Source organism: Streptomyces sirii (assembly GCF_045690365.1).
In the GTDB taxonomy this organism is placed as follows: domain Bacteria; phylum Actinomycetota; class Actinomycetes; order Streptomycetales; family Streptomycetaceae; genus Streptomyces; species Streptomyces sirii.
This window is the reverse complement of record NZ_CP147982.1, coordinates 3,188,120-3,244,693: the sequence shown is the minus strand read 5'-3', so window position 1 is coordinate 3,244,693 and position 56,574 is coordinate 3,188,120. Positions and strand designations below refer to the sequence as shown.

52 protein-coding genes and 1 pseudogene (2 of these 53 only partly in view) are annotated in these 56,574 nt (G+C 70.6%); 23 read left to right on the top strand and 30 right to left on the bottom strand.

What is annotated here, in order from left to right; all coding sequences use genetic code 11:
- Positions 1-1,158: the 5' portion of an MFS transporter gene (locus WAB15_RS14675; protein ID WP_407286532.1), read on the bottom strand. It extends 345 nt beyond the left edge of the window; 1,158 of the gene's 1,503 nt are visible here — the first part of the coding sequence; its start codon is at positions 1,156-1,158; its stop codon lies off the left edge, out of view.
- Between the two features lie 90 nt (positions 1,159-1,248).
- Between WAB15_RS14675 and WAB15_RS14670 the strand changes: the two genes are divergently transcribed.
- From WAB15_RS14670 to era, 3 genes are all read left to right on the top strand, one after another.
- On the top strand, positions 1,249-2,139 hold the full coding sequence (locus WAB15_RS14670; RefSeq protein WP_407286531.1) for a helix-turn-helix transcriptional regulator: 891 nt from the start codon (positions 1,249-1,251) through the stop codon (positions 2,137-2,139).
- 43 nt (positions 2,140-2,182) lie between these two features.
- Positions 2,183-2,539, top strand: coding sequence for a cytidine deaminase (locus WAB15_RS14665; RefSeq protein WP_399147773.1), 357 nt, complete (start codon positions 2,183-2,185; stop codon positions 2,537-2,539).
- A 142-nt stretch (positions 2,540-2,681) separates the two neighbouring features.
- Positions 2,682-3,620, top strand: coding sequence for a GTPase Era (gene era, locus WAB15_RS14660; protein WP_407286530.1), 939 nt, complete (start codon positions 2,682-2,684; stop codon positions 3,618-3,620).
- A 39-nt stretch (positions 3,621-3,659) separates the two neighbouring features.
- On the opposite strand, the gene WAB15_RS14655 is transcribed toward era, so the two are convergent.
- The 4 genes from WAB15_RS14655 to WAB15_RS14640 all read right to left on the bottom strand — a co-directional run bounded on the left by WAB15_RS14655 (position 3,660) and on the right by WAB15_RS14640 (position 7,886).
- A complete protein-coding gene (locus WAB15_RS14655; protein WP_407286529.1) occupies positions 3,660-4,910 on the bottom strand; it encodes an MFS transporter in 1,251 nt (416 codons plus the stop codon).
- The gene (locus WAB15_RS14650) at positions 4,907-6,301 is read right to left on the bottom strand and encodes a GH1 family beta-glucosidase (RefSeq protein WP_407286528.1); all 1,395 of its coding nucleotides are present in this window, start codon (positions 6,299-6,301) and stop codon (positions 4,907-4,909) included. Before WAB15_RS14650 ends, WAB15_RS14655 begins: the two co-directional genes overlap by 4 nt.
- A 111-nt stretch (positions 6,302-6,412) precedes the next feature.
- Positions 6,413-6,679, bottom strand: a complete 267-nt coding sequence (locus WAB15_RS14645) for a protealysin inhibitor emfourin (RefSeq protein WP_399147777.1) — start codon at positions 6,677-6,679, stop codon at positions 6,413-6,415.
- Positions 6,680-6,800: 121 nt separating this feature from the next.
- Positions 6,801-7,886, bottom strand: a complete 1,086-nt coding sequence (locus tag WAB15_RS14640) for a M4 family metallopeptidase (RefSeq protein ID WP_407286527.1) — start codon at positions 7,884-7,886, stop codon at positions 6,801-6,803.
- A gap of 302 nt (positions 7,887-8,188) precedes the next feature.
- Here WAB15_RS14640 and leuA point away from each other — a divergent pair, with 302 nt between their 5' ends.
- The 3 genes from leuA to WAB15_RS14625 all read left to right on the top strand — a co-directional run bounded on the left by leuA (position 8,189) and on the right by WAB15_RS14625 (position 12,067).
- On the top strand, positions 8,189-9,967 hold the full coding sequence (leuA, locus tag WAB15_RS14635; protein ID WP_399147779.1) for a 2-isopropylmalate synthase: 1,779 nt from the start codon (positions 8,189-8,191) through the stop codon (positions 9,965-9,967).
- A 182-nt stretch (positions 9,968-10,149) separates the two neighbouring features.
- Positions 10,150-11,187, top strand: coding sequence for an SGNH/GDSL hydrolase family protein (locus WAB15_RS14630; protein ID WP_407286526.1), 1,038 nt, complete (start codon positions 10,150-10,152; stop codon positions 11,185-11,187).
- Between the two features lie 172 nt (positions 11,188-11,359).
- Positions 11,360-12,067 (top strand): TerB family tellurite resistance protein, encoded by a 708-nt coding sequence (locus tag WAB15_RS14625; protein ID WP_399147936.1) that lies wholly within the window; start codon positions 11,360-11,362, stop codon positions 12,065-12,067.
- 150 nt (positions 12,068-12,217) lie between these two features.
- Here WAB15_RS14625 and WAB15_RS14620 read toward each other — a convergent pair whose 3' ends face one another.
- The 8 genes from WAB15_RS14620 to WAB15_RS14585 form a co-directional block, all read right to left on the bottom strand.
- The gene (locus tag WAB15_RS14620) at positions 12,218-13,447 is read right to left on the bottom strand and encodes a cytochrome P450 (RefSeq protein WP_399147781.1); all 1,230 of its coding nucleotides are present in this window, start codon (positions 13,445-13,447) and stop codon (positions 12,218-12,220) included.
- Positions 13,372-14,790 (bottom strand): cytochrome P450, encoded by a 1,419-nt coding sequence (locus WAB15_RS14615; protein WP_399147782.1) that lies wholly within the window; start codon positions 14,788-14,790, stop codon positions 13,372-13,374. The genes WAB15_RS14620 and WAB15_RS14615 overlap by 76 nt, the downstream gene beginning before the upstream one ends.
- Complete coding sequence (locus WAB15_RS14610) at positions 14,787-15,413, bottom strand: GTP-binding protein (protein ID WP_399147783.1); 627 nt, start codon at positions 15,411-15,413, stop codon at positions 14,787-14,789. The genes WAB15_RS14615 and WAB15_RS14610 overlap by 4 nt, the downstream gene beginning before the upstream one ends.
- Positions 15,388-15,750, bottom strand: coding sequence for a DUF742 domain-containing protein (locus WAB15_RS14605; RefSeq protein WP_393486992.1), 363 nt, complete (start codon positions 15,748-15,750; stop codon positions 15,388-15,390). The genes WAB15_RS14610 and WAB15_RS14605 overlap by 26 nt, the downstream gene beginning before the upstream one ends.
- Entirely contained in the window at positions 15,747-16,175 is a 429-nt protein-coding gene (locus tag WAB15_RS14600) for a roadblock/LC7 domain-containing protein (RefSeq protein ID WP_393486993.1), read from the bottom strand. Before WAB15_RS14600 ends, WAB15_RS14605 begins: the two co-directional genes overlap by 4 nt.
- A gap of 2 nt (positions 16,176-16,177) precedes the next feature.
- Entirely contained in the window at positions 16,178-17,608 is a 1,431-nt protein-coding gene (locus WAB15_RS14595; RefSeq protein ID WP_407286525.1) for an ATP-binding protein, read from the bottom strand.
- 242 nt (positions 17,609-17,850) lie between these two features.
- Positions 17,851-18,144, bottom strand: coding sequence for a DUF397 domain-containing protein (locus WAB15_RS14590; RefSeq protein WP_407286524.1), 294 nt, complete (start codon positions 18,142-18,144; stop codon positions 17,851-17,853).
- The gene (locus tag WAB15_RS14585) at positions 18,126-18,959 is read right to left on the bottom strand and encodes a helix-turn-helix domain-containing protein (RefSeq protein ID WP_407286523.1); all 834 of its coding nucleotides are present in this window, start codon (positions 18,957-18,959) and stop codon (positions 18,126-18,128) included. The genes WAB15_RS14590 and WAB15_RS14585 overlap by 19 nt, the downstream gene beginning before the upstream one ends.
- Positions 18,960-19,097: 138 nt before the next feature.
- On the opposite strand from WAB15_RS14585, the gene WAB15_RS14580 reads away from it, so the two are divergent.
- The 4 genes from WAB15_RS14580 (at position 19,098) to WAB15_RS14565 (ending at position 21,766) form a co-directional block, all read left to right on the top strand.
- Entirely contained in the window at positions 19,098-19,316 is a 219-nt protein-coding gene (locus WAB15_RS14580) for a hypothetical protein (RefSeq protein ID WP_407286522.1), read from the top strand.
- Between the two features lie 96 nt (positions 19,317-19,412).
- Entirely contained in the window at positions 19,413-19,886 is a 474-nt protein-coding gene (locus WAB15_RS14575; protein ID WP_399147792.1) for a cupin domain-containing protein, read from the top strand.
- Between the two features lie 261 nt (positions 19,887-20,147).
- On the top strand, positions 20,148-20,894 hold the full coding sequence (gene recO / locus WAB15_RS14570; protein WP_399147793.1) for a DNA repair protein RecO: 747 nt from the start codon (positions 20,148-20,150) through the stop codon (positions 20,892-20,894).
- Positions 20,895-20,947: 53 nt separating this feature from the next.
- Positions 20,948-21,766 carry an isoprenyl transferase gene (locus WAB15_RS14565; RefSeq protein WP_407286521.1) on the top strand — a complete coding sequence of 273 codons (819 nt, stop codon included), beginning with the start codon at positions 20,948-20,950 and terminating at the stop codon, positions 21,764-21,766.
- A gap of 121 nt (positions 21,767-21,887) precedes the next feature.
- On the opposite strand, the gene WAB15_RS14560 is transcribed toward WAB15_RS14565, so the two are convergent.
- The 4 genes from WAB15_RS14560 to WAB15_RS14545 all read right to left on the bottom strand — a co-directional run bounded on the left by WAB15_RS14560 (position 21,888) and on the right by WAB15_RS14545 (position 25,205).
- The gene (locus WAB15_RS14560) at positions 21,888-22,316 is read right to left on the bottom strand and encodes a Fur family transcriptional regulator (protein WP_393487002.1); all 429 of its coding nucleotides are present in this window, start codon (positions 22,314-22,316) and stop codon (positions 21,888-21,890) included.
- Between the two features lie 185 nt (positions 22,317-22,501).
- Positions 22,502-23,401 carry a metal ABC transporter permease gene (locus WAB15_RS14555; RefSeq protein WP_399147795.1) on the bottom strand — a complete coding sequence of 300 codons (900 nt, stop codon included), beginning with the start codon at positions 23,399-23,401 and terminating at the stop codon, positions 22,502-22,504.
- Positions 23,402-23,415: 14 nt separating this feature from the next.
- Complete coding sequence (locus WAB15_RS14550) at positions 23,416-24,195, bottom strand: metal ABC transporter ATP-binding protein (protein WP_399147796.1); 780 nt, start codon at positions 24,193-24,195, stop codon at positions 23,416-23,418.
- A gap of 41 nt (positions 24,196-24,236) precedes the next feature.
- Positions 24,237-25,205, bottom strand: a complete 969-nt coding sequence (locus tag WAB15_RS14545) for a metal ABC transporter substrate-binding protein (protein WP_407286520.1) — start codon at positions 25,203-25,205, stop codon at positions 24,237-24,239.
- A 211-nt stretch (positions 25,206-25,416) separates the two neighbouring features.
- On the opposite strand from WAB15_RS14545, the gene WAB15_RS14540 reads away from it, so the two are divergent.
- Complete coding sequence (locus WAB15_RS14540) at positions 25,417-26,799, top strand: glycine--tRNA ligase (RefSeq protein ID WP_399147798.1); 1,383 nt, start codon at positions 25,417-25,419, stop codon at positions 26,797-26,799.
- A gap of 293 nt (positions 26,800-27,092) precedes the next feature.
- Here WAB15_RS14540 and WAB15_RS14535 read toward each other — a convergent pair whose 3' ends face one another.
- Complete coding sequence (locus WAB15_RS14535) at positions 27,093-27,533, bottom strand: hypothetical protein (protein WP_407286519.1); 441 nt, start codon at positions 27,531-27,533, stop codon at positions 27,093-27,095.
- A gap of 176 nt (positions 27,534-27,709) precedes the next feature.
- On the opposite strand from WAB15_RS14535, the gene WAB15_RS14530 reads away from it, so the two are divergent.
- From WAB15_RS14530 to WAB15_RS14520, 3 genes are all read left to right on the top strand, one after another.
- On the top strand, positions 27,710-28,936 hold the full coding sequence (locus tag WAB15_RS14530; protein WP_407286518.1) for a sensor histidine kinase: 1,227 nt from the start codon (positions 27,710-27,712) through the stop codon (positions 28,934-28,936).
- A gap of 8 nt (positions 28,937-28,944) precedes the next feature.
- Complete coding sequence (locus WAB15_RS14525) at positions 28,945-29,583, top strand: response regulator (RefSeq protein WP_399147937.1); 639 nt, start codon at positions 28,945-28,947, stop codon at positions 29,581-29,583.
- 202 nt (positions 29,584-29,785) lie between these two features.
- The gene (locus tag WAB15_RS14520) at positions 29,786-30,679 is read left to right on the top strand and encodes a D-alanyl-D-alanine carboxypeptidase family protein (protein ID WP_399147801.1); all 894 of its coding nucleotides are present in this window, start codon (positions 29,786-29,788) and stop codon (positions 30,677-30,679) included.
- A gap of 104 nt (positions 30,680-30,783) precedes the next feature.
- Here the strand turns inward: WAB15_RS14520 and WAB15_RS14515 are convergent, their stop codons facing one another.
- From WAB15_RS14515 to WAB15_RS14505, 3 genes are all read right to left on the bottom strand, one after another.
- Positions 30,784-31,365 carry a TetR family transcriptional regulator gene (locus tag WAB15_RS14515; RefSeq protein WP_407286517.1) on the bottom strand — a complete coding sequence of 194 codons (582 nt, stop codon included), beginning with the start codon at positions 31,363-31,365 and terminating at the stop codon, positions 30,784-30,786.
- 92 nt (positions 31,366-31,457) lie between these two features.
- Entirely contained in the window at positions 31,458-32,462 is a 1,005-nt protein-coding gene (locus tag WAB15_RS14510) for an aldo/keto reductase (protein WP_407286516.1), read from the bottom strand.
- A gap of 114 nt (positions 32,463-32,576) precedes the next feature.
- On the bottom strand, positions 32,577-34,028 hold the full coding sequence (locus WAB15_RS14505; protein WP_407286515.1) for an MFS transporter: 1,452 nt from the start codon (positions 34,026-34,028) through the stop codon (positions 32,577-32,579).
- A 101-nt stretch (positions 34,029-34,129) separates the two neighbouring features.
- Here WAB15_RS14505 and WAB15_RS14500 point away from each other — a divergent pair, with 101 nt between their 5' ends.
- Positions 34,130-35,047, top strand: coding sequence for a helix-turn-helix transcriptional regulator (locus WAB15_RS14500; protein WP_399147805.1), 918 nt, complete (start codon positions 34,130-34,132; stop codon positions 35,045-35,047).
- Between the two features lie 31 nt (positions 35,048-35,078).
- Here WAB15_RS14500 and WAB15_RS14495 read toward each other — a convergent pair whose 3' ends face one another.
- Positions 35,079-36,533, bottom strand: a complete 1,455-nt coding sequence (locus WAB15_RS14495; protein ID WP_407286514.1) for an MFS transporter — start codon at positions 36,531-36,533, stop codon at positions 35,079-35,081.
- 154 nt (positions 36,534-36,687) lie between these two features.
- Here WAB15_RS14495 and dusB point away from each other — a divergent pair, with 154 nt between their 5' ends.
- Positions 36,688-37,815 carry a tRNA dihydrouridine synthase DusB gene (gene dusB / locus WAB15_RS14490; RefSeq protein ID WP_407286513.1) on the top strand — a complete coding sequence of 376 codons (1,128 nt, stop codon included), beginning with the start codon at positions 36,688-36,690 and terminating at the stop codon, positions 37,813-37,815.
- Between the two features lie 500 nt (positions 37,816-38,315).
- Complete coding sequence (locus WAB15_RS14485; RefSeq protein WP_399147938.1) at positions 38,316-38,888, top strand: MarR family winged helix-turn-helix transcriptional regulator; 573 nt, start codon at positions 38,316-38,318, stop codon at positions 38,886-38,888.
- Between the two features lie 71 nt (positions 38,889-38,959).
- On the opposite strand, the gene WAB15_RS14480 is transcribed toward WAB15_RS14485, so the two are convergent.
- Positions 38,960-39,883: a helix-turn-helix transcriptional regulator gene (locus WAB15_RS14480; RefSeq protein ID WP_399147808.1), complete on the bottom strand. Its 924-nt coding sequence runs from the start codon at positions 39,881-39,883 to the stop codon at positions 38,960-38,962.
- Positions 39,884-39,985: 102 nt separating this feature from the next.
- On the opposite strand from WAB15_RS14480, the gene WAB15_RS14475 reads away from it, so the two are divergent.
- The 4 genes from WAB15_RS14475 to WAB15_RS14460 all read left to right on the top strand — a co-directional run bounded on the left by WAB15_RS14475 (position 39,986) and on the right by WAB15_RS14460 (position 47,253).
- Positions 39,986-41,539, top strand: a complete 1,554-nt coding sequence (locus tag WAB15_RS14475) for an MFS transporter (RefSeq protein WP_407286512.1) — start codon at positions 39,986-39,988, stop codon at positions 41,537-41,539.
- An 80-nt stretch (positions 41,540-41,619) separates the two neighbouring features.
- A complete protein-coding gene (locus tag WAB15_RS14470; RefSeq protein ID WP_407286511.1) occupies positions 41,620-42,354 on the top strand; it encodes a type 1 glutamine amidotransferase in 735 nt (244 codons plus the stop codon).
- Between the two features lie 279 nt (positions 42,355-42,633).
- The gene (gene ppdK, locus WAB15_RS14465) at positions 42,634-45,414 is read left to right on the top strand and encodes a pyruvate, phosphate dikinase (protein ID WP_399147939.1); all 2,781 of its coding nucleotides are present in this window, start codon (positions 42,634-42,636) and stop codon (positions 45,412-45,414) included.
- Positions 45,415-46,416: 1,002 nt separating this feature from the next.
- Entirely contained in the window at positions 46,417-47,253 is an 837-nt protein-coding gene (locus WAB15_RS14460; protein WP_399147829.1) for an ArsR/SmtB family transcription factor, read from the top strand.
- 83 nt (positions 47,254-47,336) lie between these two features.
- On the opposite strand, the gene WAB15_RS14455 is transcribed toward WAB15_RS14460, so the two are convergent.
- From WAB15_RS14455 to WAB15_RS14440, 4 genes are all read right to left on the bottom strand, one after another.
- Positions 47,337-48,302: a TauD/TfdA dioxygenase family protein gene (locus tag WAB15_RS14455; RefSeq protein WP_407286510.1), complete on the bottom strand. Its 966-nt coding sequence runs from the start codon at positions 48,300-48,302 to the stop codon at positions 47,337-47,339.
- A 398-nt stretch (positions 48,303-48,700) separates the two neighbouring features.
- Positions 48,701-49,537, bottom strand: coding sequence for a carbohydrate ABC transporter permease (locus WAB15_RS14450; RefSeq protein ID WP_399147831.1), 837 nt, complete (start codon positions 49,535-49,537; stop codon positions 48,701-48,703).
- A 33-nt stretch (positions 49,538-49,570) separates the two neighbouring features.
- Entirely contained in the window at positions 49,571-50,521 is a 951-nt protein-coding gene (locus tag WAB15_RS14445; RefSeq protein WP_407286509.1) for a carbohydrate ABC transporter permease, read from the bottom strand.
- A 37-nt stretch (positions 50,522-50,558) separates the two neighbouring features.
- Positions 50,559-51,824, bottom strand: coding sequence for an ABC transporter substrate-binding protein (locus WAB15_RS14440; RefSeq protein WP_407286508.1), 1,266 nt, complete (start codon positions 51,822-51,824; stop codon positions 50,559-50,561).
- Between the two features lie 346 nt (positions 51,825-52,170).
- Here WAB15_RS14440 and WAB15_RS14435 point away from each other — a divergent pair.
- A pseudogene (locus WAB15_RS14435) lies at positions 52,171-52,686 on the top strand (hypothetical protein); the annotation flags it as partial.
- Positions 52,660-53,169 carry an aminoglycoside 6'-N-acetyltransferase gene (gene aac(6') / locus WAB15_RS14430; protein ID WP_407289224.1) on the top strand — a complete coding sequence of 170 codons (510 nt, stop codon included), beginning with the start codon at positions 52,660-52,662 and terminating at the stop codon, positions 53,167-53,169. The pseudogene WAB15_RS14435 and the gene aac(6'), both read left to right, overlap by 27 nt.
- Positions 53,170-53,289: 120 nt before the next feature.
- Here the strand turns inward: aac(6') and WAB15_RS14425 are convergent, their stop codons facing one another.
- From WAB15_RS14425 to WAB15_RS14415, 3 genes are all read right to left on the bottom strand, one after another.
- Positions 53,290-53,670 carry a hypothetical protein gene (locus WAB15_RS14425; RefSeq protein WP_407286507.1) on the bottom strand — a complete coding sequence of 127 codons (381 nt, stop codon included), beginning with the start codon at positions 53,668-53,670 and terminating at the stop codon, positions 53,290-53,292.
- Positions 53,671-54,169: 499 nt separating this feature from the next.
- Positions 54,170-56,350, bottom strand: a complete 2,181-nt coding sequence (locus WAB15_RS14420; RefSeq protein WP_407286506.1) for an SUKH-4 family immunity protein — start codon at positions 56,348-56,350, stop codon at positions 54,170-54,172.
- Positions 56,351-56,496: 146 nt separating this feature from the next.
- Positions 56,497-56,574: the 3' portion of a toxin glutamine deamidase domain-containing protein gene (locus tag WAB15_RS14415; RefSeq protein WP_407286505.1), read on the bottom strand. 6,759 nt of this gene lie beyond the right edge of the window; only the last 78 of its 6,837 coding nucleotides appear in the window; the start codon falls outside the window, past its right edge — the gene reads right to left on this strand; its stop codon occupies positions 56,497-56,499.

Here is a 56,574-nt window from a genome sequence, read left to right as displayed (position 1 = left end):
ACCGCTGCCGGTGCCCAGGCCCAGCAGCGCGGCGGTGAAACCGGCCTGGAGCAGCAGCCCGGTCAGCAGCGTGCGGCGGGCGCCGAGCCGGCCGATGACCCGGGGCGCGAGGACGCCGGCGACCGCCGAGACCGCGCCCTGCACACCGAAGACCAGACCGGTCTGGAAGGCGGACAGCCGCAGCACCTCCTGCAGGTAGAGGGTGAGCAGGAAGATGACGGCGCTCATCATCGAGAAGGTCGTCAGACCCGCCAGATTGCCCCAGGCGACCGTGCGGCGGCGCAGCATCGGCAGTGACACCAGCGGCTGTGCGGCCCGCGACTCCACGACCACGAAGGCGGCCAGCAGCGCCACCCCCGCCACCAGCGTCACGATCACGTCCGGGTGGCCGAAGCCCCGCTGGGCGGCGGTGGACAGGGCGTAGATCAGCGACAGCAGTCCGCCGGTGACGGTGACCGCGCCGGGTACGTCGATCCGCGGCCGCGAGGGGTGCCGGGACTCGGTCAGCAGCGCCGGCGCCCCGGCCACTACCGCCACTCCGGCCGCGGCCAGCAGCCCCATCGTGGAGCGCCAGCCGAGGGCGTCCGTCATCATCCCGCCCAGCACCATGCCGATGGTGAAGCCCAGCGACATCAGCGTGCCGCTGATGCCCAGCGCCCGTTCGCGCTGCGGCCCCTCGGCGAAGGTGGTGGTCAGCAGCGACATCCCGGTGGGCACGATGATCGCCGCCCCCAGGCCCTGGAGCGCCCGCCCGCCCAGGAAGACCGCCGGGGACCACGCCAGCGCCGCCAGCACCGAGGCCGCGGTGAACACCGCGAGCCCGGTCAGGAACAGCCTGCGCCGCCCGAAGAGATCGGCGATCCGGCCGAACAGCAGCAGAAAGCCGCCCGAAGGCAGCGCGAACGCGGTGACCGCCCACTGCAGATCGGCCTGGCCCATGCCCAGGTCCTTGCCGAGCACGGGCAGCGCCACGTTCAGGATGGAGAAGTCCAGCGCGACGATGAACTGCGCGGCGCACAGCAGGAGCAGGACGAGCCGGTCGCGCGCGGTCAGCCGCGCACCGGCGGCAGCCGCGGCGCGGTCGGCGGCCCGGGCGGGGCCGGCCGCCGCGCCCGCCGGCTCGGTATCGGGGTCGAGAGAGGTGTCGGTTATCGGCATACGACGATCCTGCGGGCCCGGAATACGCCGTGGGGAGCGGGAACTTATCGTGGTGTCCGCACCACCAGCCACGCCGACAGGGGGAGAAACGTGGCCCCGAACACCGCCGCCCACGACACCTCGCGCCGACGCCAGGACCTGCGCGACTTCCTGATGAGCCGTCGCGCCCGGGTCACCCCGGCCGAGGCGGGCCTGCCCGCCGGCGGCCGCCGCCGTACGCCCGGACTGCGCCGCGAGGAGGTCGCCGTCCTCGCCGGGGTCGGCGCGTCCTGGTACCAGTGGCTGGAGCAGGGCCGCGACATCACCGTCTCGCCGCAGGTGCTGGACGCGGTCGCCCGGGTGCTGCGGCTCAGCGGCGTCGAGCGGCGGCATCTGTACGTACTGGCCGGGCTGAACCCGCCGCTGCGGCAGGACGCCGAGGAGCCGGCCATGACGGATGTCTGCGCCGGCCTGCAGCGGCTGATCGACGCCTGGATGCCCTTCCCGGCGCACATCATGGACCCGTACTGGAACACCATCGCCTACAACGAGGCGGCGCACCTGGTCATGGGCCACGGCCGCCCCGGCGTCTCCCCCAACTGCCTGATCGCGTTCTTCACCGACCCCGTGTACCGCGCGCGGGCCGCCAGCTGGAAGGCGAACGCGCCGCAGGTCGTCGCCCAGTACCGCGCCGCGTGCTCGGCGCGCCCCGACGACGAGGGCTTCGACGAGATCGTCCGCGAAACCTCCGCGCTCAGCACGGAGTTCTGCGAACTGTGGGCGCGCGGCGATGTGCAGGACGGCGGCCAGCTGCACAAGGAGATGGACCATCCGCTGGTCGGCGCCCTGCTGTTCGAGACCACCCAGCTGCGCATCCCGGTCCGGCCGGACCTGAACATCGTGCTGCACAACGCGCGCCCGGAGACGGACACCGCGGCGAAGCTGGAGTGGCTCACCTCGCCGGAGGGCAGGCGGGGCGGGATGTACTCGGTGGCGGGGTGATCCCCGTACGGCCGCCGGGACGTCGGCGCATATGCTCGCCCGTATGACCGAAGCCGCACCGCTGGACCCCGAAGACCGCAAGATCATCACGCTCGCGCGCTCGGCACGGGCGCGCAACGGCGTGCCCGAGGGCGCCGCCGTACGCGACGAGACCGGCCGCACCTACGTCGCCGGCACCGTCGCTCTGGACTCGCTGAAGCTCAGCGCGCTCCAGACGGCCGTCGCGATGGCCGTCGCCAGCGGGGCGACGTCCCTGGAGGCCGCGGCCGTGGTCACCGACGCCGAGGGCGCCGCCGACGCGGACCGTGCGGCCGTACGGGACCTCGGCGGCCCCGAGACGCCGGTCCTGGTCGCCGGCCCCGATGGCACCCTGCGCGTCGCGGTCCCGGCGGGCGAGTAGCACGCACCCGGCCGCGGGACGCGCGAGGGCGGGCCCGCCCGGGGGAGCCCGCCCGTATCCGCCGCGTGCCGCGGCCCCACGCCGCACTGATCATCGCCCGGCGTGGTCGGAGCGGCGCCGTGGATCGGGGAGAATGGGCGCCATGAGCGTTCGTACAGACTCCTCCGCCCCGCACCGCGCCGGCTTCGCCTGCTTCGTCGGCCGCCCCAACGCGGGCAAGTCCACCCTCACGAACGCTCTCGTCGGGACGAAGGTGGCGATCACCTCCAACCGCCCGCAGACCACCCGCCACACGGTGCGCGGCATCGTGCACCGCCCCGACGCCCAGCTGGTCCTCGTCGACACACCGGGTCTGCACAAGCCGCGCACGCTGCTCGGCGAGCGCCTCAACGACGTCGTCCGCACCACCTGGTCCGAGGTCGACGTGATCGGCTTCTGTCTGCCCGCCGACCAGAAGATCGGCCCCGGCGACCGCTATATCGCCGGTGAGCTGGCCGAGATCAAGAAGACCCCCAAGGTCGCCATCGTCACCAAGACCGACCTGGTCGACTCCAAGACGCTGGCCACCCAGCTGATCGCGATCGACCAGCTCGGCAAGGAGCTGGGCTTCGAGTGGGCCGAGATCATCCCGGTCTCGGCGGTGGGCGACACCCAGGTCTCCCTCCTCGCCGACCTCCTCGTCCCGCTGCTCCCCGAGGGCCCCGCGCTCTACCCGGAGGGCGACCTCACCGACGAGCCCGAGCAGGTCATGGTCGCCGAGCTGATCCGCGAGGCCGCGCTGGAGGGCGTACGCGACGAGCTGCCGCACTCGATCGCGGTGGTCGTCGAGGAGATGCTGCCGCGCGAGGACCGCCCCGCCGACAAGCCCCTGCTCGACATCCACGCCAACGTCTACATCGAGCGCCCCAGCCAGAAGGGCATCATCATCGGCCCCAAGGGCAAGCGCCTGAAGGAGGTCGGCACCAAGTCCCGCAAGCACATCGAGGCGTTGCTGGGCACGCCGGTCTTCCTCGATCTGCACGTCAAGGTGGCCAAGGACTGGCAGCGCGACCCCAAGCAGCTGCGCAAGCTGGGCTTCTGACAGCCCCGCGCCGAAGCCCCGCACCGCTTCTCGGCGGCCCTAGGCCACACCCCGGATCCGCCGCACCAGCAGCGCCCCCACCAGCCCGATCGCCGCCGCGACGCCGTACAGCGCCCGGTAGCCGCCGAGGTGGCCGACGATCGGCGCGGCCAGCGCCGGGGCGGCCACCTGCGGAAGCGAGTTGGCGATGTTGATGATGCCGAGGTCCTTGCCGCGGTGCGCCGCGGCCGGCAGCACCTCGGTCATCAGCGCGAGGTCGACGGACGTGAAGACGCCGAACCCCAGGCCCAGCAGCGCCGCGGCGCACACCGCGCCCGGCCACGTCTGCCATACGGCCAGCAGCCCGGTGGCCACCGTCATGATCACCCCGGCCCACAGCACGAACGGCTGCCGCCGTCCCGCCCGGTCCGACCAGATCCCGCCCACCACGACCGTGGCCAGCAGGGTGACGCCGTTGACGGCGGTCAGCACCAGCACCCCGCCGCCCGGGTCCGGCCGCCGCAGCACATCCCGCAGGTAGTACAGCAGGTACAGCAGCGCCAGCGCGTTGCCGAGGTTCACCAGGAACCGGGTCAGCCAGGCCCAGCCCAGGTCGGGATGGCGGCGCGGGCTGATCCAGAACCCGCCGAGGAACGCCCGCCAGGTCAGCGCCGGCCGCCGCGCCGCCGGCAGCACCGGATCGCGGTGCAGCAGCACATACGGCAGCGTTCCCAGCACCGCGAAACCGGCGCAGGCCAGATAGCCGCCGACCACCCCACCGCCGGCCGTCGCCAGCCCCGTCCCGGCCACCACGCCCAGAATCTGCGCGGCCCCCAGCCAGCCGCCCACCGCCCCCCGCTGCCGGTGCGGCACCCGGTCGGGCACCGCGGCGGTGATCGCCGCGAACGCCGCGTTCAAGGTGAGCTGCACCAGGCACCACCCCACCGCCATCGCCGGCACGCTCCGGGCCCCCGCCAGCAGCGCCAGGGCCGCGGCCCCGCCCGCGACCCCGGCGACGATCCACGGTGTGCGCCGCCCGAACCGTGACGTCGTACGGTCCGACAGCGCCCCGAACAGCGGGTTGGCGACCATCGAGACGGCGGCCCCGGCCCCCGCCACCCACGCCAGCACCGACTCCTTGGCCGTGCCCGCCGGCGCCAGCTCGGCCGCCTGCCGGGCGAGCAGGATCTGCAGCGGCCCGTACCACCCGACCCAGATGGCCCCGTTCGCCAGCGACAGCGACGCGGTCCAGCCGCGCCCCACCCGCTGCGACGGCTCCGCCGGCGCCCCCGAGGCCGCCGGTCGGCTCATCCCCGGTCCTGCCGGGCCTGCTCCCGCAGCACCTCCCGCAACCAGTGGTACGACGCCTTCGGCGTACGCCGCAGCGTCTCGTAGTCGACATGCACCAGCCCGAACCGCCGCGCGTACCCCTCGGCCCACTCGAAGTTGTCCAGCAGCGACCACACGAAGTACCCGCGGACGTCGACCCCGGCCGCCATGGCCGCGTGCAGCGCCCGCAGATGCCCGTCCAGGAAGGCGATCCGCTCGCTGTCCTCGATCCCTTCGTACGAGCAGCCGTTCTCGGTGATGACGACGGGCGGCAGCCGGTCCCCGTACCGCTCCCGGAAGGACACCAGCAGCTCGGTCAGCGCCGCCGGCACCACCGGCCAGCCGAAGTCGGTCCGGGGGTAGCCCTCGATCTCCCTGGGTGCGAAGGGGAGTTCGGCCGGTATCTCGATCCCGGCGAACTCGGCCGGTGCGCCGCCGCCCGCCTCCCGCGGGGCGCCCACCGACGTCGGCTGGTAGTAGTTGATCCCGTACCAGTCCAGCGGCTGCGCGATGATCTTCAGGTCCTCGGCGACCGGACCCGGCAGCATCCCCGCCAGGTCCCACTCCTCACCCGGATAGCGCCCCAGCAGCAGGGGCTCCGCGAAGAGCCGGTTGAGCAGCAGGTCGTAGAGTTCCGCGGCCGAGGTGTCCGCCTCGTCCCCGGAGGCCGCCCAGGTCGGACCGTGCGAGTTGGCGATGCCGATGCCGCCCGCTCCCCGGGCCCGCAGCGCCTGTACGGCCAGGCCGTGCCCCAGTAGCTGATGGTGCGCCGCCGGCAGCGCCTCGAACAGCAGCCGCCGCCCCGGCGCGTGCTGTCCCAGCCCGTAGCCCAGCAGCGTCAGTTCGGCGGGCTCGTTGAGCGTGATCCACCGCTCCACCCGGTCCCCGAGCCGCGCCGCCACCGCGTCCGCGTACGCCGCGAAGTGCTCGGCCGTCTCCCGTACGAGCCAGCCGCCGCGCTCCTCCAGGGCCTGCGGCGTGTCCCAGTGGAACAGTGTCGGCACCGGGGCGACGCCCGCCGCCAGCAGCTCGTCCACCAGCCGGTCGTAGAAGTCCAGCCCGGCCGCGTTGACCGCGCCGCCGCCGTCCGGCACCACCCGCGGCCAGGCCACCGAGAACCGGTACGCGCCGACTCCGAGGCCGCGCAGCAGCGCCACGTCCTCGCGGTAGCGGTGGTAGTGGTCGGTGGCCACCCGCGCGTCCGAGCCGTCCTTGATCCGCCCGGCCTGTGCCGCGAACACGTCCCAGGACGAGCGGCCCCGCCCCGCTTCCGCCACCGCGCCCTCGATCTGCGCGGCGGAGGTCGACACCCCCCACACGAAGTCCCGGGGAAAACGCGGCAGCGAGGCGTAGGAGACCGGCACCGTAGTCATGGCCGGATCTTCCTTACCGCCGGTAACAGTGTCAAGGGGGCGGCAGGGGCGGGCAGTTGGGGCACCAGGGATCTACGGTGCCGGCCACGGCGCCGCCCACGGCGACGCTCCCTACGACCCTTCCTTCATCACCCGCGTGATCAACGTCCGCTGCTCGGCCGTGAGGCGGGGATCGGAGCAGTACACGGTGTTGCCGTCGACGGTGATCTGGTAGCTGAAGCCGTCGGGGACGCCGACGGGGGGTTCGGTGTGGGCGGTGGCCACGGCCTGTTCGGCGAGGGTGTGCCAGTCGGCCGCGTCGGGGCGGTCCGCGGTGTCGACCTCGGCGCGGCGGTCGACGCCCGCGAAGCCGCCGGTGCGGTGGATATGAATGCGCATAACGGAATCCTCCGACGTCGTCGGACGCCTTGCGAGGGGCTCCTACCCCCTGGGGCCACGGTAATCGCGGGCGGGGCGGGAGCGCCTGTCGGACGCCCCCGCCCCGCCCGCGTCCCGCGTCCTACGCCGTGGGGACGCCAACCTTGTTCCAGGCCTCCTGTACGGCCTTGAGCTCCTTGCCCTCACCGAAGCGGGCCCGGGCGGCGGCGACGGTGAGCCGGGCGAAGTCGGCGAATTCGGCGTCCCTGGCGAGCTCGCCGCCGGTCAGCACGTCGTACCAGATCTGGCCCGCGCGCTCCCAGGCGTTGCCGCCGAGGGCGGTGGCGACCAGGTAGAACGCGTGGTTGGGGATGCCGGAGTTGATGTGTACACCGCCGTTGTCGTCGGTGGTGCGCACATAGCCGTCCATGGTGGCCGGCTGCGGGTCCTTGCCGAGGACGTCGTCGTCGTACGCCGTCCCAGGGGCCTTCATGGAGCGCAGGGCCGTGCCTTTGTCGACACCCGGGCCGAGCAGGTCGGCGCCGATCAGCCAGTCGGCCTGGTCGGCGGCCTGGCCGAGGGCGTACTGCTTGATCAGGGCGCCGAAGACATCGGAGACGGACTCGTTGAGGGCGCCGGACTGGCCCTGGTAGTCGAGGTTGGCGGTGTACTGGGTGACGCCGTGGGTCAGCTCGTGGCCGATCACGTCGACGGGGATGGTGAAGTCCACGAAGAGGTCGTTGTCGCCGTCACCGAAGACCATCCGCTCGCCGTCCCAGAAGGCGTTGTTGTACTTCTCGCCGTAGTGGACGGTCGCGTCGAGCGGCAGGCCGGCGCCGTCGATGGACTTGCGGCCGTAGATCTTGAGGTAGAGGTCGAAGGTGGCGCCGAGGCCGGCGTGGGCGCGGTTGACCGAGGCGTCCTGGGAGGGGCCGTCGGACTCCGCGTGCACCTTGGTGCCGGGCAGGTCCTCGCGGTGCTCCGCGTCATAGACGGTGCGGTGGGGCTTGTCCGCGGCCTCGCCGGGCTCGCCGGGGGTCAGGCCGCGGGCGGCCAGCTCGCGGCGCCGGGTCCGGCGCAGGTGGTCGTGCTCCAGGGTGCGGCGGGCGGGCTCGTGCCGGGCCGGGTCGTCGGACTGGGCCAGGGTGTCGAGGATGTGCGGCGGGATGATCGTGCAGAAGACGGGGGTGGAGGTGGCGGCCTTCTTGCTCGTCTCGTTGAGGTCCATGGACAAACGGTGGCACTGTGTAGTCCACGTGTCACTGGGCGCGGTCGAGATTCCTGAATATGTGTGGTTCGTCGCATTTAGGCCGTAACGCCCGACCCGGTCCCGCATACTGATACGCAACCGCCACTCAGGGCGTACCTCAGCTAGGGTGCTGTGCATCATGCGTTTCGGGCTGCTTCTCCTTAGCTGCCGCGGCGAGGGCCTGTAGTCGTAGGCCGACCCCCTCCCCGCGGAGTTCGGTGTTGCGATCTTTCGCCCCGTCGGCCGTGCCCCCAGCGGACATACGAGGAGCCCTACGCACCATGACGAATCCGTCGAGCCCCGCAGCCAACGCCGTCGGCCGCCGCACCCCGGTCACCAACGCCACGCGACTGCAGCGCCCCTCCGGGATGCCGATCCACAAATACGGCCCCTATGAAGCCGTCGACATCCCCGATCGCACGTGGCCGAACAATCGGATCACCGCCGCGCCCCGCTGGCTGTCGACCGACCTGCGCGACGGCAATCAGGCCCTGATCGACCCGATGTCGCCGGCCCGCAAGCGCGAGATGTTCGACCTGCTGGTACGCATGGGCTACAAGGAGATCGAGGTCGGCTTCCCGTCCTCCGGTGAGACCGACTTCGCGTTCGTGCGCTCCATCATCGAAGAGGGCGCCATCCCGGAGGACGTCACCATCTCCGTGCTGACGCAGGCCCGCGAGGAGCTGATCGAGCGGACCGTGGAGTCGCTGCGCGGTGCCCACCGCGCCACCGTCCACCTGTACAACGCGACCGCCCCGACCTTCCGCCGGGTCGTCTTCCGCGGCTCGAAGGAGCAGGTCAAGCAGATCGCGGTGGACGGTACGCGGCTGGTGATGGAGTACGCCGACAAGCTGCTGGGCGAGGAGACGGTCTTCGGCTACCAGTACTCGCCGGAGATCTTCACCGACACCGAGCTGGACTTCGCGCTGGAGGTCTGCGAGGGCGTCATGGACGTCTGGCAGCCGGAGGAGGGGCGCGAGATCATCCTCAACCTCCCCGCCACCGTGGAGCGTTCCACGCCGTCGACGCACGCCGACCGCTTCGAGTGGATGTCGCGCAACCTCTCCCGCCGCGAGCACATCTGCCTGTCCGTCCACCCCCACAACGACCGCGGTACGGCCGTGGCCGCCGCCGAGCTGGCGATCATGGCGGGCGCCGACCGCATCGAGGGCTGCCTGTTCGGCCAGGGCGAGCGCACCGGCAACGTCGACCTGGTGACGCTGGGCATGAACCTCTTCTCCCAGGGCGTCGACCCGCAGATCGACTTCTCGCAGATCGACGAGATCCGTCGCACCAGCGAGTACTGCAACCAGATGGAGATCCACCCGCGCCACCCCTACGCGGGCGACCTGGTCTACACCGCCTTCTCCGGCTCCCACCAGGACGCCATCAAGAAGGGCTTCGACGCCATGGAGGCCGAGGCGGCCGCCGCCGGCAAGACCGTGGACGAGATCGAGTGGGCGGTGCCGTACCTGCCCATCGACCCCAAGGACGTCGGCCGCTCCTACGAGGCCGTCATCCGGGTCAACTCCCAGTCCGGCAAGGGCGGTATCGCCTACGTCCTGAAGAACGACCACAAGCTGGACCTGCCGCGCCGGATGCAGATCGAGTTCTCCCGGATCATCCAGGAGAAGACCGACGCCGAGGGCGGCGAGGTCACCCCGGCCGCCATCTGGTCCGCCTTCCAGGACGAGTACCTGCCCAACCCCGAGAACCCGTGGGGCCGCATCCAGGTCAAGAACGGCCAGAGCACCACCGACCGCGACGGCGTCGACGCGCTCACCGTCGAGGCGGTCGTCGACGGCCGGGACAGCGTCCTGACGGGCTCCGGCAACGGTCCGATCTCCGCGTTCTTCGACGCCCTGCAGGGCATCGGCGTCGACGTACGCCTGCTGGACTACCAGGAGCACACGATGAGCGAGGGCGCCTCCGCACAGGCCGCCTCGTACATCGAGTGCGCGATCGGCGACAAGGTGCTGTGGGGCATCGGCATCGACCCGAACACCACGCGCGCCTCGCTCAAGGCGGTCGTCTCCGCGGTGAACCGCGCGGCCCGCTGACCTGGGCAGATCACCCCGGCGCCCCCATGGCTCCCACCGAGCCGCGGGGGCGCCGTCGTGCGCCCGGGCCACCTGAAGGTGGGGTTTGAAAACCCGGCTCGGTTACTCTGCGTAGTTTCCCGGTACGTTCGGTGGTGCGCGCTCGTCGGACCAGCGGCGGCGCGGACACCAAGGACGTGCACATGAGCAGATTACGCATGCCCGTCGTCACCCGGCTGGCGCTGGCCGGGGCCGCCGCCCTCGCGGTGGTGGGCTCCTCCCTCACCCCGTCCGGGGCGCCGGCCGCCGCGGCCGACCGTCCCACCTACGTCGCGCTCGGCGACTCCTACAGCGCGGGAGTGTTCGTCCGCCCCTGGGACGACGGCGACGGCTGCGGCCGCTCCTACCGCAACTACCCCCATCAGGTCGCCGAGCGGCTCGGCTACGAGCTGACCGACGTCACCTGCGGGGCCGCCGAGGTCGTCGAGGGGGTCCTGGAGCCCCAGCCCTCCGAGAAGGTCCTCGGCCCGCCGACGACCCCGCCACCGGGCGGCTGGGACGAAAAGCCCGCCCAGATCGACGCGCTGTCCGACGAGACCGACTACGTCACCGTCAGCATCGGCGGCAACTCCCTCGGCTTCGGGCCCATCATGACCAAGTGCCTGGAACTGGGCGCTTTCGCGCCGGTGTGGAAGCGCAAGCCCTGCACCGACTACTACTCCGACGGCGGTGGCGGGGCGGCCTGGCTGCGCGGGCGGTTCGACCGGCTCGACGACGACTTCGACCGGATGATGGCGCGGATCCGCGAGGCCGCGCCGCATGCGCGGATCGCCGTCGTCGGCTATCCGGCCGTCGTCGCGGACCCGTCCGGCTGCCGTTACGGGCACTGGAACCAGCTCGGCAGCATCAGAAAGGGCGATATGCCCTGGGTGGACGCGCTCGAACGCGACGTCAACGGCCTGCTGGAGAAGCAGGCCGCCGACCACGGCACGGCCTACGTCGACACCTACGGCCCCAGCGCGGCCCATGGCGTGTGCGAGAGCGGGGACGCGAAGTGGATGTACGGGATCAAGGACGACCTCACGGGCGACGGCGACCAGACCGACCCGCCCGCGGGCATGTGCCGCCAGATCCCCGGCTCCGGTGAGAGCTGCACCCTCATCCACCCCAACGCCCGTGGCCTGGACAATCAGGCGCGCGAGGTCGCCGAGGCGCTCAGGACGCCGACCTCCAGAGGCTGACGCGGCCCCGGCTCCTGGCCGCGTCAAGGCGCTCCGCCCTTCTCCCCCGGAAGGGCGGAGCCCGTCACCGTCCCGCCAGTTGTCCGATACGAGGTGCTGACGCCGCATCAATGATGTGGCTAACATCACGTCCAATAGGCGACGGGGCCGCAGCGGCATGGAGGCTGGCGTGATGCACAAGATGTGTGTGATGGGCGTGCGCACGTCCTGGCGTACCGTCGCCGACGGTGAGTTCTTCTGCCCGGACTGCGGCGGGGACCGCAACTACCTGCGCCGGACCGGCCAGCGCCGGCTGACCGTCCTCGGCGTCCCGGTGCTCTCCCGCGGCGCCACCGGCCCCGTCCTGGAGTGCTCCGCCTGCCACGGGCACTTCGGCCTGGACGCCCTGGACCACCCCACCACCGTGCGGTTCTCCGCGATGCTCCGGGACGCCGTCCACACCATCACCCTCGCCCTGCTGGCCGCCGGCGGTACGTCCTCCCGCGCCGTGCGGGCCACTGCCGTCGACACGGTCCGCGCGGCCGGCTTCGCGGACTGCTCCGAGGACCAGCTGCTCACCCTCCTCGCCGCCCTCGCCGCCGACACCGGCCTGCCCCCGAGATCGTCGGCCGCGCTCACCGGCGGCCACTGCGGCCACCACGGCCTCGACCCCTGCGGCACCGCGCTGGCCATAGAGCTCCATGAGTCACTGGAGCCGCTCGCCCCGCACCTCGCCCGCGCCGGCCGCGAATCGCTGCTCCTGCAGGGCGCCAGGATCGCCCTCGCCGACGGCTCCTACACCCCCGCCGAACGCGAGGCGCTGACCACGGTCGGCAGCGCGCTGATGCTCCGCCCCGGCGACACCGACCGCCTGCTGGCGGCCGCCCGTACGCCCTCCTGACGGCCGCCCCCCACGCCCCCCGACATGCGCGACGCCCCGCGCGGCCGACGCCCCCGCGGCAGCCCGAGGCCCACGCAGACCGACGCCCCGCCACCGAGAAGGTGGCGGGGCGTCGGCCGTGCGCGGACCGGTGTCAGACAGCGCCCGATATCAAGACGTGGCCGGCGCCAGACGGATCGGCAGGCTGCGCAGGCCGGTCGTGATGAACCCGGCCGACGGCTCCAACTCCTCCTCCGACACCGCCAGTTCGAGATCCGGGAACCGGTCGAAGAGCGCCGGAAGGGCGAGCCGCGTCTCCATCCGGGCCAGCGGGGCGCCCAGGCAGTGGTGGACACCGTGGCCGAAGCTGAGGTGCTCCACGTTCGGGCGCCGGACGGAGAACTCGCCCGCGGTGGGCCCGTGCTGCTCGGAGTCGCGGCCGGCCGCCACGAACGACGGCAGGATCGCGTCACCCTTGCGGATGGTGGGGCCGTCCGGGATCTCGATGTCCTCGACGGCGAAGCGCAGCGGCAGGTTGGCGACGCTGGGGGACCAGCGGAGGGTCTCCTCGATGACGTCGTTCCAGGAGGCCTGCCCGGCGCGCACCTGCTTGAGCTGCTCGGGGTGCGTGAGCAGGTTGTGCACCGCGTTGCCGATGAGGTTGACGGTGGTCTCGTGCCCGGCGACCAGGACGAGCAGCAGCGTGTCCAGCAGCTCCTGCTCGCTCATCTTCTGGCCGTCCTCGTCCCGCGAGGTGACCAGCAGGCTGGTCAGGTCCTCGGCGGGCTGCCGGCGCTTGAGCGCGACCAGGCCGCGCAGCAGCTCGTGGGTGGCCATCAGCGTCTTCCCGGCCTCTTCCGGGTCGACGCTGGTCATGATGATCTCGGCGAGCCGGGCCAGCTCCGTGCGGGTGTCGTCGCCCGGGATGCCGAACAGCTCGCAGATGACCTGCATGGGCAGCGGGTGCGCGAAGCCCGCGCGCAGGTCGGTGACCGCACCGGCCGGGGCCGCCGCGAGGTCCTCGATCAGGGCCGCGGTGATCCGCTCGACCGACGGCTGCATGGCCTCGGTGCGGCGGGCGGTGAAGGCCGGCGCGATGAGCTTGCGCAACCGCCGGTGGTCCTCGCCGTACGCGGTGAACATGTTGGTGACGCCGACCCAGGTCGCCAGCCAGCCGTCCTGGTACTCGCCGCGCTGCCAGGCGGGCCAGTGCTTGTTGGGATCCTTGGAGACGCGCGGATCGGTCAGCAGCTTCTTGATGAGGGCGTGGCTGGTGATCGACCAGGCCTCCGGGCCCTCGGGGATCTGGACGCGGGTGACGGGCCCTAGCCCACGGAGGCGCTCGGCCTCCGCGTAGACGTCGGATCCGGAGGGGTCGAGGGCGACGAGCTGTTGTCCCATGGGGTGGCTCCTGCCTGATCGGGGGTGATGGGAGTGAAGCGGGCCGGGAGAGCGGTCAGGGCCCGTTGGAAGGCGCCGGGGCGCCAGCTCAACTCCTCTACGGGAACGGCGAGTTCGATGTCGGAGAGCCAGGCGGTGAGACGTTCGATCGCGGTGGTGGCGATCACCAGCGCATGCCGCGGCACCGGGCAGGCATGGGGCCCGGACGCCCAGGTCAGATGCGCGCCGCTGCCCGAGCCGCTGTCCAGCGAGACCTCACCGAACTGCGTGTTGGCCGCCGCGTAGGAGACCAGCACCAGCTGCCCCTTGCGCACCCAGGTGCCGTGGAAGAACACATCCCGGCGGGCGTAGTGCGCGGAGTACTGGCCCATCGGCGGGTCGTTCCACAGCACCTGGTTGATGGCGTCCTGGACGGTCAGCGCGCCACCGGACAGGGTGCTGTAGTAGCGGTCGTCGGAGAGCATCCGCGACAGCGCGTTGGCGATGAGGTTGGCCAGCGGCTCGTTGCCCGCGGCCATCGTCACCACGATCTGCGCGACGACCTCCTCGTCGCTCAGGCCGTTGGGGTGGTCCAGGAACCAGGACGTGAGGTCCGCGCCGCGCTGCGCCTTCTTCCGGCCCACCAGCTCCATGATGTACGCCGAGAACGCCGCGTCGGCGGCCGCCGCCTCCTCCGGCGTGGCCCCGTCCATCAGCCCGCCGATGGCCGCGACCAGCTGGTCGCCGTACTCGTCCGGCATACCGAAGAGGTTGTTGAACATCAGCAGCGGCAGCTGCTGGGCGTAGGCGGACATGAGGTCCACCTCGCCCGTCGCGCCGAACTTCTGGATCAGGGAGTCCGCGGTCTTGCGAACCCTCGCCCGCAGCTCCTGCGGCTCGACGAGCCGGAAGCTGTCGGTGATCACCTGGCGGTAGCGGCGGTGCACGTCCCCGTCGTTGAACAGGGCGTTCGGCCGCCAGCCCAGCATCGGCATGACCGCCGTGTCGGGCGGCACCGTCTCCATCCAGGCCCGGGAGTCCTTGGACCAGGTGGCCTCGTCGTTCAGCAGCTCCAGCGCGGCCCGGTAGTCGGTGACCAGCATCGCGGTCACGCCGGTGGCGATCTCCACCGGAGCCAGGGCGCCGTACTGCCGCAGATAGGCGTAGTAACGGTGCGGGTCGGCGGCGAACTCCGGGTCGTAGAGCCTGACGAGCGAGTGGCCTTCGACCTGGTCCAGCGGATGGCCGCCCGGAGCGGGGGCGCCCTGGGCGAGGGCGTCCGCCGGCCCGGCGGCCACTCCACCCTGGGCATGGGCGGGGCAGCCGGGTGGTGGGGTGGCACCCGGCTCGTACGGGGAAGTCACGAGGTCTGGTTCTCCTGGGGCGTGTGGGCGAGAACGTGCCCGACGAGCGCGATCAGCGCATCGACGGACTGGTCCCGGTCGCGGGCGTCGCACATCACCAGCGGCGTATCGGGGTGCAGGTCGAGGGCTTCGCGGAGCTGCGGCACGTCGTAGTGCGGCGCGTCGGGGAAGGTGTTGACCGCGACCGCGTAGCGCAGCCCGGCCTCCTCGATGATGTCCATCACCTCGAAGGAGTCCGCGAGGCGGCGGGTGTCGGCGAGGACGAGCGCGCCCAGCGCGCCGCGTGCGATGTCCTGCCACAGCGGACGGAATCGTTTCTGTCCGGGGGTGCCGAACAGGTACAGCACCAGATCGCCGGGCAGCGTGAGCCGCCCGAAGTCGATGGCGACGGTGGTGGTGGTCTTCTCCCGTACACCGGCGAGGTTGTCGACGAACGCACCGGACTGCGTCATCACCTCTTCGGTGTGCAGCGGCGGGGTCTCCGACAGCGCGCGGATGAGCGTGGTCTTGCCGACCCCGAACGGCCCCGCGACCAGGAGCTTCACCAGGGTCTGGTCGGCTCCCGAGAGGTACATGCCGTCGGTGCCGGTGCCGTTGCTAGGACTTGAGAGAGCGGAGTCCATCGAGAACCCTCTCCAGGATCTGCCGGTCGAATTGCTCGGCTTCGGGGATGGGGACACGGGCCTGCAGCCGCCCGGCATCGACGAGATCGGCCACCAGCACCTTCACCACGCTGACGGGCAGCTGAAGGTGGGCGGCGACCTCCGCCAGAGACAGCGCCCCGGGCTGCAGCAGCTCCAGGATGCGGTGCTCTTCCGGGCGAACCTCACTGGTGATCGGCATCCCCGCGCTGTGCAGCAGGGTGAGCCGGTCCAACGTGTTACGGCTGGGCTGGGCACGTCCGCCGGTCGCAAGATAGGCCGGTACGAGGCGCCGTCCGCTGCTCTGGCGCGGCGTCATGCCGGCGTACCGAGGTCCCGAGCCGGGCTGTTCATGACCTTGCTGCCCAGGGTCGTGACCTGGATCTGCATGTGGTGCGCGACGACGCCCATGTTCACCTCCGGGCCGCAGAAGACGGCCAGGCAGGTGTTCTCGCCGGCCGGTATCGCGAAGACGAAGCCCTCGTCGGACTCGATGACGGTCTGCCGCAGCCTGGTGTCGTCCTTGCCGGCGAACGCCGCGGTGACGGCGCGCCCGGCGCCCTGCAGCGCGGACATCATCGCGGCGACACCCTCGGCGCAGTCCCGGGTCAGACCCGGAGAGGCGCCCTCGATGAAGCCGTCGCCGGAGATCACGGCTGCGTGGATAACATGCGGCAGCTCCAAGAGGGGGGCCAGCACCCAGGACTTGTCCTCGGTGACGCGGCGGCGGGTCGGGCTGTTCATGGCTAGACGTTCCCTTCGGGACTGCGAGGGGCTTCTGACTGGGCTGCCGCGCGGCCGGACTCGGTGCCCTGCTGGAGCGCGGCCCAACGAGAGCCGGTCTCCTCCGGGGAACGTTCGTGGACGGGCTCGGTGCGCGGCAGACTCTGCTCCTGCTCGGCCACCGGCTGCCGGCGGCGCCTGCGCGGCAGTCCGCCCTCGGCGGAGGCCGCCGCGGCGTCGGGCTGTGCGGGCACGCCGTGTGCCGGAGCGGCTGGCGCGGGGGTGTGCGGTGTGGGGGGAATGGGGGCGGCGGCTCCGGTCGGGAGTACGGCGGGCCGCTCGGCCGCGCCGGAACGGCGCGGCATCGGAGCCATCACGGACATGGGCTGGGCGCTCTCGTCGAGGACGGTGAGGAGGGGGTCACCCGGGATGTAGACAACGGCTCGCACGCCGCCGTACGGCGAGGACTCGATGTGCACGCCGAAGCCGTACTGGCGCACCAGCTGGCCGGCCGCCGCGAAACCGGACCGCGGCGGGTCGCCGAGCTGGGTCAGCAGCAGGTCCGTGTCGCTCGCGAGGAGCTCCATCGCGGCCTTGACCTCGTCGTCGTGCATACCGACGCCGTAGTCGTCGATGATGACCGACGCACCGCGGTTGCCCTGCTGGAGCGTGACGGTGACGGGCAGCTCCCGGTGCGAGTGGTGCAGCGCGTTGGCGAGCAGCTCGGTGACGGTGATCGCGATCGGCTCGACGGCCCGGGCGACCACCGCGACGGGGTCGCGCAACTGGTTGCTGACCTGTACGCGCTCGTAGCCGCGCAGCCGCGAGGCGGCGCCGACCACCAGCTCGGAGAGGTAGGAGTCCTCACGCGTCAGGCCCGGCCAGGCGCCACACACCACACCGGTGGCCTGGATGCGCCGCAGCGCCTGCTCGTTGAGGAAGTCGGCGGCCAGCAGGTCCTGGGCGACGGACGGGTCGTCGTAGCGGTGCTGCATGTCCTGAAGCGCCGTCTGGAGGCGGTAGAGCAGCGCCTGAATGGTCGTGGTCGCACCGCGCAGCGTGGACTGCGCCGCCGCGTCGACCCGGGACCGCTCCTTGGTGATGGCCTCGCCGACCTGCTCCAGTACGGCGCTCAGCGCCTGGTCGGTCTCCGACCCGGCGAACCGGGCGTCCAGCAGTCCGCGTACGGGCACGTGCGGATGGGCCAGCGCCATCGTCAGGTCGGGCAGTCTGGTCCCGGCCAGGTGCCGGATCTCGGCCTCGGTGGCGCGCAGCCGGGCCGAGAGCTCCGTATTGCCGTGGAGCGTGGCGCTGTTCTGTTCCTCAGCGGCGGTGAGACGGGCCGTCAGGGCCTTGCGTTGTCCGCTGGCCCGGATCGTGAGCGCCGCCAGGACCACGGCGGCGGCCGTACCTGCGCTGAGGCACCACAACAGCGCCTCCGGTATGGATGTCATCGAGATCCTCTACATGGGGACTGAGGGGGCGGCCGGACATCACGGCTTCGTGGTGCCGATCATCACGGGATGCTACCGGGGAGTTGACGAGCCGTAAGGGCCGATCGCGGGGGGTGACTGAGAAGTGCGGAAGGTCACGTTCCGCCCGCGTATGCCCTGGACCATAACGTGATGTGGCCCTGTCATCCAGGAGAGATGGCAGGGCCCTTGTGCTCTTGTTGTGACGGCTCGGTGAAGGCCGGTCAGGCGGCCGTGAACCGCGCGTTCTTGACAGCGTCGATGAAAGCGGACCATGCGGACGCGGAGAAGGCCACGGCCGGACCGTGGGGAACCGCCTTGCTGTCGCGGACGGGGACGAGGCCGGGGAGGTCGTCGGAGACCTCGATGCAGCTGCCGCCGTTGGTGTCGCTGTAACTGCTCTTACGCCAGGTGGCGGCGCCGGGGAAGTCGTGAGCGACCTCGACGCAGTTGCCGCCGTCCCCGTCGCTGTAAGAACTCTTACGCCATCGGGCGGTGCTCAGGTCGTAGTCTCGCATCGTCTGTAGTCCTCAGCGGCCGATTCGATCAGGGGTAGGGACGCCTCTGTCGAGAGCGCGGCGGCCCTGAGTAGATCGTATGTCCCCTGAGCCCGCTTCACCACGGCCGGATCGTCCAGCAAATTCCCCGAATACACCGCTTCTGTATAGGCGGTTGGCGGGGCGTCTTCGAACTCCATGAGTTTGAGGGACTTGCCCATCTGCGCGCATGCACCTGCTGCGAATGGCAGCACCTGCACAAGTGTCTTGCGTTCGCGCATGAGCTGGGCGATGTGCTCCAGCTGTGCTGCCATCACAGCCGAACCGCCCACCGGTACCCGTAGTGCGGCCTCATGCAGCACCACCCAGTACTCGGGCCGTGTCGCTTCCTTGAGGATGCCTGCCCGATCCATTCGGGCGCGGACCCTGTCCTCGATGTACTCGTCGTCCGCGAAGGGGTTGTTCGCGAGTGTGAGAGCCCGCGTGTATGCCGATGTCTGCAGCAGCCCGGGCGTGATCATCGACTCGAACTCGCAGATCTTCGTCGCCAACCGCTCCAGATCCGCCGCAGCCGCGAAGTAATCCGCATACCGCTTGTCGTCGATCAGCTTCCGCCACGCCCGCTCGAAAAAGCCGTCGGTTTGCAGTACCTCGTCGATCCGGATCGCCACGTCCAGCTGCGGCTTGCGGATCGCCTGCTCGAACTGGCCGATGTAGCCGCCGGAGACGAACACCCGGCGCCCCAGTTCGCCCTGCGTCAGTCCGGCGAGCTCCCGGCGGTACTTGAGCTCCGCGCCCCAGTGCTCCCATGCCGCCATGCGTGAGCCATTGGCCATGGCTGACTCCCTCTAACTCCCACCGTGTGCACGGCAGTTGTAGTGCCGATCCCGTGCCGATCCCCTTGCACAGCGTAGTTCCGCAGCGTCACGCTCTGCATGCAAACCGTGAACAACCCTGCGAGAAGGCGGACGATCATGAAGCACCTCAAGGAAGTCGATGCCGTGACGACGGAACTGCGCGAGGCCCTCGCCGGCGCGGGGGTCGTCCTGCCGTCGCTGCGCCCCGACCCCGTCTCGATCGCGCACCGCTACAACCCGCCGCTCGTCGAGCTGGGCCGCTGCTCGATGGAGGTCGCCCGGCGGCTGACCGCGGCGCTGACGCCGACGCGGCAGTCGCGGGGTGAGCGGCCCTAGGCGTCGTGTCCGACCCGCCGCCTACCCGGACGGCGGCCTTCCACCGGGCAAGCAGCGGGAACACGTGTGGAAGCTACGAGGGTAAGGAGCGACTGCATGGCGAAGAACTCCGTCGTACGCCGCAAGGGCGACGGCGACGCATTCTGGCTGTTGAACGGCCTCTACGAGGTCAAGGCGTCCGGTGACGAGACCAATGGCGAGATGACCGTCATGGAGATGACCATTCCGGAGGGAGGCGGCCCACCGCCGCACATCCACCCCGGAACCGAGAGTGTCTACGTCGTCGAGGGAACGCTGCGCTACCACATCGGCAACGAGACATTCGAAGGCGGACCCGGATCGTTCTTCCACATCCCCGCGGGGACGCTGGAGCGGTACGAACCCACGAGCACGGTCCGTATGGTGATCACCTACACGCCGGGCGGCATCGACAAGTTCTTCGCCGAAGCCGGTGAACCGGCCCAGCGACGCGAGCTGCCGCCGCCGTCGGACACGGCTCCGGACGTCGAGCGCATGGTGGAGATCGGCCGACGGCACGGCATCGACATGAGGCCCCTGCATCTGGCCTAGTACCAGCGGAGTTCGACGGTCTCTGGTCCTGGTCCTGGTCCTGGTCCTGGTCCGCCGGTCCACCGGGACTGGTCCGCCGGGCGGAGACCCCCACCGGCCTCTTCCCCACCACACACCCACGGGAGGGGGCGGACCGTAGGACGGAGTCCGTAGGGCCGCCCCCGCAGCCGAACAGCCCCGCGCAGCGGCAACGCTCGCCCCAGGCGCAACGGAGCGGCAGCCGGCCACAGGGGAAGCGCCGCCATGCGGAACAATGGCCGCATGAGTCTGTTCCGCGACGACGGCATCGTGCTGCGCACCCAGAAGCTGGGTGAGGCGGACCGGATCATCACGCTGCTCACCCGGGGGCACGGCCGGGTCCGGGCGGTGGCCCGGGGCGTACGGCGCACGAAGTCGAAGTTCGGGGCGCGGCTGGAGCCGTTCTCGCATGTGGACGTGCAGTTCTACGCCCGCGGCAGCGAGCTGATCGGGCGCGGTCTGCCGCTGTGCACGCAGAGCGAGACGATCGCCGCGTACGGTGGCGGGATCGTCACCGACTACGCCCGCTACACGGCCGGCACCGCCATGCTGGAGACCGCCGAGCGGTTCACCGACCACGAGGGCGAACCGGCGATACAGCAGTACCTGCTGCTGGTCGGCGGCCTGCGGACGCTCTCGCGCGGTGAGCACGCCCCGCATCTGGTCCTGGACGCCTTCCTGCTGCGCTCGCTCGCCGTCAACGGCTACGCGCCGAGTTTCGACAGCTGCGCGCGGTGCGGGCTGCCCGGACCCAACCGGTTCTTCTCCGTGGCGTCGGGCGGAGTGATCTGCGGCGACTGCCGGGTCCCCGGAAGCGTCGTACCCTCCTCAGAGGCCATCGGGCTCCTCAGTGCGCTGCTGACCGGCGACTGGGAGACCGCGGACGCCTGCGAGGCCCGTCACGCCCGGGAGGGCAGCGGGCTGGTCACGGCGTACCTGCACTGGCATCTGGAGCGGGGCCTGCGCTCCCTCCGGTATGTAGAGCAATAGCGCACAAGCACATAACGAACCCCCCGAAGCGACACATAGGAGACGTGGGCCGCATGGCACGACGCGGGATTCTGGGCCGTAATCGGCGCGAGTACGAGACGCCCGAGCAGCACCCTTCCGGTGCGCGGCCGCCGAAGATCCCCAGTGATCTGGTCCCGAACCATGTGGCCGTCGTCATGGACGGCAACGGCCGGTGGGCCAAGGAGCGCGGGCTGCCGCGCACCGAGGGCCACAAGGTCGGCGAGGGCGTCGTCCTGGACGTGCTCAAGGGCTGCATCGAGATGGGCGTGAAGAACCTCTCGCTCTACGCCTTCTCGACGGAGAACTGGAAGCGGTCGCCCGACGAGGTCAAGTTCCTGATGAACTTCAACCGGGACGTGATCCGGCGGCGGCGCGACGAGATGGACGCGCTGGGCATCCGCATCCGCTGGGTCGGGCGGATGCCGAAGCTGTGGAAGTCCGTGGTGCAGGAGCTCCAGATCGCCCAGGAGCAGACCAAGAACAATGACGCGATGACGCTGTATTTCTGCGTGAATTACGGCGGTCGGGCGGAGATCGCGGACGCGGCGGCGGCCATCGCGGCGGATGTGCGGGCCGGGAAGCTGGACCCGTCGAAGGTCAACGAGAAGACCGTCGCGAAGTACATGTACTACCCGGACATGCCGGACGTTGACCTCTTCGTGCGGCCGTCCGGCGAGCAGCGGACCTCGAACTACCTGATCTGGCAGAGCGCGTACGCCGAGATGGTGTTCCAGGACATTCTGTGGCCGGACTTCGACCGCCGGAACCTGTGGGACGCGTGCCTGGAGTACGCCAAGCGGGACCGCCGGTTCGGTGCGGCGCCGACGCCGGACGGCCAGTCGGCCACGTAAGCGGCGCAACGCGACACGGGCCGCCCCCTGAGTCTCAAGGGGGCGGCCCGTGTGCGCTGGTGCTGGTGTTACTGCGGTCCCGGTGGTTCCGGTGATCCCGGTGATCCCGGTGCTCCCGCTGTCACTTCTCCTCGGCGGCCCGCTCGGCGCAGTCGCCGCACGTCCCGAAGATCTCGATGGTGTGCGCCACGTCCCGGAAACCGTGCTCCGCGGCGATCTGGTCGGCCCACTTCTCCACCGCCGGGCCCTCGACCTCGACGGCCTTGCCGCAGGACCGGCACACCAGGTGGTGGTGGTGATCGTCGGTGCTGCACCGGCGGTAGACCGCCTCGCCGTCGCTGGTGCGCAGCACATCGACCTCGCCGGCGTCGGCGAGGGACTGCAGAGTGCGGTAGACGGTGGTCAGTCCGACCGAGTCACCGCGGTGCTTGAGCATGTCGTGCAGTTCCTGGGCACTGCGGAACTCGTCCACCTCGTCGAGTGCGGCGGACACCGCGGTCCGCTGCCGCGTCGACCGGCCGCGTACCGGAGATCCCGCGCTCGTCGCCACCGTTGCCTCCCTAGGACGTCAGGGACCTCTCCCTGCGCATGCGTCCCGCCATTGTGCCAGGTGATGCCCGGATCCCCGGTGGGACGCTTACACCTGCGCGGACATCTCCCCGTACCCCTGGGGGAACATCTCCACGTACCCCTTTACGTACATCTATGCGCCGACTCGTGCGGGCTTAGGCGGCGCTATCCGGCCACGTTCACGTCGTCCGCGGGGGTGCGGCCACCGGGTACCTCCAGGGTGCACCCCGTACCGGGCTGTGCGGCAGCCCTGGCGCGCCTTTTCGTCAGCGGCCCGGCGAGCGCGGTGAAGACGACGAACAGGCCGATGGCGAGCAGCACGATGGTCGCGCCGGACGGCACGTCCACGTAGTACGAGGTGGTGGTGCCCGTAAGAGTGACCGCCACACCGATCGCCACGGCCACCGTGAAGGTGACCGCGAAGCTGCGGCTGATCTGCTGCGCGGCCGCGACCGGGATCACCATCAGGGCGCTGACCAGCAACAGGCCGACCACGCGCATGGCGACGGTGACGGTGACCGCGGCGGTCACGGCGATCAGGAGGTTCAGCACCCGCACCGGCAGGCCGGTCACCCGGGCGAACTCCTCGTCCTGGCAGACGGCGAACAGCTGACGGCGCAGGCCGACCGTGATCGCCAGCACCAGCGCGGCGAGCACGCAGATCGTCGTCATGTCCTGCGGCGAGACGGTGGTGATCGAGCCGAAGAGGTAGGTGCCGAAGTTGGCGTTGGAGCCGGCGTCGGACAGGCTCATCAGCATCACGCCGCCCGCCATGCCGCCGTAGAACAGCATGGCCAGCGCGAGATCGCCGCGGGTCCTGCCGTACCAGCGGATCAGCTCCATGACGACGGAGCCGGTGACGGCGACGGCGGTGGCGACCCAGACGGGGCTCTGGTTGAGCAGGAAGCCGAGGCCGACGCCGGTGAGCGCGACATGGCCGATGCCGTCGCCCATCAGGGCCTGGCGGCGCTGGACGAGATAGATGCCGATGGCGGGGGCGGTGACGCCGACGATCAGGGCGGCGATCAGGGCCCGCTGCATGAAGGGGTAACTGAGGATTTCCATGGTGGGTGCAGCCCCTAGGTCAGCAGGCCGGTGCGGAGCGGCTCCGCGGCGGCGTCGGCGTGTGGGTGGACGTGGTCGTGGCCGGGCAGCGCGTGCTGGCCGACGGCCTCGGGCGGCGGGCCGTCGTGGACGACGCAGCCGTCGCGCAGCACCACCGCGCGGTCGATCAGCGGCTCCAGCGGGCCCAGCTCGTGCAGGACGAGCAGGACCGTGGCGCCGGCGGCGACCTGCTCGCGCAGGGCGGCGGCGAGCACCTCCTGGCTGGCCAGGTCGACGCCGGCCATCGGCTCGTCCATGATCAGCAGTTCCGGTTCGCCGGCCAGCGCCCTGGCTATCAGCACCCGCTGGTGCTGTCCGCCGGAGAGTGCGTCGACGGAGTCCTTGGCGCGGTCGGCCATCCCGACCAGCTCCAGGGCGCGGTGCACGGCGGCCCGGTCGGCCTTGCGCAGGATGCCCAGCTTCGTACGGGCCAGCCGGCCGGCGGTGACGACCTCGCGGACGGTGGCGGGGACCCCGCCGGCCGCGGTGGTGCGCTGCGGGACGTACCCGATCCGGGCCCAGTCCTTGAAGCGGCGGAACTCGGTACCGAAGAGGGACAGCGCGCCGCCGGTGAGCGGGACCTGGCCGATCACCGAGCGCACGGCGGTGGACTTGCCCGATCCGTTGGCGCCCAGCAGCGCGACGACCTCGCCGGAGCGGACGGTGAGGTCGACGCCGCGCAGCACGGGGCGGGCGCCGAGGGAGGCGGTGGCGCCGCGCAGGTCGATGACCGGCTGGGGTTGCGGCTGGTTCACGGTGTCCTCCGTAACGGGCTGGGGTGGTGGGACGGGGCTGCTCACTTGCTGCCGAGGGCCTTCTGCAGGGCGGCGAGGTTGGCGCGCTGCACGCCGAAGTAGTCCTTGCCGCGGGACTTGGCGGTGATCCCCTCCAGCGGGTCGAGCACATCGGTCTTCAGGTGCAGATCGCCGGCCAGGGTCCGGGCGGTGGCCGGGTTGGCGATCGTCTCGAAGAAGACCGTGGAGACGTGGTGCTCGGCGGCGAGGGAGTGCAGGCTCTGGATGCGGTGGGCGCTGGGCTCGGACTCGGGGTCGAGTCCGCTGATGGCCTCCTCGGTGAGGCCGTAGCGCTCGGCGAGGTAGCCGAAGGCGGCGTGGGTGGTGATGAAGGTGTCGGACGCCCGCTTCTTCAGCCCGTTCCTGAAGTCGGCGTCCAGCGCCCGGAGCTTCTTCACCAGCGCGTCGGTGTTCTTCTGGTAGTCGGCCTTGTGGCCCGGGTCGGCCTTGGCGAGGGTCTTGTTGACGCCCTTGGCGACCTCGGCGTACTTCACCGGGTCCAGCCAGATGTGCGGGTCCTTTCCGCCCTCGGACTCGGTGTGCGCGTGCTCGCCGCCGGCGGCGTGGTCGTGGTCGTGGCCGTCGACCTCGGTGCCGTGCGCTTCGAGGGAGGTCAGGGCGGATGCGTCGGCGATGTTCTCGACGCCGGACTGGGCGATCGCGCTGTCCACGGCGGGCTGCAGGCCCTTGAGGTAGACCACCGCGCCGGCCGCGCTGAGCTGGGCGGTCTGCTGCGCGGTGAGGGTCAGGTCGTGCGGCTCTACACCGGGCTTGGTGAGGCCGGTCACCTCGACGTGGTCGCCGCCGATCTGCTCGGCGAGGAATTCCATGGGGTAGAAGGACGCCGCCACCTTCAGCTTGCCGTCATCCGTGCGCGTCGCGTCGGCCGTGGAGCAGGCGGAGAGGGCCAGGAGGCCGAGTACCGAGGCTCCGGCGACGGCGGCGGTGGATATGTGACGGCGTATGTTCATGACAGTCATTTTCAACAAACTTGGAAACGATTGTCAACAAAGCCGGGGGTGGGTGTGAGCGGGGCGACAGTGGTACGGAACCGATTTGGCCTGGGGGGTGCGCCCGCCGGTACCCTGAACTATTCGTCCATCCGTCTCCCGACCACCCCCCAGCGCGAGACGCCCGGGCGTATGCCCATTCATCGTTCGTCGTCGTAATGAAGAGAGCACCGTGGCCGCCGACAAGATCGATACCATCGTCAGCCTGAGCAAGCGCCGTGGCTTCGTATACCCCTGCAGTGAGATCTACGGCGGCTCTCGGGCTGCCTGGGACTACGGTCCGCTGGGCGTCGAGCTCAAGGAGAACATCAAGCGTCAGTGGTGGCGCTCCATGGTCACCTCGCGCGACGACGTCGTCGGTCTCGACTCGTCGGTGATCCTGGCCCCCGAGGTGTGGCAGGCGTCCGGCCACGTCGCCACCTTCACCGACCCGCTCACCGAGTGCACCTCCTGCCACAAGCGCTTCCGCGCGGACCACCTGGAGGAGGCGTACGAGGCCAAGCACGGCAAGCTCCCCGAGAACGGCCTCGCCGACGTCAACTGCCCGCACTGCGGCAACAAGGGCGGCTTCACCGAGCCCAAGCAGTTCTCCGGCCTGCTCTCCACCCACCTCGGCCCGTCGCAGGACACCGCCTCGGTCGCCTACCTGCGCCCCGAGACCGCCCAGGGCATCTTCACCAACTTCGCCCAGGTCCAGCAGACCTCCCGCAAGAAGCCGCCGTTCGGCATCGCGCAGATGGGCAAGTCCTTCCGGAACGAGATCACTCCGGGCAACTTCATCTTCCGCACCCGCGAGTTCGAGCAGATGGAGATGGAGTTCTTCGTCAAGCCGGGCGAGGACGAGCAGTGGCAGGAATACTGGATGGAGCAGCGGTGGAACTGGTACCGCGACCTCGGTATCCGCGAGGACAACATCCGCTGGTACGAGCACCCCGCCGAGAAGCTCTCGCACTACTCCAAGCGCACCGCTGACATCGAGTACCGCTTCAACTTCGGCGGCACCGAGTTCTCCGAGCTGGAGGGCGTGGCCAACCGCACCGACTACGACCTCTCGGCGCACTCCAAGGCGTCCGGCCAGGACCTCTCCTACTTCGACCAGGAGGCCGGCGAGCGCTGGACTCCGTACGTCATCGAGCCGGCGGCCGGTGTGAACCGCGCGATGCTCGCCTTCATGCTCGACGCGTACGTCGAGGACGAGGCGCCCAACGCCAAGGGCAAGATGGAGAAGCGCACGGTCATGCAGCTCGACCCGCGCCTGTCGCCGGTCAAGGTCGCGGTGCTGCCGCTGTCCCGCAACCCGCAGCTGTCGCCGAAGGCCAAGGGCCTCGCCACCGACCTGCGCAAGAACTGGAACATCGAGTTCGACGACGCGGGCGCCATCGGCCGCCGCTACCGCCGCCAGGACGAGATCGGCACGCCGTTCTGCGTCACGGTCGACTTCGACACCCTCGACGACAACGCCGTCACCGTGCGCGAGCGCGACACGATGAAGCAGGAGCGGGTGTCCCTGGACCAGATCCAGTCGTACCTGGGCGGTCGACTGCTGGGCTGCTAGTCCCTGGCGCGATGGCGTCCATGTCGTCCGTCGCGGGGTGGCGTCGGAGGAGGCCCTCGCGGATGGTGTCGACGTAGCACCGTCGCATTGCCGCAAAGCGCCGGTCGGGCTCGGAGTCATCCGGGCCCGACCGGCGCTTTTGTGTGGGCTGCCGGGCAGGTTTGTGTGGACTGCCGTGCAGGAATACCGTTCCCCGCCGCCACGTTGTGGCCCCGCAGGGGGGCCTCACGCCCCCTACGGGATGTGTTCGCCCACCCCCTAGGTGCCCCCGACCCCGCCCCCGCAGCCCCCCACTACCCCCGCGACCGCCCCGCCGCGAGCCACGCGCACAGGGCCGCCAGGGGGAGTTCGGCCGCGACGGCCATGGCTATGGCGGTGGCCAGTTCCGGGCCGGGCGCGGCGGTGGCGAGGTCGATGCCGGCGTCGGCGAGGAGGAGGACGGCCGCGGCGGTCGCGGGCGCCCGGTGGCGGTGGCCGCCGCGCAGCAGGAGGGTGCCGGCGGTGAGGAGGGCGGCGGCCTCCAGCGCGTCGAGGGCGACCCAGGCGGCGGCCTCGGCGGGCGGGAGCGTGCCGGCGAGGTAGCCGAGCCAGGGGAGCAGGGCGAGACCGGCGCACGCCAGGATGCGGCCCTGCCACCGGCGGGCGGCGCCGACCCGTGCGGGCCCGTGGCAGGCCACCGGCGGCGTCGCGTAACGTCCGTCGTCCGCAGGGGAGTTGAAGGCGATCAAAGCCATGGCGAGGGTCTCTTCCGGTGTCTGGAACCCGGCCGTCGGGCTCGTGATCAAGACTCCGGTTTTCGCCGGCCGCAGTCAGTAACGCCGCTGTCCGACCTGGGGTGGCACTAGCTGCACCCCCGGTACGGCAGCGGTCTTCATGGCGGTCCGCGGCGCCCGCCGCCTACGGTTGGATCATGAAACTCCCGCCCCGGCCGCGGCGCGTGCTCACCCGCCTGACCCGCGATACGTCCTTCCTCGCCCTGGGGGCGCCGCTGCACCTGTTCATCGGGTTCCTGCTGTTCATGATCTTCGGTCTCGTATGGGAGATCATCGAGGGGCACGACGCCAGCGTGCCGGTGGTCCTGGGCTTCGCGGTGGTGCTGACGGTGTTCTCCGTACCGGCACTGACCGCTGCCCAGCGCTGGCGTTTCCGGCAGCTGCTCGGCATCGACATCCGCCCTCCGGGATGGCGGCGGCCGCAGCGGCAGTTCGGCTACCACTGCCTGCTCGGCACGCTGCTCGGCGGGCTCGAAGCGCTGCTGCTGTCCCTGCTGCTTTCGGGCCTGGCCGCCGCCACGGTGTACGTGTGGATATGGGGGGTGCCCTGGACCTGGCGGGCCGACCACCCCGGCTACACCACCCAGGCGTTCTACGTCACCCTCGCCGGCCTCGCCGCGCTCGCCGCCGTCCCCGCCCTCGCCGCGGCCCTGGTGCGCCTTGAGACGCGCCTCGGCCCCGAACTGCTGGGGCCCGACCCGAGTGCGGACCTGGTGCGGCGGGTGGCCGACCTCACCGAGAGCCGCGCCGGGGCGGTGGACGCCGCGGACGCCGAACGGCGGCGCATCGAACGCGATCTGCACGACGGGGCGCAGCAGCGGCTGGTGTCGCTGGCGCTGAATCTGGGGCTGGCCAAGGCCACGCTGACGGATCTGCCGCCGGAGGTGCGGGAGGTCATCGACACCGCGCACCGCGAGGCGAAGGAGGCGATCGAGGAGCTGAGCAGCCTGGTGCGGGGGTTGCACCCCGCCGTACTCGACGAGCTGGGGCTGGATGCGGCGCTCTCCGGACTCGCGGCCCGTGCGCCGCTGCCCGTACGGCTGCGGGTGGATCTGCCGCCGGATCTGCCGCAGCGGGCTACGCCGGCCGTCGAGGCGGTCGCGTACTTCGTCGTCTCCGAGGCGCTGACGAACATCGCCAAGCACGCGCCGCAGGCGACCAGGGCGGATGTGACGGTCACCCGGCTCGGCGGGATACTGCGGGTGGTGATCGCCGACGACGGTATGGGCGGGGCCGATCCGTCCAAGGGGAGCGGTCTGACGGGGCTTGCCCAGCGAGTGCGGTCCGTGGACGGGACATTCCGGATGAGCAGCCCCGTGGGGGGCCCGACCATGATGAGCGTGGAGCTGCCGTGCCCGATGTGAGGCGTGCCGTGATCGCCGAGGACTCCGTTCTGCTGCGGATCGGGTTGGTCAAGGTGGTGGAGATGGCCGGGTTCGAGGTGGTTGCCGAGTCCGGGGACGCGCAGGGGCTGCTGGCGGCGGTCGAGGAGCACCGGCCGGACCTGGCGGTGGTGGACGTGCGGATGCCGCCCGGCTTCACGGACGAGGGGGTGCGGGCGGCGCTGTCGATCCGCCGGCAGTGGCCCGGCACGGCGGTGCTGATGCTCTCCCAGTACGTCGAGGAGCGCTATGCGGCCGATCTGCTCGCCACGAACACCAGCGGGGTGGGCTATCTGCTCAAGCAACGGGTCGCGGATGTCGAGGAGTTCATCGAGGCGCTGCGGCGGGTCGCGGACGGCGGCACCGCGCTCGACCCGCAGGTCGTCGCCCAGCTGCTGGTGCGGCGGGCGAGCGATCCGCTGGAGCGGCTGACGGCTCGCGAACGGGAAGTGCTCGCCCTGATGGCCGAGGGCCGGTCCAACGCGGGGATCGCCGCCCAACTGGTGGTGAGCGAGAGCGCGGTCGCCAAGCACATCAACAACATCCTCGCCAAGCTCGACCTGCCGAAGGCCGACGGCGACCACCGCCGGGTGCTGGCGGTGCTGCACTTCCTCGGGATGGGCTCCTGACGCGTCGCGTAACGCGTCGTCGTTGACGTGGTGTGAGCCGCTGCCCGCCCGCTGTGGTTCCGCCGTGGTTCCGCCGCGTGAAACGGCGGAAATAAACGCCGTCGGCGCGCATCCATTGGTCTGTCTCAGGCGTCTCACGACCGAGCGGCTTTCTCATATGGGCCGCACTGCAGGGGTATCAGGGGTATTTGGAGTATTCAATTTGAAAACTGGCATCAAGGGCATTCGTCGCGTCTCCGCAGTTGCCCTCACCGCGGGAGCCGTTCTGACGGCCGGGGTGTTCGCCGCCCCGGCGCAGGCCGCCACGCTCCCGACGCCCACGGTCGCCGCCAAGGGTGGCTTCGTGATGAACAACGGCACGGGTAAGACGCTGTACACCAAGGCCGCGGACACCCGTCGCTCCACCGGCTCCACCACCAAGATCATGACGGCCCGGGTGGTGCTCGCGCAGCCGAACCTCAACCTGGATTCCAAGGTCACGGTCCAGAAGGCGTACAGCGACTACATCGTCAACAACGACTGGGCCTCGTCGGCCCGGCTGATCGTCGGCGACAAGGTCACGGTCCGTCAGCTGCTCTACGGGCTGATGCTGCCGTCGGGCTGCGACGCGGCGTACGCGCTGGCGGACAAGTTCGGCAGCGGCTCCACGCGGGAAGCGCGCGTGAAGTCGTTCATCGGCAAGATGAACACGACGGCCAAGAGCCTCGGGCTGACGAACACGCACTTCGACTCGTTCGACGGCATCGGGCACGGCGCGAACTACTCCACGCCGCGCGATCTGACCAAGCTGGCCAGCAGCGCGATGAAGTACTCCACGTTCCGCTCCGTCGTGAAGACGAAGTCGACGAAGCAGAAGGTCACCACCAAGAGCGGTGGTTACCGCTACATGGAGTGGACCAACACCAACGGCCTGCTCGGCAGCTACGCCGGCACCATCGGCGTCAAGACCGGTTCGGGTCCGGAGGCCAAGTACTGCCTGGTCTTCGCCGCCACCCGGAACGGCAAGACCGTCATCGGCACGGTGCTCGCCTCCTCCTCGGTCGCCAACCGCACGGCGGACGCGAAGAAGCTGATGGACTACGCCTTCAAGAAGTAACCCGGGCGAGCCCGTCGGCCCGAACCGGGCCGGGCGGGGGGCCCGTCCGCGACCACACGGTCGCGGACGGGCCCCTTCGCCGTTTTGGCGGCGGTTCGGGTGCCTCAGCTGCGCAGACCGCGGAGGACCAGTTCGCGGACGGCCTCGAAGTCGGCGGTGATCTCCGGGCGGGACCACTCCGGGGCGTAACACGGGTCGTGGAAGCGGCCGGTGGCGTCGAAGACGGCGCGGGCCGCGATGGCGGGGGAGGGGGTCTGGAAAGCGCCCTGGCTGACGCCGGCCTCGATGATGACGGCGAGCTGGGCCTCCAGATCGGTGACATGGCGGTCGACCACACCGCCGCTCTCACCGATCAACGTCATGTACGTGGCGAACAGCTCGGGGTCGTCGCCGGCCTTGTGCCGCTTGGCCTCGAACAGGGAGGTCAGCCAGCGGTCCAGGCGCTCGGGGGCCGGGCCCTCCTCCGCGACGATGACCGACAGCTCCCGGCTCGTACGGTCCAGCCAGCGCGCGGTGACCGCCTCCCGCAGCGCCGCCTTCGTACGGAAGTGGCGGTAGACGCTGCCATGGCTGACGCCCAGGGCGCGTGCCACGTCCACGACGGTGGCCTTGGCCGGGCCGTAGCGGCGCAGCACCTCCTCGGTGGCTTCGAGGATGCGCTCGGGGGTCAACGTCTCGGGGGGCATGGGGCGGGAGGCCTTTCGGGGCGAGCGGGCGGGGCGGCGGGCGTCAGGTACCTACGGACGGTACCTGGCCCGTGCCGCCGTGCGCCCGCCGGTCAGCGCTCGCTGTCCAGATGAGCCATCTGATCGGTCGGGTAACGCTCGCCGGCGGCGGCGTCGACCGGGATCGCCTGCTCGATCGCGGCCAGCTCCCCGGCGTCCAGGCTGATGTCGAGGGCGCCGAGCGCCTCGGTCAGGCGGTCGCGCCGGCGGGCGCCGACCAGCGGGACGATGTCCTCGCCGCGGGAGAGCACCCAGGCGATGGCGGTCTGGGCGACCGAGACGCCCTTCTGCTCGGCGATCTTGCGGAGCGCGTCCACCAGGTCGAGGTTGCGCGAGAGGTTCTCGCCCTGGAAGCGCGGGCTCATCCCGCGGAAGTCGTTCGCGGCGAGCTTGCGGTCACGGCTGAAGTGGCCGCTGATCAGGCCGCGGGAGAGCACGCCGTACGCGGTGATGCCGATGCCCAGCTCGCGGGCGGTGGGCAGGATCGCGTCCTCGATGCCTCGGGAGACGAGGGAGTACTCGATCTGGAGGTCGGAGATCGGGGCGACGGCGGCGGCCCGGCGCAGGGACTCCGCGCCCACCTCGGAGAGGCCGATGTGCCGCACATGGCCGGCCTCGACCAGCTCGGCGATGGCGCCGACGGTCTCCTCGATCGGAACGTCCGGGTCGATCCGGGCGATCCGATAGATGTCGATGTGGTCGGTGCCCAGGCGCTGGAGGGAGTACGCGGCGAAGTTCTTCACCGCGTTCGGCCGGCCGTCATAGCCGGTGAAGCCGCCCTCGATCGTGCGCAGGGCGCCGAACTTGACGCTGGTCTGCGCCTTCTCGCGGGCCGCCGCGGGGGCGGTGCGCAGGGCTTCGTTGATCAGTAGTTCGTTGTGGCCCATGCCGTAGAAGTCGCCGGTGTCGAGCAGCGTGATGCCGGCGTCGAGGGCGGCGTGGATGGTGGCGATGGACTCGCTGCGGTCGCTGTCGCCGTAGAGGGCGGACATGCCCATGCAGCCGAGGCCGAGGGCGGAGGTCTGCGGGCCGTTGGTGCCCAGGGTGCGGGTCTGCACTGCGTACTCCTGAGAGAGGGGGACGGGGAGGGGATGCATTCACTATGACATGACGGCTGACAGATTTCAATATCTGTCAGCCGTCATGTGTGAGGGGGAGGGAAGCCGGTTCCGTCAGCGCACCGTGCGGGGCAGGCGCAGCGCGAGGGCCGTCGTGCCCGCGACGATCGCCAGCTGGGTCAGCAGGGCGGCGAGCAGCGCATCGCGGATGCCGACGGCCGGCAGCAGTGCGAGGAAGAGGGTGCCGAGGGTCGCCACGCCCAGGGCCAGGCCGGACTGCTGGGTGGTGACCATGACGCCGCCGCCCACGCCCGCCTGCGCCACCGGCAGTTCGCTCAGCACGATGCGCAGCAGCACCGGCAGCACCATGCCCTGGCCGAAGCCGAGCACCGCCATGCTCGGCGCGAGGCCGGCCACCGAGGTGCCGGGCCAGCTCGTGTGCACGGTCAGCGCCAGGGCGATCAGCCCGGTGCCCTGGATCAGCGAACCGGCGATCACCACCCGCCGCCCGAAGCGCCGTACCAGCCGCGGTCCGGCGAGCGAGGCGAGGAAGAAGGTGACGCAGAGCGGCGCCAGCGACAGGCCGGCCGCGAACGGGCCGTAGTGCAGACCGTTCTGGAGGGCCACGGCCACCACGAACATGAACCCCCCGAAGCCCAGCGAGAACGGGACGATCACGGCCAGGCCGCTGTTCACCGAGGGGATGCGCAGCAGGGACGGCGGTACCAGGGGCGTACGGCCGGCGCGTTCGGCGCGGCGCTCGACGTACAGGAACGCGGCGCCGGCGAAGGGGAAGACGGCCAGCAGGACCCAGGACCACAGCGGCCAGCCGGCCGCCCGGCCCTCGGTCAGCGGCAGCAGCAGGGTGATCAGGGTGGTGGCGAGCAGTACGGTGCCGGGAACGTCGGCCCGGGCCGGGCGCGGGGAGCGGGTCTCGGGGACCGTACGCGCCGCCAGCAGCCAGGCCGCCGCGGCGATCGGCATGTTCACCAGGAAGACCGCACGCCAGCCGGTGCCCGCCAGGTCGGCGGAGACCAGCAGGCCGCCGAGCACCTGTCCGACGGCGCTGGAGACACCGGCCGTGCCGCCGTAGAGGCTGACGGCCTTGGCGCGCCGCTTGCCGGTGGTGGTGGCCTGGATGGTGGCCAGGACCTGCGGCAGCAGCAGCGCGGCCGCCGCGCCCTGGGCGACCCGGGCGCCCACGAGAGTCGCTGCGTCCGGGGCGAGACCACAGGCCAGTGAGGTCAGGCCGAATGCGGCCAGGCCCCACAGGAACAGCCGACGGCGGCCGACGGTGTCGCCGAGCCGGCCTCCGAGGACCAGCAGCGTCGCGTACGCGACCCCGTAGCCGGCCACCACCATCTCCAGCATCGCGGCGCCCGCGTGCAGATCGTGGTCGATGGTCGGCAGGGCGACATTGACGATGAAGAAGTCGATCAGGGGGAGGGCCGCGCCCAGCAGGACGGTCAGCAGGCCCAGTGGGGTCAGCGCGGCCGTGGCGGGGTGCTGCCGCGGGGCGTCCGCCGGGGCTTCCAGGGTGGTGGTCTGTGTTCCGGTATCGCTCACGGGGTCGACGATCGTCGACCGCTCAGACGGGTACCAGAGTGTCTTTATCCTGGTACTCGCACTACCTGGCAACCGGCTGGGGCCTGCGGCACGCTGGAGGCATGACCGTCGACGCGCCCCTGACGCAGGCTGCCACACGTCCCGTTGCCGCCGTACCGCCGGCCGTCGCCGCCCCGCGCGACGACGCCGCCCGCCGGGCCGAGCTGGCCGCCTTCCTGCGCAGCCGCCGCGAGCGGATCACCCCCGAACAGGTCGGCCTGCCGCGCGGCAGGCGCCGGCGGACCCCGGGACTGCGCCGCGAGGAGGTCGCGCACCTGGGGGCGGTCGGCGTCACCTGGTACACCTGGCTCGAACAGGCCCGGGACATCCACGTATCACCGCAGGTCCTGGACGCGGTGGCCCGCGCGCTGCTGCTCGACCGCGCCGAGCGCGGCCATCTCTTCGCGCTGGCCGGGGCGGTCGACCCGCTGCCGGGCAGGGAGTGCACGGGCGTACCGCGCGAGTTGCGGCAGATCCTGGGGCAGCTCGCCCCGTTCCCCGCGGTCATCCAGAACAGCCGGTTCGACATCCTGGCCTACAACAGCACCTACGGGCAGCTGATGTGCGATCTCGACGCGCTGCCCGAGGAGGACCGCAACTGCATGTGGCTGGCGTTCACCCACCCCGAGTGGCGGGCGAGCGTGGTCGATCTGGACGCCACGATGCGGGTGATGGCCGCCAAGTTCCGCGCTTCGATGGCCGAGCATGTCGCGGAGCCGGCCTGGAAGGCGCTGGTCGCGCGACTTACGGAGGCCTCGCCGGAGTTCCGGGAGATCTGGGCGCAGCACGAGGTCGTCCGCCCGATGAGCTCCGTCAAGCTCTTCCGGCATCCGCGGGTGGGCGTGCTCCAGCTGACGGCGACGAGCCTGTGGACGGGGCCCAACCCCGGGCCCAAGCTGCTGTCCTACACCCCCGTGGACGAGACGTCCCGCGAGCGGCTGCAGCAGCTGGAGGAACTGGCGGCGCGCGCCGCGGCGTAGGCGGGCGGGCTGTGGAGGGAACGGCCGGTACTCACGACCGTGCCCCCTCCGCCCGTTCACCCCGTCGCTCCTCCTCGAACAGTGCCGCCGTGCGGACCGCCGTCGCCGTCGCCCGCCGGCCCGTCGTCAGGGCGCCGAGCAGCAGGACGGCGGCACCGCAGCCGGTGATGATCCACCAGGCGGGGCGGCCGGCCGCGAGGAACTCGTCCGCGGTGGCCGCGGCGTGCGCCCCGCTCGCCAGGACGGCGCCGATCACCGCGACGCCGAGGGACTGCCCCACCTGCCGGCTGGTGGAGGCCACGGCGGCGGCCACCCCGGCCTGGGCGCGCGGCATGCCGGACACCGCGGTGTTGGTGATCGGCGCGTTGACCAGGCCGAAGCCGATCCCGAAGAGGACATAGCCGGTGAACATCAGGGCAGCGGACGACTGCGCGTCGAAGGCGGCGAAGAGCACCCCGCTGGCGCCCATCGCGGCACCGGCCAGCAGCAGCGGCAGCCGCGGCCCGCGGCCCCCCACCAGCCGCCCCGACACCGGCGCCCAGATCAGCGTCATCCCGGCCATCGGCAGCATGTAGAGCCCGGCGGACAGGGCGGACAGCCCGCGGATGTTCTGCAGGTACAGCGTGTTGATGAACAGGAAGCCGCCGAGCGCGGCGAAGGCGCAGACCGCCACGACGGTGGCGCCGCTGAACGGGGCGCTGTGGAAGAACCGCAGATCGAGCAGGGGCTCCGCGCGGCGCCGCTCGTAGGCGATCAGCGCCGCCAGCGAGACGATCGCCACCAGCACGCACGCCGTGATCTCGGTGGACGCCCAGCCGGCGTCCGGCGCCTCGATGATCGCGTACGTCAGCGAGCCGAGCAGGGCGATCACCAGCAGCTGGCCGACGGGGTCGACCCGGCGCGGCCGGGGGGCGCGCGACTCGGGCACGTAGCGCAGGGTGAGCAGGAGCGCGAGGGCGCCGATCGGGACGTTGATCCAGAAGATCGAGCGCCAGCCGACGCTCTGCACCAGCAGCCCGCCGATCACCGGCCCGGCCGCCATGCTGATGCCGACGACGCCGCCCCACACCCCGATCGCGCGGGCCCGCTCTCGGGGCTCGGTGAAGGTGTTGGTGATGATCGACATCGCGACGGGGTTGAGCATCGAGCCGCCGACCGCCTGCACCATCCGGAACACCACCAGCCACCCCAGGTCCGGCGCCAGGCTGCACAGCAGCGACCCGATCGCGAAGACCACCAGCCCGACCAGGAAGACCCGTCGCCGCCCGAGCCGGTCGGCGGTCGACCCGGCCAGCATCAGCAGCGACGCCAGCACCAGCGTGTAGGCGTCGATCGTCCACTGCAGGCCGGCGACCGAGGCGTTCAGTTCGCGCTGCATGGAGGGCAGGGCGACGTTGAGGACGGTGTTGTCGAGGCTGACGATCAGCAGGCTCAGGCAGCAGATGGCCAGGATGAGGAGTCGACGCCGGCGGCTGAGGTCAGGCATGGTTGAACGCTACAACCATCTGGGCCGGTCGGCTCTGGCAGGTCCACTCCCGCGGTGCGGGACAATGGGAGGTCGCAGCGGCCGGTCACCCCGTACGGCCGAGGCCCGACCGCCCCGCCAACGGAAGCCGAAGAAAGCCGAAGGTATCGCCGCCATGACTCTGCTGCAGATCGGTCCGCACGCGGTGCAGCCGCCCGTGGTCCTCGCGCCGATGGCGGGGATCACCAACGCCCCGTTCCGGACGCTGTGCCGGGAGTTCTCCGGCGGCAAGGGCCTCTTCGTCAGCGAGATGATCACGACGCGGGCGCTGGTCGAGCGCAACGAGAAGACCATGCAGCTGATCCACTTCGACGAGACCGAGAAGCCGCGCTCGATCCAGCTGTACGGCGTCGACCCGGACACCGTCGGCAAGGCCGCCCGCATGATCGCGGAGGAGGACCTCGCCGACCACATCGACCTCAACTTCGGCTGCCCGGTCCCGAAGGTGACCCGCAAGGGCGGCGGCTCCGCGCTGCCGTACAAGCGCAACCTGCTGCGCTCCATCCTGCGCGAGGCGGTGGCGAACGCGGGCGCGCTGCCGGTGACGATGAAGATGCGCAAGGGCATCGACGACGACCACATCACCTACCTGGACGCGGGGCGGATCGCCGCCGAGGAGGGCGTCACGGCGATCGCCCTGCACGGACGGACCGCCTCCCAGCACTACGGCGGCACCGCCGACTGGGACGCCATCGCCCGCCTCAAGGAGCACGTCCCCGAGATCCCGGTGCTCGGCAACGGCGACATCTGGTCCGCCGAAGACGCCAAGCGGATGATGCGGGAGACCGGCTGCGACGGGGTCGTCGTGGGGCGCGGCTGCCTGGGGCGGCCCTGGCTCTTCGGCGACCTGGTGGCGGCGTTCGAGGGTACGGGCACCTACGCCCAGCCGACGTTCAAGGAGGTCGCGGCGGTGATGCTGCGGCACGCCACGCTGCTCGGCGAGTGGATCGGCGACGAGGCGCGCGGCGTGATCGACTTCCGTAAGCACGTCGCCTGGTACACCAAGGGCTTCTCGATCGGCTCCGAGATGCGCCGCAGCCTCGCGGTCACCTCCTCGCTCGACGAGCTGGACGCGCTGCTGTCGGAGCTCGATCTCGATCAGCCGTGGCCGGCGGGCGCGGACGGCCCGCGCGGCCGTACGTCGGGCCGTAACCGCGTCGTCCTGCCGGACGGCTGGCTGGACGACCCCTACGACTGCCGGGGCGTCGACGCGGACGCCGAGCTGGACACGTCGGGCGGCTGAGACCGGCCGCACCCCGGCGGGCACCCCGTCGCACGGCTCCCCCGTTCGGGGGAGCGGTATCTCGGCGTCTCCCCCCTGCTGGTGAGGCGCCCCACGGCTCGGCGCAGCAGCATTACCGGTGCCACACCGACCGGGTCGGCTCGACTCTCACCTCACGTCAGGCCGCGGCCTGGGCGGCGGCATGGGCGGAGCCGGCTCCGGCATCGGCGAGGGGAGTGCCGGAGCCGGGCTCCGGGGGCACGGCAGCGGGCGCCCGCCCGCCGCGGTATGGGGGTTCGCGGCGGGGCGGGGCGTGTCGGCGTGACGGATGAGGGACGGGCGGTGAGCGCCGCGCTACCGTTTGAGTCCGTACGGGGTGCGGGCACGCGGCCGACCGTACGGCCGCGCACCACCCCCGGCAGGCCGCGGGCCGGCGACGGGCCGGCGCCGGGGACGACGCCGAGGGAGAAGCCGTGGTGAACGGAGACCCTGTTCTCGGAGCCACCGAGCAGGCCGGGGACGTGGAGCAGGCCGGGAGTGCCGGAGACACCGAGCGGGCGGTCCAGGCCAAGCTCGGTGACACTCCCGTCCGTTACGAGCAGATGGCCGCGGTGGCGAACATCTACCGCGCGGCGGCCGCGGTGCGCCAGCACTTCGAGAACTCCGTACTGCGCGGCGCCGAGCTGACCTGGACGTCCTTCGTCGTGCTGTGGGTGGTCTGGATCCGCGGCGAGCGGGAGACCCGCCGGGTCGCCGAGGAGGCGGGCATCTCCAAGGGCACGCTCACCGGCGTCGCCCGCACCCTCCAGAGCCGCGGTCTGCTGGAGCGCAGGGCGCATCCGGAGGACGGGCGGCTCGCCCTGCTCTCCCTGACGCCCGAGGGCGAGCGGCTGATGACCCGGCTCTTCCCGGAGTTCAACGCAGAAGAGGCCTTCGTCACCGAGGGGTTGAGCGACGACGAGGCACTGGACCTGGCGGATCTGCTGCGCCGGGTCGTGGTGCAGGTCGAGACCCGGGGCGCCCAGCGGCGACTGGAGCTGCTGGACGGCCAGGCCCCGCCACCACGGCGCAGCGGCCGACGGGCGAAGCTCTAGCCGGGGCAGGCCCTTCAGCCCTCCGCCCACCGATCGGCCCCGCGGCGGGCCTTCGGCTCTCCGGCCGCCGGTCAGCCCTCCGTCCCTCGCCCCGCCCCCGCGGCCACCAGCCCCGCCGCCCCGATCTCCCGGTAGCGGTCGAGCAGTTCGCCGATCACCCGGACCGCGTCCTGGTCGGCGGGCGTATAGACCCACATCTTGGCGTCGGGGACGGCGGTCGTCGTGAAACCCGTGGCGGTGATCGCGACGGTGCGGCCGTCGGCGGTACGGAATCGCTTGCGATGGGTGACCGGTGCCGAGACCTCGTGCCGGGACCACAGCTGAACGAAAAGCGGGCTGGCCTCGGAGAGTTTCCGAATGTATGCGCGCCAGCGCGGATCGGTCAGCCGTCGCCCGAATTCGGCCCGCAACTGCCCGACCATGAAGGAGACTTCACGCTCCCAGTCGACCAGCGGCTGACTTTCCTCGTCCGCCGTGAAAAGCCGCCACAGCACATTGCGGTCGGGCGGCGAAAGCAACTCCATCCGCGGGTCGAGCGCGGCGTATGCGTCGTTGAAAGCCAGTACGTCGTAGCCGGCGGACACCACGCTCGCCGGCAAGGGGCTCAGCGAATCCAGAATGGTCTGCATGCTCTGCGCCTCGGGCGGCAGCGGATGCCGGGCCGGCGGGCAGCCGACGGCGCCGGGCACTCCGGCGAGCCGGTGCAGATGGGCGCGCTCCTCCGGGCCGAGCAGCAGTGCGCGGGCGATGGCGTCGAGCACCTGCACGCTCGGGTTGATCGCCCGTCCCTGCTCGAGCCAGGTGTACCAGGCCACCCCGACACCGGCGCGCTGGGCGACCTCCTCGCGGCGCAGTCCCGGGGTGCGCCGCCGCGGCCCGCCGGGCAGGCCCACGTCCTCGGGCGTGATGCGCTCCCGGCGGAGTCGTAGAAACGCGGCGAGTTCACCGCGCCGGGAGGCCGCGGCGGCTGCGGAACGGGTGGTGATCGCTGACACCGCACCATCATGCGGGATGCCGTCACGCCGTGCCAGATACCGCCGGTACCAGGATCACCGGATCTCTGGTACCCGAATGCCGCGGTCGTGATCATCGCTGTCATGAGCGAGTTGACCTATGACCCGGATATCCCCGTAACGCGGCCGACGCCGGCCACCGAGCCCCACCGGAAGAGAAAACGACCGCACCCCAACGGGATTCTCCTCGTCATTCTCGGCGCGGTGTTCATGGCGCTGCTGGACGCGACCGTCGTGAATGTCGCCACCCCGACCATGCGCACCGATCTCCATGCCACCGGTTCCGCACTCCAGTTGATTGTCGCCGGCTATACGATTTCCTATGCCGCGCTGCTGATAACCGGCGCCCGGCTCGGCGCCCGGCACGGATTCCGCACCGTCTTCCTGCTCGGCCTCGCCACCTTCACCCTGGCCTCGTTCGGCTGCGGGCTGGCACCGGGGGCGGGGGTGCTGATCGGCGCCCGGGTGGTGCAGGGCGTCGGCGCGGGGCTGATGGTGCCCCAGATCTACAGCCTGATCCAGCTGACGTTCGAAGGCCGGGCCAGGGCACGGGCGTTGAGCCTGTACGCGACGGTGGTCGCCCTCGCCGTGGTGGTCGGCCAGGTCGTCGGCGGGCTGCTGGTCAGTGCGGACCTGTTCGGCACCGGCTGGCGCCCGGTCTTCCTGATCAATGTGCCGGTGGGGGCGGCGCTGCTGGTCGCGGCGGTACGGCTGCTGCCGCGCCGGACGGCCCCGTCGTCCAAGGGGCTGGACCTGCCCGGAGTCCTCACGCTGACCACCGCGCTGCTGCTGCTGGTCGTCCCGCTGGTCCTGGGCCATGAGCAGCACCGGCCGCGGTGGGCCACCGGTTGTCTGATCGCCGCGGTCCCGGCGTTCGCGCTGTTCGTGCTGGTCGAGCGGGCGGTTGCCCGCCGGGGCGGCGCGCCGCTCGTCCCCGGCCGGGTGCTGAGGTCGCGGGACCTGGTGTGCGGTGCGGCCGCCCTCTTCTTCAGCATGGCCGGATACGCCGGCTTCCTCTTCTCCTTCTCCCAGCATCTGCAGTCGGGGCTCGGCGAGTCCGCGATCCGCGCCGGGCTGACCTTCGCGCCGCTGGCCCTCGGTGTCGCCACCGGCAGCCTCACCTGGCAGCGGGTGCCCGCCCGCCGGCAGTTGCACATGATCGCCGCCGCCTGTGTGCTGGCCGCGGCCGGCTACCTCGGCATCGGCCTCACCCTGCGCGCGGGCGGCCAAGGAGGTCTCCTACTCCTGGTGCTCCAACTGCTGTGGGGGCTCGGCCTCGGCTACACCACCAGTCCGCTGCTGACCCTCGCCCTGTCCGGCATCGCCCCCGCCGATGCCGCCGATGCCAGCGGGGTGCTCACCACCGTCCCGCAGATCGCCCAAGTCGTCGGTGTCGCCGCGTACGGCAGCGTCTTCCTGTCCCTCGCCGACGGGCCGCCGGCGGCCGGCGCCCAGGCCGCCTCCGCATCCGTACCCGGATCCGTGTCCGCGGCCGCCTCCGCATCCGCCGAAGCCCTGCACGCCACCGCGCTGCCGGTCGCGGTCGGCGCCCTGCTCGGCGCGCTGGCGCTCGTCCCGCTGCTCCGCGGCCGTACGGGCAAAGGCCTCGCGGCGGTGAACCGGGCCGGGGACAATTGAAGTTTGAGTCCAAAAGAGTTGCTTCGGTACGCGTCCACCGGGTCCCGCGGGGCCCGGACACGAGGAGGGGAGCACCACCCATGCGCGTCTTGGTCATCGTGCACGACCATCTGTCCACCGCGGGCCATGTCGGCGAGCGGCTGGCCGAACGGGGCTATGAGCTCGACGAACTGCACGTGGTGCCGGCCGAGCGGTATACGAACCCGGACGTCGACACGGCCTTCCCGCCGGCCGGGAACTATGGCCTGATCCTGACGCTCGGCTCCCCGTGGTCGGTGACGCGGAGGAACGCCTGGATCGAGGCCGAGCTGGCCTTGCTGCGCTCGGCGCACGACGCCGGGACACCGGTGCTCGGGATCTGCTTCGGCGGGCAGATGCTGGCGGCGGCGCTGGGCGGGGAGGTGGCGGTCGCGCCGCGCTTCGAGCTCGGCTGGAGCCGGATCGCCACCGACGACCCCGAACTGGTCGGGCCCGGCCCCTGGTTCCAGTTCCACGGCGACCGCTGGACGCCGCCGCCGGGTGCCCGGGAGGTGGCGCGCAACGCCTGCGCCTCGCAGGCCTTCGTCTGCGGCCGCTCGTTGGGCCTGCAGTTCCATCCGGAGCTGACGCCGGAGGTGCTGCGGGCCTGGTTCGATCACGGTGGGGAGGAGGTCGCGGCGGGGCTGGGGGTCGACCCGGATCGGCTGGTGGCCGAATTGCGAGCAGAACTGCCGTCCGTACGGGAGCGGGCACGCATCCTGGTCGACGCTTTCCTGGATCGGGTGGCTGCCGCAGAGGGTCCAAATGATGGGACCCCAGCACACATGAGCGCGTGATTCTCGCCACCCCTGATAGGCGGCGCGCTCAGATGAGCGATGTGCGCCGGGTTCCACCTCTCCAATGGTGGCACCCGGTGCCACGCGTCATGTGTTCGAGTGGTCAAGCCATAAATTGCGCTCCGTAGTCACAGCCGTCACTTCGATTGCGCAGCGGAGTGATGCATTCAGGTAGTGAACACAGGCGGGAACGCGTGATCACTTTCGATCTGCTGGCGGACGCCTGGTTACACGCGTATGTCGACCAAGTGGACGTACCCATACGCCTTCGATCTGGGTATGTTCCTCGCCGTCAGGGCAGCCCGTCGGCGAGGAGTCAGTGCCGTGCCGGAAACACAAGATCCCCACGTAACCCAGCCTTCTTCCGCGAAGTTCGTCTACGACTTCACCGAGGGCAACAAGGAGCTCAAGGACCTGCTAGGCGGCAAGGGCGCGAACCTTGCCGAGATGACCAACCTGGGGCTTCCCGTCCCTCCGGGCTTCACGATCACCACCGAGGCCTGCAAGGTCTACCTGGACAGCGGCACCGAGCCGGCGGCACTGCGTGCCGAGGTCTCCGAGCACCTCGACGCCCTTGAGCAGAAGATGGGCAAGAGGCTCGGTCAGGCCGACGACCCGCTGCTCGTATCGGTGCGTTCCGGGGCGAAGTTCTCCATGCCCGGCATGATGGACACCGTCCTCAACATCGGCCTCTCCGATGCGTCGGTTTCCGGCCTCGCCGCGCAGGCCGGCGACGAGCGGTTCGCGTGGGACTCCTACCGGCGCCTCATCCAGATGTTCGGCAAGACCGTGCTGGGCGTCGACGGCGAGCTCTTCGAGGACGCGCTGGAGGAGGCCAAGCAGGCCAAGGGCGTCCGCGTCGACGTCGACCTCGACGCCAAGGACCTCAAGGGCCTGGTCGCGGACTTCAAGGACATCGTCGCCAAGGAGACCGGCCGGGACTTCCCGCAGGACCCGCGCGAGCAGATGGACCTCGCCGTCCGCGCGGTCTTCGACTCCTGGAACACCGACCGCGCCAAGCTCTACCGCCGCCAGGAGCGCATCCCCGGCGACCTCGGCACGGCCGTCAACGTCTGCTCCATGGTCTTCGGCAACCTCGGCCCCGACTCCGGCACCGGCGTCGCCTTCACCCGCGACCCCGCCAGCGGCCACCAGGGCGTCTACGGCGACTACCTGCAGAACGCACAGGGCGAGGACGTCGTCGCCGGTATCCGCAACACGGTCCCGCTCGCGGACCTGGAGCAGATCGACAAGGCGTCCTACGACCAGCTGATGCAGATCATGGAGACGCTCGAAACGCACTACAAGGACCTGTGCGACATCGAGTTCACCATCGAGCGCGGCAAGCTGTGGATGCTGCAGACCCGGGTCGGCAAGCGCACCGCCGGTGCCGCCTTCCGGATCGCCACCCAGCTCGTCGACCAGGGCCTGATCGACGAGGCCGAGGCCCTCCAGCGGGTCAACGGCGCGCAGCTCGCCCAGCTGATGTTCCCCCGCTTCGACCTGGGCGCGAAGTCCGAGATGATCGGCCGCGGCATCGCCGCCTCCCCGGGCGCGGCGGTCGGCAAGGCCGTCTTCGACTCGTACACCGCGGTCAAGTGGTCGCGCTCCGGCGAGAAGGTCATCCTGATCCGCCGGGAGACCAACCCCGACGACCTCAACGGCATGATCGCCGCCGAGGGCATCCTGACCTCCCGCGGCGGCAAGACCTCGCACGCCGCCGTCGTCGCCCGCGGCATGGGCAAGACCTGTGTCTGCGGCGCCGAGGAGCTGGAGGTCGACACCAAGGCCCGCCGGATGACGACCGGCGACGGCACCGTCATCGAAGAGGGCGACGTCGTCTCCATCGACGGCTCCACCGGCAAGGTCTACGCCGGCAAGGTGCCGGTCGTGCCCTCCCCGGTCGTGGAGTACTTCGAGGGCCGGATGCACGCCGGCGCCGACGACGCGGACGAGCTGGTCAAGGCCGTCCACCGGATCATGGCGTACGCGGACCGGGTCCGCCGGCTGCGCGTACGGGCCAACGCCGACAACGCCGAGGACGCCGCCCGCGCCCGCCGGTTCGGCGCCCAGGGCATCGGCCTGTGCCGCACCGAGCACATGTTCCTCGGTGAGCGCCGCGAGATGGTCGAGCGCCTCATCCTGGCCGACACCGAGACCGACCGGGACGCCGCGCTCGCCCAACTGCTGCCGCTCCAGAAGGCCGACTTCATCGAGCTGTTCGAGTCGATGGACGGCCTGCCGGTGACCGTGCGGCTGCTGGACCCGCCGCTGCACGAGTTCCTGCCCGACATCACCGAGCTGTCGGTCCGGGTCGCGCTCGCCGAGGCCCGCAAGGACGCCAACGAGAACGACCTGAGGCTCCTGCAGGCCGTGCACAAGCTGCACGAGCAGAACCCGATGCTGGGTCTGCGCGGCGTCCGCCTCGGCCTGGTCATCCCCGGCCTGTTCGCGATGCAGGTACGCGCGATCGCCGAGGCGGCCGCCGAGCGCAAGAACGCCAAGGGCGACCCGCGCGCGGAGATCATGATTCCGCTGGTGGGCACCGTCCAGGAGCTGGAGATCGTCCGCGAGGAGGCCGAGCAGGTCATCGCCGAGGTGGAGAAGACCCACGGCGTCGACCTCAAGCTCACCCTCGGCACGATGATCGAGCTGCCCCGCGCCGCCCTCACGGCCGGTCAGATCGCCGAGTCCGCCGACTTCTTCTCCTTCGGCACCAACGACCTCACGCAGACGGTCTGGGGCTTCAGCCGCGACGACGTCGAGGCCAGCTTCTTCACCGCGTACCTGGAGAAGGGCATCTTCGGCGTCAGCCCGTTCGAGACCATCGACAAGGACGGCGTAGGTTCGCTCGTCCGCAACGCCGCCGCGGCCGGCCGGGCCACCCGCCCGGACCTCAAGCTCGGTGTGTGTGGCGAGCACGGCGGCGACCCGGAGTCCGTCCACTTCTTCCACGAGGTGGGCCTGGACTACGTCTCCTGCTCCCCGTTCCGCATCCCGGTCGCACGACTGGAGGCGGGCCGCGCGGCGGCGGAGAGCAAGGGCAGCGACAGCCGCTGACCGCTCCGGTCGCCGCGGGCGCCCAGCGCGTCCGCGGCGACCGGCGACCAGCCCACCGGAGCCGGCGGCGGGGACCTCGAACCCTCACCCGCCCCGCCGTAGGCTCCGGCACCCCAACGAGGGCGGCACCTTGTGCGGAGGTGCCGCCCTCGCTCTTGCGTTGGACGGCGGGCCCGGGGCGCACTGCCCCCGGGCCCGCCGTCATGCCGCGGTCAAGTCGTGGTCATCCGTGGTCAGCAGGTGACGGCCGGCAGGGAACGGCGAACGCTCACGGGTCGACTTCCTCTTGAGGACGCGGTGTTCGAGCGGAGTTGGCTTGGGCACGGTGGCTCGTGGGTCGGCGGCTGAGGCACCGTTGGCTCGTGCACGCGGAGAGCGTCGCAGTGGCCACGCGGGGTGGTCGCCGGAACTCGCTCGGACGAGTGGGGGAGTGCACTCGGTCGAGTGGGGAGGGTTTGACGTGCGGAAACGTCCGCAACCTGGCCGCAGCGGGCCCCACCGAGGGGCCTGTGGCCCGGGGTTCCCGGGCGGGGGCGGCACCCGTGCGGAGGTGCCGCCCACGCTTTCTCCGGACTCCCCCCTCGGGAGCTGCCGCCACCCCGGTCGGCGCGGGAAGGCGGCCTTCGACGGGGCCGCCGAGCGGCCGGTTGTTTGCCCATCACCCCCCACGGGATCGAGCAATCCGGGCCGTTCGCGCCGCCGTCGAATTGAGTACAGCATTCCGCTCGGCCGCCCGGTCGCGCGACACTTTTCAAGTCTGGCCAAAAGGGCATGGTGACCGCGCGTGTTGGCGTGCATACTCAGGCGTGCCGGGGGCCGACTGAGGAAACCAGAGGTGGGGGTTCGGTGTTACGCGTCCATTTCAGTGGACTCGATCTGGCCCGTGTGCGCATTGCGGCGCGCCCGGACGCACTGTGGGAGACGGTCTTAAGCTTTCATCGACTACGTGACAGACGCGACGATTCGGCGTTCGGCAAATGGCGATCGGAAACGCGCGGAAGGTTGAATGGCGAAGCGCGTCTGCTGGCGCCGCTGGTGCCCACGCGCGGCTATTTTCCCGATTTCCTGACGCCCGCCGAGGGGCTCCTGGGGATGACCGACGCGCTCGCCGCGCTGCGCGAGACACCGGCCGCCCGGCTGCACGACGAACTGGGCCGGCTCTCCAGTACGACCCGCCCGCTCCCCGCGTGGATACGGGCGATGGCCGACGGCGAGACCCGCGCCCTGGGCCGCCTCGCCGGCGTACTGCAGCGCTACTACGAGGCTGCCGTCGCCCCGTACTGGGCGCGCGTCCAGGGCCGTATCGAGGCCGACCGCGCCGCCCGCGGCCGGGCCCTGCTCGACGGCGGCGCGGACCGTCTGCTCGCCTCGCTGCCGCCGATGATGCGCTGGCGTCCACCGGTCCTGGAGGCCGACTACCCGGTGGACCGCGAGCTCCATCTCAACGGCCGGGGCCTGCTTCTGCTGCCGTCGTACTTCTGCCGTCGCACCCCGGTCACCTTCCACAACCCGGACCTGACGCCCGTCCTGGTCTACCCGGTGGAGCACCAGTCGCCCCGCCTCACGCCGATCGCGGCGCAGGAACGTTCCCTCGGGCGGCTCGTCGGCCAGACCCGCTCCGCGATACTCCAGGGCATCGGCGTCGGCTGCACCACCAGCGAACTCGCCCGCCGCGCCGACGTCTCGCTGGCATCCGCCAGTCAGCACGCGACCGTACTCCGCGACGCCGGCCTGCTGACCACCCTGCGGCAGGGCAACGCGGTGCTGCACACCCTCACCCCGCTGGGCGCGGCCCTGCTGCGCGGGGCGCGATCGGCGGAGGGAGTCGGCGCGGCGTAGCGGCGGGCGCGGCGCACGGGCCGGGGTGCGAGCCGGAGTACGGGTGGCCGACGGGCGGGGCGCGGCGGGCGGCGTGTCCCGGGTCAGTACGGACGATCACCCGCGATGGCGACCCGTTCGGCGAGGCGGCGGTGCGCCCCGTAGTCGTTCACCGCGTAGTGCTGGGTGGCCCGGTTGTCCCAGAACGCGATGTCCCCCGCCCGCCAGCGCCACCGCACCTGGAACTCCGGTACGTGCGCCTGCTGGAAGAGCATCCGCAGCAGCCGGTCGCTCTCGGCCTCCGCCAGCCCCACGATCCGGGTGGTGAAGGAGGCGTTGACGAACAGCATCCGCCGCCCGGTCTCCGGGTGCCGGCGCACCACCGGATGCTCGACGGGAGGGAACTCCGCCTGGAATGGGGCCAGTTGAGCCTCGGAGTAGAAGCGCGCGAAGCCCGGAAGATAGTCGTGGACCGCACGCGCGAAATTGATCCGCGTCCGGATTTTCGAAGGCAAATTGTCGTATGCCGCCGCCATATCGGCCCACATCGTGTCCCCACCTGCGGGCGGGACCTCGCGCAGCTGCAACACCGCCCCGAGCGCCGGCCGTTCCCGGAACGTGACATCGGTGTGCCATACGTTCTCGAACGTGAGGGCTCCGGCGGCGGCCTTGTCGAACCGCACCACATCCTTCGAATCGCCCTGCGCCAGGAGCGGATTGGTCTCCAACTCTCCCCAATTGGCGGCGAATTCGCGCTGGGCGGCGGAGCTGAGATGCTGCCCGCGGAAGAACAGTACCTTCCACTCCAGCAGGGCCCGGTTCAGCTCCGTGCGCAGCGCCTCGGACAGCGGCCGGGACAGGTCCAGCCCATGGATCTCGGCTCCGATGGTGGCGGCCTGCGGCACCACCTCGAAGCGCTCGTACGGCCGGTCCTCCCAGTCGTCGGGCGTACGCCGCAGGACGCGCGGCCCCTCGTACAGCCCGTCGGCGGGGATGCGGTGGGGGCGGAGGGCGGGGGTGGTGGGTGCGGTGGATATCGCAGCTGTGGAGGGTGTGGCGGGGGGCGTCATCGGGTCCTCCTGGAGGGAAGGGCGCGGGGAAGGGGGCGCGGGGCGGCGCACGAGAGGTGCGCGTGCGCGGCGTCGCACGGCAGGGCGCGAGGGGTGGCCGTCGGGCGGGGGACGGTCGGGACGGGCCGTAGTGGACCGTCAGATCGCCGTACGGAACCCGAGCGTGGGTGCGAACCCGTCAAGGCCGTACCGAGCCCGCACGGGCCGCAGCGGACCGCCGTCAGGCCGTAGGAAGACAACAGGCCGGGGGAGAGCCCACCCGGCCCCGGCGGCGCAGGAAACTCAGGCCGCGGGGCGCGCACTCGCCGTGGGGGCCGCGTTCGCGCGACTCCGCCTCACCGACGTCCAGGTGCGTGCTCATGCCACGCACCGTACCCGATACGCCGCCCGGCCGCGCCTCAGTCATCGATCCCGCTACGCTCCACCCCCGCGACGATGTACCGCTGGAGCAGCAGGAAGACGACCACCAGCGGGGCGATCGACACCGCGGCAGCCACGAACAGCTCGTGCAGATTGAGGTTCTGCGCGGTGGTGAACGTGGACAGCGCCACCTGCACCGTCCACGCCTCCTGGTCCTGCCCGATCACCAGTGGCCACAGGAACGCGTTCCAGGCCCCGATGAAGACGATCGTGCCGACGGCGGCGAAGACCGGGCGGGCGTTGGGCACCACGATGCGCCAGTACGTCCGCCAGTGGCCGAGCCCGTCGACCCGCGCCGCGTCCTCCAGCTCCTTGGGGAAGCCCAGGAAGTACTGCCGGAAGACGAAGCAGGCGAAGGCGCTGAACAGCGTCGGAATGATCAGCCCGCGCAGCGTCGAGATCCACCCCAGCGTGGACACCAGCACAAAGCTCGGGACGAACGTCACGGCTGCCGGCACCATCAGCGTCCCCAGGATCGCGTAGAAGACGACATTGGCGTACCGGTACGGAATCCGGGCCAGGCCGTACCCGGCGAGCGAGGCCAGCACGACCGTACCGACCGTCGTCGTCACCGCGATCAGCGTGGAGTTGAGCAGCGCCCGCCCCATGGGGAGGCTCGGATCCCGGAAGACCTCGGTCAGATTCGACCACTGCAGATCGCGCGGGAAGAACGTCCACTGCAAAGCGGTGATGTCCCGCTCGGTCGCCAGCCCGTTGCGCACCAGCAGATAGAACGGGACCAGGAACAGCAGTGCCAGCGCGATCAGCAGCACCACCCGCAGCGCCCGCCCCACCCTCGTCAGCGCATCGCCCATGCCGGTCATCCCTCCCCTTCGGTCCTCTCCCTTTCAGTCCTCTGCCTTGCGGCCGAGGCCGAACCAGCGGGCCTGCACCACCGTCGCCAGCGCGATGATCAGCGCCAGGATCACCGCGCCCGCACTCCCCAGCCCGAGGTTCTGGTCCTGCCCCAGTGCCGTGTAGTAGAGGTAGACCAACGGCGGCCGGGCGTACGGCGGATAGCCGCGCGCGTCGCTCAGCAGGTTGTAGAACTCGTCGAACGCCTGGAACGCGTTGATCACCAGCAGCAGCACCACCGCCACGGACGTCGCCCGCAGCTGCGGAAAGGTGATGTGCCGGAAGGTCTGCCAGCCGGGCCGCGCCCCGTCCACCGCGGCCGCCTCGTACAGCCCCGGCGAGATCCGCTGCAGCCCGGCCAGGAACAGAATCATGTAGAACCCGGCCTGCAGCCACAGCCGTACGGTCACGATGACCAGCCAGTACCAGGGCGGATCGGTGGTCGACAGCCAGGCCGTCTGATCCGCGCCGAACCACCCCAGCACGGTGTTGGCCAGCCCGAACCGCACCCCGTTGAAGATCGACAGCTTCCATATCAGCGCCGCGACCACATAGGAGCACGCGGTCGGCAGGAAGAACACCGACCGGAAGAAGGCCTGGGCGACGCGCAGCCGGTTGACCATCAGCGCCAGCGCGAGCGAGAGCGCGTAGGTGGCCGGCACGATGAAGGCGGTGAACAGCAGAAACGTCCCCAGGCTGCCGAGGAACGCCGTATCGCTCAGCATCGCGCCGTAGTTGCCCAGCCCGACGAAGTCCGAGCCGGCCGGGCTGACCGTGTTGTGCGCATCGAAGAAGCTGAGGTAGACGCTCCAGACCAGCGGCACATAGGTGAACAACCCCAGCCCGACCGCGAACGGCCCGACGAACACCCAGAACCACAGATTCCGCCGCTGCGGCCCGAGCAACCGAGCCCGTAACCCCGTCGCCGCCCCGTCCCCCACCATCACTCCTTCTACTTCCGTCTACTTCCCTCTGCTTCGTCTACTTCTTCTTGACGCGCTGAAGCTCGGCACTCACCTTCCGCACCACACCCTTCAGCTCGCTCTCCGGGTTGGCGCCGTCCTTGACGATCCGGCTCAGCGCGTCCTGATAGGCCGTACGGTCCGCCGTCGTCCACAGCAGCGGCTCGGCGTGGCCGTGCTCCGTCGCGTACCGCACCGCGTCCGCGGCCGCCCCCTCCCGCAGCTCCGCGGCCTTCTTCGCCAACGAGATCCGCGCCGGGATGTGGAACCCGTACGACAGCGCGAAGTCCCGCTGAAAGTCGGTCCGCTCCACCCAAAGCCACTTGGCGAACGCCTTCGCCTCCGCCTTGCGCGCGCTGCGCGCACTGACCGCCGAGCCATACGCCCCCACGGGAACGGCCGGCTTCCCTCCACTGCCGTCCTTCGGGAACGGCAGCACCCCGAAGTCGTCCCCCAGCGCCTTCTTGATCTGCGGCAGCGCCCACAGCCCCGACCACTGCATCGCGGTCAGCCCCTGGATGAACGCGGCCGGATCGGACCAGTCCGTAGGCGCCCCCAGCAGCAGCGACTTGTCCGCGTACAACTGCCGGATCTTCCCCAGCACCCGGGCCGCGGCCGGGTCGTCGAACCCGACCTTGCCGTCCTCGTCGATCAGACTCAGCCCGGCCGCGAACAGCGGGGTCCCACTGAGCACCCCCACCCCGCCGTCATTCCCCAGGAACAGCCCCTTGCCCTTGCCGCCCTTACTGCTGAGCGCCTTCGCCGCATCCACCAACTCGTCGAGGGTCCGCGGCGGTTCCACTCCCGCATCCTTCAGCGCACTCCTGCGGTAGTAGAGCAGCTGCATGTCCACCGTCTGCGGGATGCCCCAGATCTTGTCCCGCCAGATCTTCGGCGCGAGCACGGCCTGATTGAAGTCGTCCTTCACCGGCTCGACCTCGGCGGTCAGATCCACCACCTGCCCGCCCTGGATCTGATCCAGCAGCGGCCCGTTGACCTCGAACACATCGGGCCCCGAGTCGGTCAGCAACGCGGCCGCGGTCTGCCGGTCGTAATCCCCCGGCCGCCACTGCACCGACACCTTCGCCTTCTTGTAGGCCGCGGCATACCGCTTCACGGCCTGCTGGGTCCCCGGCTCCCCGTACTGGTGGTACCACTGACTGATCCCCGACCCCGAACCCCCGCCCCCACGCCCCGTATTGGACCCACAGGCGGTGGCTAACGCGGCAGCGAACGCCACCCCACCACCGGCCGCCAGCACCCGCCGTCTCCCGATCCCCGCCATGCCGCAGCCCCCTGCCGCTCGCAACTACCGTCTACCGTCTGATCGCCGTCTGCTCATCGCTCGCTCACTGCCTGCTACATCTCTACGAACCACCCTCGCCCGCGATCTATGCCCACCTACGCCGGCAAACCACTCACGGCCCTGCGCCCTTGCGTCCCTGCGTCCCTGCGTCCCTGCGCCCGTGCGTCCTGGCCACTTACGCCCTCGGGCCCCCAAGCCCGACAATTCGATCGCGTACCCAGATCCCCACTGCCACCCTGCTCCCATGAACGCCACCCCGGCATCTACTCCTGCCCCTGGCCATGGCCCTGCCCATGCCCCTGCGCATACCCCTGCCCCTGCTGAACTGCTGCTGATCGGCGGCCGGGCCGGCGTGGGCAAAACGACAGTCGGCTGGGAGGTCTCCGTCCTCCTACGGAGCGCCGACATCCCCCACGCCATCATCGAAGGCGACTTCATGGGCCAGGTGCACCCCGCCCCGGACGACGACCCGCACCGCTCCCGCATCGCCGAACGCAACCTCACGGCGATCTGGTCCAACTACGCCCAACTCGGCTACCGACGCCTCATCTACACCAACACCGTGAGTGTCCTCCCCGAGAACACGGCAATGTTCGAGCGGGCCATGGGGGAGGGCGTCCGCATCGTGCGGGTCCTCCTCACCGCCTCCGACACCAGCGCCGCCGAACGCCTGACCGCCCGCGAACTCGGCTCAGAACTGGACCACGAGCTGGAGGGCAGCGCCCGCAAGGCACGGCTCCTGGACGAGCGCGCCTCCGCGGACACGATACGAGTGGCCACCGATGGCCGGACCGTCCCGGACATCGCGGCCGACGTGCTTGCGGCCACCGGATGGGTCGGTGGCACCCCCACCCCACTTCGCGGCGCTTCGGTACTCCTCCGCCCGACGACGGACGCCGACACCGCCACCCTCGACCGGATCGTCCGCGAACCGGCGGTCGCGGCCTGGTGGTCGGCGCCGGACGACTACGACGACATGCTCGCCATCGTTCTCGACGACGAGGTCATCGGGGCGATCCAGTACGACGAGGAGACCGACCCCGAATACCGCCACGCGAGCATCGACATCTTCCTCACGACCGCCATGCACGGCAGGGGCCTCGGCACGGACTCCGTACGCACACTGGCCCGCTGGCTGATCCGTGAACGCGGCCACCACCGCCTGACCATCGACCCGGCCGCTGCCAACACCGCAGCCATCCACAGCTACCGGAAGGTCGGTTTCAAGCCAGTCGGCATCATGCGCGCCTACGGCCGCGACTACCGGACGGGCGGCTGGGCGGACGGACTGCTGATGGATCTGATCGCGGATGAGCTGAGTTGAACCTGAGGGCGGTCAGACCGCATGGGCCATGGGCCGGGCGGCTCCAACGCTAAGGGTTGGGATGGTGACGCTTGCGGTAAAGGGAAATCGCCGACTTCGGGGGGAAGTTCGGAACGAAGGTCAACGCTCCGTCGACCTTGGAGACGATGAGGTGGCTGCCGCCGAACGACCGGGGCTCGGTGGGCGGAAAAGTGGCATAGACGAGGTAGCCGATGTCGAACTCTTCGACGTGTACGGATGCCGGGGTGCCATCGTGGCAGAGCGGCTTGAAATTGGTGCTGGCGATTTCCAGTGATGCTCCTCACCCGGCTCCGTGGGGACGCGCAGTGCGTGACCCGTAGGGCCGTCGATGACGAGTTCGCCGCCCATCCAGAAGCCGATCTGGAAGAACGGACCGGTCTCCTCGACGGAGACGATGTCCGGCGGCCAGGAGACTTCGTCGAAGATGCGCATGCGGTGATCGCCGTACGGATAGATGCCCAGGCCGTCTTCATTGCTCATTTCGGGGAGGCCCAATTCGATGAGCGTGCTGCGTCGGCTCGTCAGTGAGTCCGTGGGGGAGTGCGTGTGGCAAGAAGCTACGGATGCTATTGGGTCCGTACAGCTTCACGAGATCTGAGGGGCTGGGCGGAGGGACATCAGTGGGTATGACGGCAGTGGTGAAGGCATAGCGCCCAGAAAGGGGGGTGGAATCCGGGAAGTTGAGTTCATATGCCGGTCGACCCGGCAGGCCTCGTCGTTTGCTGTGCCTCGACGCAGCCGCTCCGCCAAGTGCTCATCGGTGAAAGCCACCCCGTACTCGCCGGACACCAGATGGGAGGAGAAGTCCTCCAGCACGCCATGGAGAGTGTCTTCGGTGACCGGCTCCCTGCCGAGGGCCGTGGTCAGTTCGACCCAAACGCGCAAGGGCACGATGCGGGGCCGGGCCAGCGCCATCATGACAGTTGGCTCTGGTGGTAGAGGCGATTGCCGACTTTGCCGGCAGCGCCGACCGCGTTTCTCACACCATGTCAGGGTCGTCCCAGTGACCGTTGAGAATGGCGGTCCAGTGGGGATGTGAGGCAGCAACCGGGTCGATCTCGCGAGCCCAGGAGGTCAGACTGCGCTTGGCGTCCAGCTCTTCCGACCAGACGGTGAATCCGCTTTCGCGGCGCTTCACTGCGAGAGCCAGCAACGTACAGGTCTGCCTCAGACCACTGCTGACGAGGTAGTCGGCATCGCCGTCTCCCACGTCCGTGATGAAGAGATGGCCTGAGGTGCCGTTCAGCAGCAATTCCCCCCTGACCCATCTGCCGACGTTGAAGAAGGGGCCGGGGCCGGCGGAGGCAGGCAGGACGGAGGGTCGGGCGACTTCTGCCATGACGGGCGTCTGCGCAAAGCCGAGGTATCGGAACTCGTCGTCAAGGACTGGAAGACCGACCTCGGTCAGGAAACGTACGGTGTCGGCGTGCACTATGGAATCCGGCAGCGCGCTGCCGGACACGACCTGACACGTGCCCTGACCGAACGCACTCTCGTACCAAGATCGTGCAGGCGGGGTATCCGCACGCAACGCGTCGGGCAGAAGCCACACCGCGGAGGTGTTATGCGTGGTGAGCAAGGGGCGACTACGCCATTGAGGCCGGACGGTCACGCGAGTCGGATCGGATACACGGAGGGCGTAGATGCCTCCGGAACCACCATGGACCTGCATTCGATCGGCCGCTTTGACCAGGCATGTGGTGGACGACGGGGCTCTCGGCGCGGGTGTCTGCTCCGCTTCGTCCGGCTCTTCGACCGGTTCGAACGCCCGGCCGCTCGCCTGGTCGATGTCGGTGTCGTCGTCGTAATGCAGTTGAACCTGCACAGCGCTGCCCAGAGGCTCTCCGTCATTGAGGCTCCACAGCCTCTCGACGGCATACCAGTCCGCATCGGGATCCACGTCGTCTTCTAGCTCGTCCTCGTCGATCTCCAGCTGACTGGCGACCACATCGACGCCGTTGGCGATACCGACGACGAGTTCCTCTGCCTTCGCGGCGTCGTGCTGAGGTGACGGACCGAAGAGGGTGAAGGGCCGCCAGCGGGACCAACAGGTCAGCCACGGAAGTGCACCGGCTGCACGTGACAGGGCCTCGGCAAATTCAATGGCACCGCGATTCAGCGATGCCCAGTGGAGCCAGGAGAGCCATTCCTCGTGGGTGGTGGGCTCGACGCCGGCTGCCTCAAGGTAGTGGGCATCCGAAGCCGGAAGCCCTGCCGGGATTCCCGCGGGGTAGGCGATGGAAAGTCCGGTGAGCAGCGCGTGCCGGTCGACGTTCGCGAGAAAGCGCGGATCCTGCGAAAGGTCGGCCAGTACGCCGGCCGCCGCGCAGTGGAGAGGCAGTGCACGGGAGGCGTACTCCGTCACTGGGCCTTGTTCACGCCAGGCTTCGGGAATGTCGTTCCGGCGGAGAGACTGGTCGAGCAGGGCTTCTACGATGCGTACCTGCTCCACCTCGGAGAGCGGCGTGTCGGTACGCAGTAGCTGGCGCACGCCGTCCCTGTGAAATCCAACGCGCTCTGTTCCTGCATCGTCGGACCACGACGTCAGGAGATGCGGCAGGGCGCTGACCACGTGGCGCAGGTCGGCAAGAGCACCTTGAAGGCCGAGTGGAGTGCAGAGAGCCGACCAGGCCTCAAGCGGGACTTCCCGGGTCTCGGCAGCGGCCAGTGCGCGCAACTGAGGGAATCCCGCGAGGGATTGCCTCAACGGCGGTTCGGAACTGGCCGGTGCTTCGAGCGACGGAAGGATCTCCACCTCAAGGCTCGACGGCAGCGGCGCCCGTACCTGTTCCTCATCCACTTCGAAGAGGACGGCGACCGGGCACTTGCTGCTGCGAAGGAGCGGAATGATGACGTGATTGAGCACACGCTCGGGCTCTGCTGACGTAGCCGTCACGCCCGCCCACTGAACATTGGCCAAGAGAACGACGGCATGTTCCTTGCCATGTGTCCATTGCGCGAACGCATCGGCCAGCGGGGTGTTGCGGGTACGGAGGAACCGCTCGTCGAATCCCCAATTGCCGATCATTCGCGTAGCCACTTCATCGGCTGCCAGCCCACGGCAGTCGACATACAGGGAAGTGCCCGGGCTGAGATCCTGGACAGCCTCTTCCGCCTGCCGCAGACAGGACGACTTTCCCGAGCCGACCGGGCCGGTCACGGGGAGCTTGAGATGGCGCCGCCCCGGCTCCTGCAGCCACTCTGTCAGGCGGGTGACGACAGCGCTCCGAGACACGGCACTTCACTCCGATCGTTCGCGAGATGTATGGGGGTGGTGATGCGAGCCGCACGGTACTACGGGGTCAGCTATGAGTGCACCTTGAGCCATATACCCAGCAACTCACCGCGGACGCGGTCCATATCGTCCTTCCATTGCTGCTTGAG

Bases quoted from the DNA above. Each gene is read 5' to 3' on its own strand.
- WAB15_RS14425 (WP_407286507.1), bottom strand. From the start codon at position 53,670: ATGAGCAATGAAGACGGCCTGGGCATCTATCCGTACGGCGATCACCGC.
- WAB15_RS14495 (WP_407286514.1), bottom strand. From the start codon at position 36,533: ATGCCTGACCTCAGCCGCCGGCGTCGACTCCTCATCCTGGCCATCTGC.
- recO (WP_399147793.1), top strand. From the start codon at position 20,148: ATGAGTCTGTTCCGCGACGACGGCATCGTGCTGCGCACCCAGAAGCTG.
- dusB (WP_407286513.1), top strand. From the start codon at position 36,688: ATGACTCTGCTGCAGATCGGTCCGCACGCGGTGCAGCCGCCCGTGGTC.
- WAB15_RS14620 (WP_399147781.1), bottom strand. From the start codon at position 13,447: ATGGGACAACAGCTCGTCGCCCTCGACCCCTCCGGATCCGACGTCTAC.
- WAB15_RS14650 (WP_407286528.1), bottom strand. From the start codon at position 6,301: ATGACTACGGTGCCGGTCTCCTACGCCTCGCTGCCGCGTTTTCCCCGG.
- WAB15_RS14515 (WP_407286517.1), bottom strand. From the start codon at position 31,365: ATGCCCCCCGAGACGTTGACCCCCGAGCGCATCCTCGAAGCCACCGAG.
- era (WP_407286530.1), top strand. From the start codon at position 2,682: ATGAGCGTTCGTACAGACTCCTCCGCCCCGCACCGCGCCGGCTTCGCC.
- WAB15_RS14530 (WP_407286518.1), top strand. From the start codon at position 27,710: ATGAAACTCCCGCCCCGGCCGCGGCGCGTGCTCACCCGCCTGACCCGC.
- WAB15_RS14580 (WP_407286522.1), top strand. From the start codon at position 19,098: ATGAAGCACCTCAAGGAAGTCGATGCCGTGACGACGGAACTGCGCGAG.
- WAB15_RS14590 (WP_407286524.1), bottom strand. From the start codon at position 18,144: ATGCGAGACTACGACCTGAGCACCGCCCGATGGCGTAAGAGTTCTTAC.
- WAB15_RS14555 (WP_399147795.1), bottom strand. From the start codon at position 23,401: ATGGAAATCCTCAGTTACCCCTTCATGCAGCGGGCCCTGATCGCCGCC.
- WAB15_RS14600 (WP_393486993.1), bottom strand. From the start codon at position 16,175: ATGAACAGCCCGACCCGCCGCCGCGTCACCGAGGACAAGTCCTGGGTG.
- WAB15_RS14440 (WP_407286508.1), bottom strand. From the start codon at position 51,824: ATGGCGGGGATCGGGAGACGGCGGGTGCTGGCGGCCGGTGGTGGGGTG.
- WAB15_RS14455 (WP_407286510.1), bottom strand. From the start codon at position 48,302: ATGACGCCCCCCGCCACACCCTCCACAGCTGCGATATCCACCGCACCC.
- WAB15_RS14640 (WP_407286527.1), bottom strand. From the start codon at position 7,886: ATGGACCTCAACGAGACGAGCAAGAAGGCCGCCACCTCCACCCCCGTC.
- leuA (WP_399147779.1), top strand. From the start codon at position 8,189: ATGACGAATCCGTCGAGCCCCGCAGCCAACGCCGTCGGCCGCCGCACC.
- WAB15_RS14625 (WP_399147936.1), top strand. From the start codon at position 11,360: ATGCACAAGATGTGTGTGATGGGCGTGCGCACGTCCTGGCGTACCGTC.
- WAB15_RS14595 (WP_407286525.1), bottom strand. From the start codon at position 17,608: ATGACATCCATACCGGAGGCGCTGTTGTGGTGCCTCAGCGCAGGTACG.
- WAB15_RS14450 (WP_399147831.1), bottom strand. From the start codon at position 49,537: ATGGGCGATGCGCTGACGAGGGTGGGGCGGGCGCTGCGGGTGGTGCTG.
- WAB15_RS14445 (WP_407286509.1), bottom strand. From the start codon at position 50,521: ATGGTGGGGGACGGGGCGGCGACGGGGTTACGGGCTCGGTTGCTCGGG.
- WAB15_RS14470 (WP_407286511.1), top strand. From the start codon at position 41,620: ATGCGCGTCTTGGTCATCGTGCACGACCATCTGTCCACCGCGGGCCAT.
- WAB15_RS14645 (WP_399147777.1), bottom strand. From the start codon at position 6,679: ATGCGCATTCATATCCACCGCACCGGCGGCTTCGCGGGCGTCGACCGC.
- WAB15_RS14610 (WP_399147783.1), bottom strand. From the start codon at position 15,413: ATGGACTCCGCTCTCTCAAGTCCTAGCAACGGCACCGGCACCGACGGC.
- ppdK (WP_399147939.1), top strand. From the start codon at position 42,634: ATGTTCCTCGCCGTCAGGGCAGCCCGTCGGCGAGGAGTCAGTGCCGTG.
- WAB15_RS14575 (WP_399147792.1), top strand. From the start codon at position 19,413: ATGGCGAAGAACTCCGTCGTACGCCGCAAGGGCGACGGCGACGCATTC.
- WAB15_RS14585 (WP_407286523.1), bottom strand. From the start codon at position 18,959: ATGGCCAATGGCTCACGCATGGCGGCATGGGAGCACTGGGGCGCGGAG.
- WAB15_RS14475 (WP_407286512.1), top strand. From the start codon at position 39,986: ATGAGCGAGTTGACCTATGACCCGGATATCCCCGTAACGCGGCCGACG.
- WAB15_RS14655 (WP_407286529.1), bottom strand. From the start codon at position 4,910: ATGAGCCGACCGGCGGCCTCGGGGGCGCCGGCGGAGCCGTCGCAGCGG.
- WAB15_RS14605 (WP_393486992.1), bottom strand. From the start codon at position 15,750: ATGACGCCGCGCCAGAGCAGCGGACGGCGCCTCGTACCGGCCTATCTT.
- WAB15_RS14665 (WP_399147773.1), top strand. From the start codon at position 2,183: ATGACCGAAGCCGCACCGCTGGACCCCGAAGACCGCAAGATCATCACG.
- WAB15_RS14500 (WP_399147805.1), top strand. From the start codon at position 34,130: ATGACCGTCGACGCGCCCCTGACGCAGGCTGCCACACGTCCCGTTGCC.
- WAB15_RS14630 (WP_407286526.1), top strand. From the start codon at position 10,150: ATGAGCAGATTACGCATGCCCGTCGTCACCCGGCTGGCGCTGGCCGGG.
- WAB15_RS14545 (WP_407286520.1), bottom strand. From the start codon at position 25,205: ATGAACATACGCCGTCACATATCCACCGCCGCCGTCGCCGGAGCCTCG.
- WAB15_RS14535 (WP_407286519.1), bottom strand. From the start codon at position 27,533: ATGGCTTTGATCGCCTTCAACTCCCCTGCGGACGACGGACGTTACGCG.
- WAB15_RS14565 (WP_407286521.1), top strand. From the start codon at position 20,948: ATGGCACGACGCGGGATTCTGGGCCGTAATCGGCGCGAGTACGAGACG.